This is a genomic window from Thalassotalea euphylliae, from assembly GCF_042682785.1.
In the GTDB taxonomy this organism is placed as follows: Bacteria; Pseudomonadota; Gammaproteobacteria; order Enterobacterales; family Alteromonadaceae; genus Thalassotalea_F; species Thalassotalea_F euphylliae.
The window spans coordinates 173,015-230,685 of the sequence record NZ_JBHUIB010000002.1 but is presented as its reverse complement, the minus strand read 5'-3'; the positions used below and the strand labels follow the sequence as shown (position 1 = coordinate 230,685).

Here is a 57,671-nt window from a genome sequence, read left to right as displayed (position 1 = left end):
AAGATGTAACTTATCCCTTACACTCAATGTATTCTGCAGCAAAACGACCAAACTTTACCTTAACGTAAACTTACCCTATAGTAACTGCCACATTATAAGTTTTAGATATAGTCATTATGTCCAGCGCCCAAAAGACGTACTCCATTGGCGAATTAGCAAAAGAATTTGATATCACAACGCGCAGTATTCGATTTTACGAAGACCAAGGCTTGTTGGCTCCAACGAGACGCGGTCAAACGAGAATATACAACCAACGTGACCGAGTTCGACTAAAGTTAATTTTGCGAGGTAAACGCTTGGGGTTCTCACTTGCTGAGACTGGCCGTCTATTTGAACTTTATGACATGGACAAAACCAGTGCGAAGCAACTGGAAACGATTTTAGATTTAATCGCCGAGAAGAAATCGGACTTAAATCAGCAGTTAGAAGACATCAATATTGTCTTAATGGAATTATCGAATCTAGAACAAAGCTGTCTAGATACGTTAAACAAAATTTAATAGCCGCAAAAACACAACGGCAAGATTACACAAGATACTCGTTAAGGAACTCTTATGATTTCTACATTCCCGTCGCTAAACTTTAACTTGGGCGAAACTGTTGACATGATTCGCGATCAAGTCAACGCCTTTGCTCGTGACGAAATTGCACCACGCGCAGCACAAATCGACATCGATAACGAATTCCCAATGGACTTATGGCGCAAGTTTGGTGACCTAGGTTTACTGGGTATGACCGTTGACGAAGAGTACGGCGGAACAGGTCTTGGCTATTTAGAACATACCATTGCTATGCAGGAAATCAGCCGTGCATCTGCGTCTGTAGGGTTAAGCTATGGTGCAATGTCTAACCTTTGTTTAAACCAATTAAACAAAAATGGTTCGCATGAACAAAAAATGAAATACCTACCAAAGCTTTGTACGGGTGAACACATTGGTGCTTTAGCAATGTCAGAGCCAAACGCGGGTTCAGATGTTGTTAGCATGAAGCTTAGCGCAGAAAAGAAAGGCGATAAGTACATCCTTAATGGCAACAAAATGTGGATCACAAATGGTCCAGACGCACACGTTTACGTAATTTATGCAAAAACTGACGTTCATGCCGGTTCAAAAGGTATTACTGCGTTTATCGTTGAGCGTGACTTCCCAGGTTTTAGCCGCCACCAAAAACTAGACAAGCTTGGTATGCGCGGCTCTAACACCTGTGAATTAGTGTTTGAAAATTGTGAAGTGCCAGCTGAAAACGTACTAGGCGAAGAAGGCAAAGGCGTTAAAGTGTTAATGTCTGGTCTTGATTACGAGCGTCTTGTTCTTTCAGGTGGCCCGCTAGGTATTATGGATGCATGTATGGACCTAGTTGTTCCTTACATTCACGACCGTAAGCAGTTTGGCCAATCAATTGGCGAGTTCCAATTGGTTCAGGGTAAAGTCGCTGACATGTACACACAAATGAATGCAGCAAAATCATACGTTTACATGGTTGCTCAAGCCTGTGACCGTGGTGAGACAACTCGTAAAGATGCTGCTGCAGTTATCCTTTACTCTGCAGAACTTGCAACCAAGATGGCACTAGATGCAATTCAGCTACTTGGCGGTAACGGTTACATCAACGAGTTCCCAGCAGGTCGCTTACTGCGTGATGCGAAGTTATATGAAATTGGCGCGGGTACTTCTGAGATTCGCCGTATGCTTATCGGTCGTGAACTTTTCAACGATTCTAAGTAATTGTTAGTGATTTAGGCTTCACCAATCGCATGAACTTTTCGTCAGCGATACTCACATACACTTGTATGCTGCGTGTCGCTTTCTCAATTTCAAACGATTGTTATTGCCAAATCAAACAATTGGACACTAACAATATTTTAAAAGGAAAATATCGTGCCTAAGATTACTTCCAAAATAAACACTCGCAGCCCAGAGTTTCTTGAAAATGCTGCGCACATGCAGCTTCAAGTAGATGACCTAAAAGCTAAGTTAGATGAAATAAAGTTAGGTGGTGGCGAAAAATCTCGCGACCGTCACTTATCACGAGGAAAGTTACTGCCGCGTGACCGTGTTTACCAACTACTTGATGAAGGCTCACCGTTTTTAGAGCTATCGCAATTAGCTGCATATGAGGTGTACGACGATAATGTACCTGCAGCAGGTATCATCACAGGTATCGGTCGTGTTGGCGGGCAAGAATGTATCATTGTTGCCAACGATGCAACGGTGAAAGGTGGCACATATTACCCACTAACGGTGAAGAAACATTTGCGCGCACAAACCATTGCACAAGAAAACAACTTACCGTGTATTTATTTAGTCGATTCAGGTGGCGCGAACTTACCAAATCAAGACGATGTTTTCCCTGACAGAGAACACTTCGGCCGCATTTTCTTTAATCAAGCCAATATGTCGGCGCAAAATATCCCGCAGATTGCTGTCGTTATGGGCTCATGTACCGCTGGTGGTGCGTATGTACCAGCAATGGCTGATGAATCTATTATTGTTAAAGAACAAGGCACTATTTTCTTAGCGGGTCCACCGCTTGTGAAAGCAGCTACAGGTGAAGTGGTAAGCGCTGAAGACTTAGGTGGTGCCGATGTCCACTGTCGTACTTCAGGTGTATCTGACCACTACGCACAAAACGATCATCATGCGCTAGAAATTGCGCGCAATGCCGTGAAGAACTTAAACCGCATTAAGCCAATGCAGGTGAACATTGAGGAAGTCGCTGAGCCAGCATATGACGTAAACGAAATTTACGGTGTGATTCCAAAAGATTCTCGTCAACCGTTTGATGTTAGAGAAGTCATCGCACGTATTGTTGATGGCAGTGAATTTGACGAATTTAAAGCGCTATACGGTACAACACTGGTGTGTGGCTTTGCGCGTATCTTCGGCTACCCCGTTGGTATTGTGGCGAACAACGGTATTTTATTTGGTGAGTCAGCACAGAAAGGTGCTCACTTTATTGAACTGTGTTCACAACGCAAGATTCCATTAATCTTCTTACAAAACATCACTGGTTTTATGGTAGGTCAACAATATGAAGCCGGCGGTATAGCAAAACACGGTGCCAAAATGGTAACCGCGGTTGCTTGTGCTCAAGTACCAAAATTCACAGTACTGATTGGCGGTAGCTTCGGTGCAGGTAACTACGGTATGTGTGGCCGAGCTTATGATCCTCGCTTCTTATTCATGTGGCCTAATGCGCGTATCTCGGTAATGGGTGGCGAGCAGGCAGCAGGTGTACTTGCACAAGTTAAAACCGATCAGATGGCTAAGCGCGGCGAAACATGGTCTGAAAAAGAGCAAGCTACGTTTAAACAGCCGATTATCGACACCTATGAGCAACAGGGTCACCCTTACTATGCTTCTGCCCGACTTTGGGATGATGGTGTTATTGACCCAGCTGACACTCGTCAAGTGCTAGGTCTTGCTATCTCTGCATCATTAAACAAGCCAATTGCAGATACGCAATTTGGCGTCTTCAGAATGTAGTGGTGTTGTGATGACAGAAAATATGAAAACGGAAAGCACAGCGTTAGTTACATTGGTTATTGAGTCAGGTGTTGCCACTGTGACTCTTAATAACCCAGACAAACACAACGCCTTTGATGACAGCATCATCGCGCAATTAACTGATGCATTTGATGAAATCGCCAACAACAACGACGTTCGCGTTATGGTGCTTGCGTCGAATGGCAAAAGCTTTTCTGCTGGCGCGGATCTAGGCTGGATGAAACGCATGGCGAGTTATAGCTATGAAGAAAACTTAACAGATGCCAATGCCCTCGCAACCATGCTAAATAAATTAAACTTTATGCCACAGCCAACCATCGCAAAAGTCCAAGGTGCTGCGTTTGGTGGAGCAGTTGGTTTAGCCAGCTGTTGTGACATTGTCATCGCGAGTGAGAAAGCAAGCTTTTGTTTGAGCGAAGTAAAACTCGGCCTTATTCCAGCCACCATTAGCCCTTATGTAGTTAACGCTATCGGCTTAAAAGCATCGCGTCGTTACTTCCAAACAGCAGAACGTTTTTTTGCAGACAAAGCACAGCAAATAGGTCTTGTCGACGAAGTAGTCTCGCCAGAAGCGCTGGACGAAGCGACAGACAAGATGATCGCACAGCTACTTTCAAATGGACCAGAGGCGACTCGCCAGGCGAAACAACTGGCATTTGATGTTGCTTATCAGGCTATTGATGAAAAGCTGATGCAGGAAACCAGTCAACGTATTGCAGCGATTCGCGTGTCTGAAGAAGGCCAAGAAGGTCTGACCGCATTTTTCGAAAAACGCCCTGCAAGTTGGCTGGTTCAAAACACTGCTAAGAACGATAAGCGATAGGAGTAAACAACGAATGACTACATCAAAAATGTTCACCAAAATCCTCATCGCTAACCGTGGTGAGATTGCGTGTCGAGTAATTAAAACCGCGCGCCGCATGGGTATTCATACTGTGGCTGTTTATTCAGACGCAGACAAAGACGCACTGCACGTTACCATGGCAGATGAAGCGGTATACATTGGCGCTTCACCTTCACGCGACAGCTACTTAGTGTCAGAAAAAGTGATTGAGGCGGCTAAAGCCACTGGCGCACAAGCGATTCACCCTGGTTATGGTTTTCTATCAGAAAACGCTGAGTTCTGCCGTCTATGTGCTGAAAAAGATATTACCTTTATTGGCCCTCCAGTGGGTGCTATTGAAGCGATGGGATCGAAGTCTGCCGCTAAATCAATCATGGAGAAAGCCAATGTACCATTAGTCCCTGGCTACCATGGTGATGATCAATCTGAAGCTGTATTGAAAAAAGCAGCAGACGATATGGGTTACCCTGTATTGTTGAAAGCTACCGCAGGAGGCGGTGGTAAAGGCATGCGTCAAGTTTGGTCAAGCGATGAGTTTTCAGAGGGTTTAGCGGCTGCCAAACGTGAAGCAGCGTCTAGTTTTGGCGACGACACCATGCTGGTGGAGAAGTACTTAACACAGCCACGTCACGTTGAAATTCAAGTATTCTGTGACAACCATGAAAATGCTGTTTACTTGTTTGAACGTGATTGTTCTGTGCAACGCCGCCACCAAAAAGTGATTGAAGAAGCCCCTGCCCCAGGTATGACAGAAGCGCTACGAGATCAAATGGGTCAAGCAGCCATTCAGTCTGCGAAAGCTATCGGCTATCGTGGTGCGGGTACCGTAGAATTTCTATTGGATGTAGACGGTTCATTTTACTTCATGGAAATGAACACTCGGCTTCAAGTTGAACACCCTGTCACAGAATTAATTACTGGCCAAGATTTAGTGGAATGGCAATTACGCGTCGCTGCGGGTGAAAACTTACCTAAAACGCAATCAGAATTGGAAATTAAAGGCCATGCATTTGAAGCGCGCATTTATGCTGAAGATCCGGACAACGATTTCTTGCCTGCGACAGGTAAATTATCGTTCTTAGTGCCACCTCTAGAGAGTGAGCATGTACGTGTTGATACCGGTGTTCGCCAAGGTGATGAAGTAAGCGTTTATTACGACCCGATGATTGCTAAATTAATAGTGTGGGACGAGTCTCGTGAAAAAGCATTACAGCGCATGGCAAAAGCGCTTGCAGAATATCGGGTCAATGGCGTGACGACGAATATCGACTTTTTGTATAACTTGGCGACATGTGCCCCATTCGTCAATGCTGATTTAGACACTGGTTTTATTGAAAAGCACAACGATATTATCTTCCACAAGGATCAGCAAGCACTGGCAAACGAACTGCCAATGGCTGCACTTTATTTGGTGTTAAGCAGAGCAGAGCAAGCCAAACAAGCGGCGTCAAAAACAAATGATCCGTTTTCCCCGTGGAATGCAACCAATGCATGGCGTATGAATGAAGCCAATGCACAAACGTTAACATTGAACCACAGTGATACTGACTACGACGTAACGGTTGAGCAAAAAAGACAAGGCAGTGACTCATACTACCTTGTACAAATTGGCGATCATAGCTATGACTGCCAGGGTGATATTGATGGCAACACGCTTTACTTCACTATTAACGGCTATCGCAGTTGTGCGCAAATTGCGCACAATGAACAGCACATCAGCTTGTACCGACCTAATGGCGTATTTAACTTTACACAAGTATTGCCAGACTTAGGCGAGTCTGGTGAAGACGCTGGTCAAGGCGGCTTAGCTGCGCCGATGAACGGTACCATGGTTGACGTACTTGTTCGCGCTGGCGACAAAGTAGAAAAAGACCAACCACTTGTCATTATGGAAGCAATGAAAATGGAACACACTATCAAGGCGCCAAGTGCAGGTGTGGTTACTGCTCTATTCTTCCAAGCTGGTGATATGGTGGATGGCGGAGCAGAGTTGCTATCGTTCGAACCGGAGGAAAGCTAATGACAATGCCAAGTCAGGTGAAAATTGTAGAAGTTGGTCCACGAGACGGTCTACAGAATGAAAAGCAGTTCATTGAAGCAAGTGACAAGATTGCACTTATCGATATGCTTGCCGACGCAGGTCTTGATTATGTAGAAAGCGGCAGTTTTGTATCACCCAAATGGGTGCCTCAAATGGCGACCTCATCTGACGTATTCAAAGGTATTTCTCGTAAAAATGGCGTTACCTATGCTGCACTAACGCCAAACATGAAAGGCTTTGAAGCAGCTATTGAGAGTGGCGCTGATGAGGTTGCAATATTTGGCGCAGCAAGTGAAGCCTTTAGTCAGAAAAACATTAACTGCTCGATTGCCGAGAGTCTAGAGCGCTTTGCGCCAGTTATGACTGCCGCAAAAGAACATGGTTTAAAAGTCCGCGGTTATGTCTCTTGCGTTGTTGGCTGCCCTTACGATGGATTTATTGAACCTGAAAAGGTAGCGGAAGTAGCAGAGCAACTATACAACATGGGTTGCTACGAAATATCGCTTGGCGACACTATTGGTGTGGGTACAGCGGCAACTGTACAAAATATGCTACAAGCAGTATCTAAGCGTGTACCAATGGACAAGCTAGCAGTTCACTTCCACGATACCTATGGTCAGGCGTTAACCAATATTTACACGGCACTTCAAATGGGCATCAGCACGGTAGACGCTGCTGTTGCTGGTTTAGGTGGTTGTCCTTATGCTAAGGGCGCTTCAGGCAATGTTGCCAGTGAAGATGTTGTCTACCTACTTAATGGTTTAGGTATAGAAACTGGCATCGATTTTGACAAATTACTGGCTGCTGGTTGGTTTATTAGTGACAAATTAGGTCGCGAACCTGTATCGAAAGTATCAACAGCATTTAGAGCTCAGCAGTAATACCAATTGGTATAGAGAATAATAAAAATTGCCTCGGCAATTATTGAGGAGATTACAATGGCAGGATTCGACAAAGTCGTTTCAAGTTATGAAGAAGCAATGGCGGGTATTGAAGACAATATGACCGTCATCGCTGGTGGTTTTGGTTTATGTGGTATTCCTGAAAACCTGATCGCTGAAATTAAACGCAAAGGCACAAAAGGCCTTACGGTTGTATCAAACAACTGTGGTGTTGATGACTTTGGTTTAGGTGTTTTGCTTCCAGATCGTCAAATTAAGAAGATTGTTGCTTCTTATGTTGGTGAAAATGCAGAGTTCGAACGTCAAATGATGTCTGGCGAGTTAGAAGTAGAACTTACCCCGCAAGGTACGCTAGCCGAAAAAATGCGTGCAGGCGGTGCTGGCATTCCAGCATTCTTCACAGCAACGGGTTACGGTACACCAGTAGCAGAAGGCAAAGAAGAGCGCGAGTTTGATGGCCGCATGTATATTATGGAAGAAGCAATCAAAGGTGATTTCGCGATTGTTAAAGCATGGAAAGCCGACCGTTACGGTAACCTCGTGTTCCGAAAAACAGCGCGTAACTTTAACCCAATGGCAGCTACTGCGGGTAAAATTACCGTTGTTGAAGTGGAAGAAATTGTTGAACCAGGTGAATTAGATCCAGATCAAATTCATACGCCAGGTATATACGTCGATCGCCTAATCCAAGGCACATTTGAAAAACGTATTGAGCAACGTACAGTTCGCTCAAGTGACACTTAATTAACGCGCAAAGGAGCATAATCATGGCTTTATCTCGTGAACAAATTGCAATGCGCGTTGCGCAAGAATTACAAGACGGCTATTACGTAAACTTAGGTATTGGTATCCCTACATTGGTAGCGAACTATGTACCTGACGGTATGGAAGTAATGCTACAGTCTGAAAATGGCTTGTTGGGTATGGGTCAATTCCCAACTGAAGAAGAGCTCGACGCTGATATGATTAACGCGGGTAAGCAAACCGTTACCACAACCACAGGCGCCTCAATTTTCGATTCAGCGGAATCATTCGCAATGATCCGTGGCGGTCACGTTGACTTAACGGTACTTGGCGCTTTTGAAGTTGATGTAAACGGCAACATCGCCTCTTACATGATCCCAGGTAAGCTTATCAAAGGCATGGGCGGCGCTATGGATTTAGTTGCTGGTGCTGACAATATTATTGTGACCATGACACATGCGTCTAAACACGGCGATTCAAAATTACTGCCTGAGTGTACACTGCCTCTAACGGGTAAAGGCTGTATTAAAAAGGTATTGACCGACTTAGCATTTATCGAAATTAAAGATGGCAAGTTCCACTTACTTGAACGTGCACCGGGCGTATCTGTAGAAGAAATTGTTAAATTGACAGCAGGTGAACTTGTGGTACCAGACCACGTTCCTGAAATGCAATTCTAGTTTTTCTATATAATTCATATAATTAAAAGGGGCTTAACGTCCCTTTTTTGTGCTTGACATTTAACAACATCAAGCAGAATACGGCGTTGAAGGTTACATCTAACAGTGAAATAGTTGCAATTCGTTACAAAGTTTGTTAATACTTAAGGTGACAAAGAAAAGGCAAGGTACATGAAAGTGTGCTACGCAAAGCCACCGGTCTAAGGGCAGTGACGCCTATGACAGCGGAGTTACCTCATCAAGGTACGTTCCAGTGGTTTTTTCTTTTTATATAAACTTAATTATCAAGGTTATTAAAAATGAAAAAATTATTACTAGCTTCTACCATCACAGCTTTAACATTAACGTCTGTAGTCACAGCACCTCAGGCACAAGCTAACAACATTGCACAAAGTGTTTGTGAGTATGTAGCCGCTGATGACAAAAAACGCATGCGTTCGTTTTTGAAGTCGAACAAATTAAAAATACGCAGTATTTTTGATGGTATTCAATGTAATGGTCAGAACTTGTTGGAGTTTGCCGTAGCGAAGAATTCAGTAAAAACGGGCGAATTGATGATTAAAAAATTATCGAAGAAAGTCGTTTCTGCTAACTTAGCTTCACTACAGGCAGGATCGCAACCTTTTGCTGATGCCGCGAATTCGCGCGTTAGCAGCTAAATTATTTTCTGGTAGACGTTAGTAATAATTTTTACTAGTTGATAATTCTTTAGTCAGTAATCAAAAGGCCAGCATTGCTGGCTTTTTTATTGGCTGTTATTTTGTTTTCAACACTAGAGCATCGCTCACTTGTCGATTACACTGAGCAGCAAAGGTACATTTTGTGAATTCATAAGCGGTAAACATGCCTCACAAAAAAGCATACATTGGAAGTAATAACGCCCTACTGCTTACAGGCGGTGGAGCAAGAGCGGCTTATCAAGTAGGTGTATTACAAGCGATAGCCTCATTTATTCCCAGAAATCATGGTACGCCATTCCCTATCCTTTGCGGCACGTCGGCTGGCGCTATTAACTCAACAGCACTCGCTTGTTACGCCTCTTGCTTTCACTTAGGTGTCAAAAAGCTTGAATACATATGGAAGAATTTGTCGGTAGAGCGTATTTATCACACACGAGCAGATCGCGTAGCCGGAAATATTTTTACAGGCTTCCTTGCTAGTTTTCAAGCTGACTACGCCAATAAATTCCCACGCAGTTTACTCGACAACCTGCCACTAAAAGATTTACTGGGAAATGTACTCGATTTCAATCGCTTAGATAAGAATGTTTTGAACGGCTATTTGCGGGCTTTATCCATTACCGCGTCCAATTACACGACCGGTGATTCAATTACATTCTATCAATCAGCAGAGCAAATCCAGCCATGGTTCCGTGCCAAACGTCGAGGCGAACCTTGCCAACTGAGCATTGACCATTTAATGGCGTCTGCTGCAATACCTATCGTTTTTCCGTCGGTGAAAATTAGAAATCAACATTATGGTGATGGCTCTATTCATCAGCTTTCGCCAATGAGCCCGCCTATTCATCTTGGCGCAGAACGCATATTTATTATTGGTGTAGAGCAACCTAAAGAACCGCTTCACCCGCTAGAGAACAACCCGCATCCACCAACGGTCGGTACTATTGCCGGTCATATGTTGGACTCTATATTTACAGACACCCTACAAAGTGACTTGGAGCGCTTGCATCGTATCAATGACACACTAGCCCTCATTGATGAAGAAAAGCGGAAACAACAAGAAAACTTAAAGCATATTGATACATTCGTGCTTAACCCAAGCCACGATTTCAACGCTATCGCCACAGATTATTATTACGATTTACCGATGACAATTCGGTTGTTGATGCGATCTGCTGGCGTTAAGAATACACCAGAATCAAGCTTGCTAAGCTATATATTGTTTGACAAGCACTTCTGCCGTCATTTAATAAAAATAGGCTTTGAGGATGCGTTAGAGAAAGAGACAGAAATTAGAAGTTTCCTGTCTATCTAGCTACTAAAGAACAAAAAAGGAGCATAATGCTCCTTTTTTTAATTAAGCGCCTTCTTGAATGTAGCGCTCTGTTCTCTCTACTCTTCGCGGTTTACCGCGCAGAATTAACGTGTCTTGCGCTGCTAAAATCGTGTTTTCATCTGGCTCTTCAATTTCTTCATCACCGCGTTTTAGCGCAATAATACTCACTCGGCGACTTTCCAGTTCCAAAGAGCGTATCGAATGACCAACAGCATATGCGTCATTGGTCAGTAAAATCGCGTGTGCAAATTCAATACGGTCTATAGCTTCAGGGCTCATGTCCGTATGCTCACCTTGGAAGAAACCATGTAAATGGTTGTAATGATTCTTGCGCTCTTTTTGTACACGACGAATAATGCGAGAAAAAGGCACACCAGAGAGCGAAAGCACTTGGGAAACGAGCATTAATGCCCCCTCCAAACTTTCGGGCACTACCTCATTTGCACCTGCGGCTTGAAGCATGTCAAGCTGGTCATCATTTCGGGTCCGTACGAGAATAGGCACATCTGGCGACATCGAGCGGACCTTTTGAATAACCTCGGCAGATTGCTTATCTTCACCAAATGCAATAACCACAAGCTTAGCATGCTCAAGACACGCCGCATGCATTAACTCAGCTTGTCGTGACGAACCAAACAGTACATTTTCTCCTGCTTCTCTCGCTTTACGGGTTCTCAATGGGTCGATATCGATTGCTACGAATTCAATATGTTCTTGTTTTAAGAAACGGCTAACGGTCTGACCGATCCGCCCAAAACCACAAATAATAACGTGATCTTTCAGCTGCTGATTTCCCTCAGGCAAAGTGCCAAGTTCACTATTATCTATTGGCTTCTCGCGGGCCAAAACACGTCCCCATTTGCGCGCATTATTTACGATGTATGGCGTAATAGCCATACTGATAACCCCACTTCCTAACAATACCGATGTTACTTCGTTTGATAGCAGTTCCGCTTGTGTCGCTAGTGCTACCAATACAAAACCAAATTCCCCCATCTGAGCAAGCATAAAGCCAGTCGCCCAACCATCTTTACTCGACTCTCCTGCTCGCACTGCTAACTGTTTTACAATCAGCACCTTAATCATCATAAAGGCAAACATCGTTGCCAACAGTGTTAACGGTGAGGAAAGCAGCAAGCCAATATCTAACTTCATACCAATAATGACGAAAAAGAGGCCTAACAATATATCGCGGAATGGGCGGATATCGGCTTCTAGTTGATGCTTATATTCGCTTTCACCCAGCATCATCCCTGCTAAAAAGGCACCTAACGCCATTGATAAACCGAACCACTGGGTAAGAGAGGCAGCAAGCAAGGTAACCAGTAAGGTAGTCAACACAAAGAGTTCATCAGTACGAACACGTGCGACTAGATCAAATAGTCTAGGTAACACCCATTTACCTACAAACAATAAGATACCGACAACAACGACACCTTTGACTAAAGCCCATGATAGCGACAAGACCAATGAGCCCTCTGTATTAGGGGCGAGCATCGGAATAATAATAAGGAGCGGTACGACTGCCACATCTTGAAACAGTAATACGGCAACAGAAATTTGACCTGATTTGCGCTTCATCGCGCCAGTTTCACTGAGTTGTCTAATCACAATAGCAGTTGATGAGAGCGCCAAGATACCGCCAATGACAAATGCGCTGGCAAAGCTTTGACCAAATACCATCGCAAGCGCCATGAATATTGCCATTGAGATACCAACCTGTAGGCTACCTACAGCAAGTACCAAATGTCGCATCGCCATTAATTTGGGCAATGAAAACTCAAGCCCTAAGGTGAACAATAAAAAAACGATACCTAGCTCTGCGAAGTGCTCCAAGTCTACATCTTCACTTGCTAGCGCTAGTCCGTGCTCGCCGACAAGAATACCTGCGACCAAGTATGCCAAAATCGCTGGCAAGTTCAGCTTTCGAAATATAAACACAATTAGTACAGCACTAGCTAACATCGCCAGTATTTCGATATGTCCGGTCACGCCGTCCTCACAACTGTAGAATTAGGGAAAGAAAATGGTCAATTGCCATGCCTATCAATCTAAGCATAGCCTATTCAAACTTATACCTTAGTTTTCAATCAATTAAAAGATAGGAAGTTGACTAGTCTTATCAGGCACAGTCTTTGCATTAATATTCGCGAAGCTTTTTTAGCATCAGAGTTTTGACGCTTATTCATTAGCAATGAAAACGGGTAGTAGTATGCAGACGCTTAATTTACTTGAACAACAGTTCTCTAGTTTCAATGCCTTTCGATTATTTGAATCTGAGCACATTGAGAACAACAAACGCGGGATCGCCTTGTTAGAACAATTGCAAACCACGCTAGAGCTGGATGCCCTGCTTAATAAATTTGCCATGGAAGCAAGCAAATACGTAAACTTTTGCGGCCTCACCTTTAAAAATGAGGAAGCAACAGTTGTCATGCGCGGCCATCGGGAAGGCAACTTCTCTCGCCATTTCAAATTGGCTGTTGAAGGCGCCGCCCTCGGCACTTTAACCTATAACATCAATGCAAAATTCGCTGGTAGCCATTCTAAAATTTTAGAAGAACTACATACTTATTTGCTGTATCCATTGAAAAATGCGTTGCAGTTTAAAAGAGCACTCGCCATGGCAATGCAAGATAGTCTTACAGGATTAGGCAACCGCCGTTACTATGACGAGCAAGTTAAACGTGCCATGCATCAGGCGAAACGTCAGAAAAGCCAAGTAGGCCTAATCGTCGCCGACTTAAATAAGTTCAAAGCCATCAACGACACATATGGGCATGCAGTTGGCGACAAAGTGTTGGTTAACTTTGCCAATGCACTTCGAGATAGTGTCCGCGATTCTGACAGCCTTTTCCGTTTTGGCGGTGATGAATTTGTTGTACTGATTGAAGCAGCAGGCAAAGAAGCATTGGAAGTTTTATACCATCGCATTCATAAAGCCGTCGCGAGCAACGACTACTTGAACAAATATCAAGTGACATGTAGCTTGGGCGCAACATTTATGAATAACGCTGACAGTGAGCACAGCTTCTTTGAGCGTGCTGACCAAGCACTTTACCGTCGTAAAATGAATATGCCGTGTAACTTGGCAATTGTTTAATCACTATTGTGGTTATATGTGACGAAGTGCCGCTCGAATTTCTTGCGGCGTCGCACCTATATGAATACGGCAAAACATTACCGCTTCGGCAAAGTTTTCTATTCCCACCTTTGCCAGTGTTTGCCTAAAAACTTCCTTCCTTATACCAAATATCTGTACATAGTGGCTTACTGCTTCATCTACTGAAGGATATACCACACCGTCAAACGTAAATTCTGCTCTGTATTCCGAGTGTTCGACCTCAACACCTGCGTGAACAACTGTCCAACCCGGAAAATTAACTCGTTCTCGGGCTATCTCGTACATCATCCAGGCACATTTTTGGAAGCTCTCAAACGTGCCACCTTCAAGTCCTGCATTTGCTAGCTCTTCCTTGGTCCAATTAATACCAATAGCCAGATCTTTGCGATAAGCCCTCATAAGGCAAGTTTTAACGTGCTCTCGCACTTGCCAAATGCTGTTGCATTTAGCTTTTAAGGCAAACCCTCTGCATTCCTTGCAACAGGGAACTGTTAACGTGGGATGAGAACAGCCCAATACGATATGGCCTTGATGTGGAAAGGTAAATACATCGTCATGGGGCTCACCACAAAACCAACACTGATGACGATGTTTAAATGGAATGTCTATCGTTTCAAAAAGCAAAGGTTATCGACGCTTACCCGCGCGCCCTTTTTTAGTTTTTACAGATGCTTTGCCAGACTTAACTTGAGTTTTTTTCTTGGCAATGGATCTATTTTTTTCTTGCGTTGCTTGATAGCGATTTTTCTTCTCTGTATTCGAAATGGTTTTCTTACTGGCTGAATATTCAGCGTCTGTCATTTCATAACCGGGCAATACAATTTTATCGAATCTACGGCCAATCAATTCCTCAATATTACCCAAGAACTTTTCGTCTTTTGGACTTACAAGAGAAATAGCGGTACCACTTTTACCTGCGCGACCTGTTCTGCCGACACGGTGCACATAGTCTTCCGCCAAAAACGGCAAGTGGAAATTGACAACATACGGCAAACTCGGAATATCTAGACCTCGAGCAGCAACATCGGTTGCCACTAAAACACGTACGTCACCACTAATAAATTGCTCTAACGCTTTATTTCTCGCACCTTGTGATTTTTCACCATGACAAAGCGCAGCCTTAATTCCGTCTAACTTAAGTTCTTTTGCAAGCTGATTTGCACTATCTCGTGTACCTGCAAACACCATCACTTGGTGCCAGTTATTTACGCCAATTAGCTCAGACAATAGCTCACGTTTACGCGCCTCTGACACCCAGTAAACTGCTTGTTTTACTTTGCCAGATGTTGTGTTTTGTTTGGCTACACTGATTGTTTTTGGCGTATGCAGCAATTGATTAGCAAGTGTTTTCACCTTATTGGAAAAAGTTGCGCTAAACATCAGTGTTTGGTGCTTATGTTTGAATGAAGACGCAATACGTTCAATATCGGTCAAAAAACCCATATCTAACATGCGATCCGCTTCATCTAACACTAAACACTTCACTTGCGACAGCGAAACATTACGTAGTTGCATGTGTTCAAGTAATCGACCAGGTGTTGCCACTAAAATATCAACGCCTTCCTTTAAAGTCTTTTCCTGTTTAGCCATGCCAGCGCCACCATAAATGGCTGTTGATTTAAGCGGCATGAATTGAGCGTATGCTTGGATGTTTTCATTTACTTGAATAGCAAGCTCACGTGTAGGTGTGAGGATTAGCGCTTTTAGTATATGCACGCCCTCTTCAGCACTGTGTGACAGCTTATCTAATATAGGTAGCGTAAACGCGGCCGTTTTACCTGTGCCGGTTTGTGCGCTGGCAAGAATGTCCACACCCGTACGAATGACAGGTATTGCTTGCTGCTGAATAGGCGTCAGTTGTTTATAACCACACGCTTTAACACCTTTTAGTAAAGACTCAGACAAGCCAATTGCATCAACACTCATAAAACACTACCACCTATAAATTTCGCGCGATTATAGCAAGTATTTTGGCTTAATCCTCTAAAATCCAATATTTACTGTCTTCTAACGCATTTGAAGGGAAAAGTTTTATTGTTGGCTGAAGCAACATTCCTAGCAAAGAGCCCACTAATTCGACACTCGTATCATCGGAAATAAGTGCTACTTTATTGATGTATTGTTGATGCGAAAAAATAAATTGAAGGTGACTAGTGAATGCAGAGTAAGACTGCCACTGTGGCCAGTGTTCAGAGCAAACAATCAGGCCCTTAAGTCCTCCGGCTAGCGTTAAATAACCATCTATTTTTGATGACGCGTGGCTAAAATCATGCGCGGTAATATCGCCATCAAATTCAAAGATGGCGATACCATAGTTTGGCTGTAAAGTGACATTTAGCATAGAGCAAAGAAAACGATTTCTTTGCTCTAATTATAGTGCTACTTGCGCCAGATTTGAGGAGTTAAACCAAGAGATTTTTCTGTGTCTTTATCCACTTGATAAGTGGGGATTTTCCCACTCTTTATTTGTTGTTGATAATCTTTCGTCACCGATACGATTGCTTTAGAAAGCAGGAAAAGCGCGATTACATTGAATACCGTCATCATACCGGTAGATAGATCTGCCAACGCAATCACTTCAGGAAGAGAAGCTGTAGAGCCAAACACCAACATGGCTAAAAATCCGATGCGCAAAAACCACCTACCCAGCAAATTGTCCATATTCAGGTATTTAAGGTTGTTATCTGCATATGCATAGTTAGCTACAATAGACGTAAAGCCAAAGAATAAGATAGCCAGTGTAATAAATTCTACACCCCAATCCCCCACTTGATATGCTAGCGCCTGCTGGGTCATCTGTATGCCCATGGATGTATCACCGTTGCCGTCAGCCAACAGAATGATGAACGCGGTACAAGAACATACGAGCATGGTATCGAAGAATACCGCTAGTGATTGAATAAATCCCTGAGACGCAGGGTGCGGTGGGTTTGGTTCAGCGGCAGCAGCAGCGTTTGGTGAGCTACCCATTCCTGCCTCGTTTGAATATAAACCACGCTGGACACCATGCACAATGGCTGCACCAACTACGCCACCACCGGCTTCTTGAAGGCCAAATGCGGAACTAATAATGTTAGCAACGATACCAGGAATATGTTCGATGTTCATACCAATGACAAAGAGCGCCACAGCAAGGTAAGCGACGCCCATAAAAGGCACAGCAAGCTCTGCAAATCGAGCGATATTCTTTAAGCCGCCCAAAATAATGTAACCAGCTAACACCGTTATAACGATGCCCGTTATTAACGGGTCAATGCCAAAAGATCCGGCAAAGGCATCAGTAATAGAGTTGGCTTGTACAGAGCTAAAAACAAAACCATATCCAAAGAAAAGACACAGCGAAAACGTTATAGCTAAGCCTTTGCTCTTGAGGCCTTTGCTCATGTAGTAAGCAGGTCCTCCACGGTAGTTATTGTTTTCATCTTTTTCTTTATATAGTTGGCCTAGCGTACTTTCTGCATAAGCAGTAGCCATGCCGAAAAATGCTATTAGCCACATCCAAAAAATAGCGCCGGGGCCACCAAGTGTAATAGCAACAGCAACCCCCATGAGATTACCTGTTCCCACCCTTGCCGCTAGCGATGTAGACAATGCTTGAAAAGACGAAATACCATGTGGTGATTGGTTACGGCTAGATTTAAGAAGGCTAAACATATGCTTGAAATAGCGCAGCTGAATTAACCGTAGTTTAAAGCTAAACCAGATTCCGCATCCCGTAAGCAAGTAGATAAGAACACTGCCCCACAAATAACCATTAATGAAGCCAACCCATTGTTCAATCATATGTTAAACCATTGATAATCAGAATATTGTCCTAGCTTAGCAGATTTTTATTTGTAAAATACCGCTACTGATATACCAAAAACAACTTTACGTGACGTGATCGAGCTAAGGCCCATATAGAAGGAAGCATAAAGTAAAAACCTCAGCGATTGCTGAGGCTTTTTGGCTAGCATAAAAATACGTGTAGTTGTTTACAATGCTTTCGAAATATTTTCGACTGACGCCTTAGCGTCACCAAACAACATGCCGGTATTTTCTTTAAAGAACAATGGGTTTTGCACTCCTGCATACCCTGTGTTCATCGAACGTTTAAACACTACAACTTGCTTGGCATTCCAAACTTCAAGTACCGGCATACCCGCTATTGGACTACCGGGGTCTTCGCTAGCAGCAGGGTTAACCGTATCGTTCGCGCCTATTACCAGAACAACGTCTGTTTCAGGGAAGTCGTCATTAATTTCTTCCATACCTAAAACAATGTCATAAGGCACTTTAGCTTCAGCCAGTAATACGTTCATATGCCCTGGTAGGCGGCCTGCAACAGGATGAATACCAAAACGCACTTCTACGCCTTTTTCCTTGAGCTTTTGTGTCATTTCATACACGGGGTATTGGGCTTGCGCAACCGCCATTCCGTAGCCTGGTGTGATAATGACAGACTTAGCATTACTCAGCATTTCAGCCACTTGCTCCGCTTGTACCTCTACGTGTTCGCCATAGTCTTTATCAGTATCTACTGATACTTTTGTACCAAAGCCACCTGCAATTACACTGATGAACGAACGGTTCATCGCCTTACACATAATGTAAGAAAGAATCGCACCTGATGAGCCTACTAGCGCGCCAGTGACAATCAACAAATCATTGCTTAACATAAAGCCAGCTGCTGCAGCTGCCCAGCCGGAATAACTGTTCAACATAGAAACAACCACTGGCATGTCTGCTCCACCAATTGATGCTACTAAGTGCCAGCCAAAGACTAATGCTATCAGTGTCATGACCAGTAATGCTGAGTCGCTACCACCTTGGTTAACAAAAGAAATCATTAAAGCGAAGCTAACAACGCCTGCACCCAAATTCATTTTGTGACGGTGGGGCAGCATCAGTGCTGCAGAATTGATAATACCGCGCAACTTGCCAAAAGCGACAACTGACCCAGTGAAGGTTACCGCGCCGATGAACACGCCAAGGAACACTTCTACTAAATGAATGTTCATTTCAATTTGTTGCATGTCAGTTAAAGGCAGCAAGCTAGCGCTATCATGGGCTTCATAGTAGCTATTGTAACCAACAAACACGGCAGCCAAACCAACAAAGCTATGGAGAATTGCCACCAATTCTGGCATTTCTGTCATTTCTACTTTTTTAGCGAGCCTAAAACCAATCGTGGCACCAACCGCCATCGTGACGACAATAACCCAAACATTATCAACGCGCGGATCTAGAATGGTCGCCAATAACGCTATTGCCATACCGGCAATACCGAAGTTGTTGCCTTCTTGAGCCGTTTCTTGCTTGCTTAAGCCAGCTAAACTGAATATGAAAAGTAATGCAGCAACAATGTATGCCGCGGTGATTACACCGTTAGATAATTCCATGTGATTGCCCCCTACTTCCTAAACATCTTCAGCATACGTTTAGTGACAAAAAAGCCACCCACTATGTTTATTGTTGCAATCAATATCGCAATACCTGCCAGCACTTGTACCAACGTATTGTCACTGCCCACTTGCAGTAGTGCCCCGACAATAATAATGCCTGAAATTGCATTGGTAACACTCATCAGTGGCGTATGCAGTGCATGCGTTACATTCCATACCACGTGATAGCCAACAACACAGGCTAAAACAAAAACGGTAAAGTGCTGCAGAAAATCTGGTGGCGCTACGCTAGCAACCCAGCCAAACACAAGGCCAGCACCCGCCATCCATAAGTACTTATTGCTGCTTTTCTCTTCTGCTACTGGAGCTTCATCCTTCGCTTCAATTTTACTCGACAGTGAAGGCGCTTTTGCCCCCGGTGCAGCACTCACTTGTATAGGCGGTGGTGGGAAGGTGATTTCTCCTTGATGCACGACGGTCATATTGCGAATGACTTGATCTTCAAAGTCGATCTCAATATTGCCATCTTTCGCAGGACAAATAAGCTTTGAGAGGTTAACTAAGTTGTTAGCATAAAGCGCAGAAGATTGGTTCGGCAAACGAGATACTAAATCGGTATAGCCAATAATTTTTACGCCTTTCACCGTGCTCAGTTTACCCGGTTTGGTCAACTCACAGTTACCACCACCTGCAGCAGCTAAGTCGACAATAATGCTACCTGGCTTCATCGACTCAACCATGTCTGTTGTGATTAATTTAGGCGCTGGCTTGCCAGGTATCATCGCTGTTGTGATGATGATATCAACGTCTTGCGCTTGCTCTCTAAACAATGCCATTTCAGCATCAATAAAGGCTTGGCTCATTTCTTTTGCATAGCCGTCGCCGCTTCCTGTATCTTCAGGCTCCTCGTAGTCAAGCTCAAGAAACTCAGCGCCCATGCTTTCAATCTGTTCTTTCACTTCAGGACGCGTATCAAAAGCACGAACAATTGCGCCTAAGCTACCTGCGGTGCCGATAGCGGCTAGGCCAGCAACACCTGCACCAATAACCATGACTTTTGCTGGCGGTAAGTTACCCGCAGCGGTAATTTGCCCTGTTAAAAATCGGCCAAAATGGTGAGTCGCTTCTATCACGGCACGATAACCGGCGATGTTAGCCATTGAACTCAGTGCGTCGAGTGACTGCGAGCGTGTCATACGTGGCACCATGTCCATGGCTAGCGTGGTAATGTCTTTCTTTTGAAGTGCTTCTACAAGTTCAGCATTTTGCGCAGGTTGGATAAAGCTGACGAGCGTTGCTTTATCTTTCATTGATTCGACTTCTTCTAAGGTCGGTGGATTGACCTTGAAGATAACGTCTGATTGCCAAACGTCGTCCGCTTGCGCCATTACAGCTCCAGCATCAGCATAGTCACTGTCATTAAAACTGGCTTTTTTACCCGCCGTTTTTTCGACATGTAAATCAAAGCCTCTTTCGATAAGTGCCTTTACGGATGCGGGCGTAGCAGCAACACGGTTCTCGCCTTTCAGCGATTCTTTAGGGATCCCTATTTGCATAACTCACCTTATTGTTTTTATTAATTATTTACTACGCGTTGACCTTATTGTTTTTATTTTATTCAACACTTGTACAGTTGTAACACCTTTTGCACAGAATTTGTACACACTTTAGAGTAGTTATTCCATTCGCTTTTTTCTAACAAATACGTAAACTGACTCAAAACCTTAATAAAACTGGTATCTTTTATGCTTTATAAGTTGGGTGAATTAGCACCATTAGTCGATAAAAGTTGCTTTATAGCGCCTAGCGCATCGGTGATTGGAAACGTAACCATCGCTGCTAATGCAAGTGTTTGGTTTAACTGTGTTTTACGCGGTGACATGGACAATATTGCCATCGGAGAAAACAGCAATATTCAAGACGGTTCGGTGCTACACGTTGATCAAGGTCAACCTATCTCTATCGGTAAAAACGTGACTGTCGGTCACAAAGTGATGCTGCATGGTTGTAGCATTGACGATGAGACACTAATTGGTATGAACGCCGTAGTGCTTAACGGCGCTAAAGTTGGTAAACACTGTGTGATAGGCGCCAATGCGCTAGTTACAGAGCATATGGAAATACCAGATGGTCAACTAGTGCTAGGCTCGCCGGCTAAAATAGTAAAGCCTATTGATGAAAAAACGAAAAAGCTACTTGTCATGTCTGCACAGCACTATGTTGACAATGGTAAGCGCTACACGCATGAACTTAAGGCGCTAGATGAATAAATTGTTGCTGGCGATGCACTTCCAACTGATGCAGTGCGGCTTTCACATCGCCATGATCAATAAAGTCGATAAAAACCTGCTGGGCACTTTGCGCAAACCCTTTCGGCGCCTCGCGGTCAAAAAACTGTGTTGTTGAAGACGCATTGTTAAGTTGCTCTGCGCCTTTAATGACAAGTGCAGGGTCTTTCTGCATAGCTTTAATATTTGGTGAACATGACGCCATTGAATTTGCTAATAGTTTTTGATGTTCTGGTTTTGTCATATAACGCAGAAACAGCTCAGCGGCTTCATTATCACCAGCAGATGTCGTCAAGCTCATTACAGTGGTTGGCGCAATTTCAACCGTTGGTACATCCTCAATAATTTGAGGAAAAGGGAAATAACCAAGTTTACCTTGTACTTTTTCGGGGATATGGCTCAAGGAGAAACTGCCAATGAGTGTCATTGCAGCATGCTCGCGCGCGACCAAATGCAAACTTCTGCTACTGCTTATTTCCTCATGTGTTGGTAGAAAAAACTTTGACTCTACTAGCGCTTGCCACAAAGTGAATACCTGCTGTATTTCTGTGGAGGATTCGAAATTAACCTCGCCATTAACTACTTGCTTATAAAAATCCTCACCAAACAGCCTTAACGTTAAATAGTCAAACCAAGCCGCCGCAGGCCAAGATTCTTTTCCGCCAAAAGCAATAGGGTAAACGCCATCAGCTTGAATGATTTTTAATACGTCAATGAAACTTGTCCAATCAACAGGCGCCGATAAGCCCAATCGTGCGAACGTAGCCTTGTTGTAATAAAAACCCAAAGGGTAGTATAGGTAAGGAACACCGAATACTTTGCCGTCAACCGTAACACTGCGCCTTATCGAACTTGGATAACTTTGGTTAAAACCAAGATCATGCCATAGTCCATCTATCGGCTTAATAAAGCCGGACTTGGCCAGCACCGATAGGCGATCACCTGCGTGCCAAGAAATGACATCCAATTCAGCGCCATAATTGTCTAGTTTACTGCTAAGTTCGTCGAAACTGCTGCCGCTCAAGCGACGCATTTGAACTTGATAGTTAGGGTGTTCTTTTTCGAACGATTGAATTAACTGTTGGAAAGCTTGCTCATGGCGTTCATGAATGATCAAACTTCCAAATCGAATCACTTCTTTTGCCATCAATGGCGTAGTGACAATAAAAAATACAATACCTAAAAGTAACCGCATCAATATACCGTAACAACATGCCATTAATCCTCGGCACGTTAATCTAGGTCATCTAACGGCCAGGTGACAATATAGTCCTCAAAGTCTTCAACAAAAACATCATCGTCTTTGACGATTTTGCCGCGAACCGACATACCCGCTTTATGCATTGCTGACTTCTTACCCTTATGCAGTAACGGATGCCAACTAGGGATACCCCGCCCTTCTTGGATACGGCGATAGGTGCAACTAGGTGGCATAAAAAATACATCGTCTAAATTATCTTGGGTAAGTTGAACACAATCAGGTACTAGCTTGGTACGTTGTGCATACTTAGTACATTGACAGGTTTTATCATTGAGTAAATGGCAGGCAATATTGGAGTAAACCATTTGCTCACCTTCTTCCATATGGTCTGTCGGCGTAAACTCATCTTCATCACTGGCCGACTCATCGTGGATGAACTTATGCAAACAGCATTTTGCACAACCATCACACAACGACTCCCACTCTTGGCGTGTCATTTCTGCCAGTGATTTAACTTCCCAGAATTTGTTCATTTTATCACTAACCCTTTGTGACGTTTGTTCCAAAATTGTAATTTTCTAGGCTTAATTGTAACTCATCACCAGGGTGTAGCGCAGCTACTCCCTTGGGCGTGCCTGTAAAAATTACGTCTCCTGGAAGCAACGTAAACTCATGACTAATAAGTGATAACAAGGATGGAACATTGCGAATCATCAATTCAGTATTACTTTTCTGACGCATTTCTCCATTTACTTGCAAGCTAAATGCTGCGTGATCAATGGTGTTACATATGTCAACGGGAATAAACGGTGAAAGTGGTGCTGATTTATCAAAAGACTTTGACCTTTCCCATGGTCTACCGAGCGTTTTCATCGACTTTTGAATGTCACGGAGGGTTAAGTCCAAACCCAAACCATAGCCCCAAATCGCATCCATTACGTCTTGCTGTGAAGCACAAGTCAGTGCCGATTTTATAAGCACAGTTATTTCAACTTCGTTATGGCACTCCCCTTTATCAAGCGGAATATCAATTGGCTTAAGCAGGTCACAAAAAGCCGTATTGGGTTTCATAAATAGAACAGCTTCGCCGTTAACAACGCTACCCATTTCTTCGATATGGTCGTGATAGTTTTGACCTACGCAAATAGCTTTACCCGTTGGCAGGTCAATAGCATCACCATGAATGCTTTTATGCTGATAATTAAACATAATTAATTTATCGGTGGGAATTTTATTCGATCAGACAAGTGCCCGACAGAGCTCACAAAGTAGTATGACAAGTTCCAATGCATCAAGCTTTTGTAATTGTCATATGCCAAATATGCTCGCCCATTTTCGTCATCAGGAAAGACGAGTGCCGCTTTAACATCTACATTAGGTAGTGCAGTACCGTCCATTCGACGTACACCAAGTGATTGCCACTCAATTAATGAACGTTCAGAGTCTTGCCATGCCTTTAGCCAATTTTTTCGGCTGCCTGTATTTTTTGGGATGGCATTAGCAACATCAAACCCTTCGGGTAACTTCACTTGTCTACCCCACGTAAGGTCATCGTTCCAACCTTCTTTCTTCAGATAGTTAGCCATTGACGAGAATACATCTGCGTAATTACCCCAGATATCCTTTTTACCATCACCATCACCATCCACAGCGTAACTTAAAAATGACGTCGGCATAAACTGGTTCTGTCCCATAGCGCCAGCCCAAGAGCCTTTCATGTTTTCAACGCTGATATGCCCTTCATCTAAAATGGTTAAAGCAGCCCACAATTGCTTTTTGAAGAACGCTTCACGTCGACCTTCATAGGCTAAAGTAGACAACGCAGAAACAACACTGTAGTTACCCATGATTTTGCCGAAATTTGTTTCTAAGCCCCATAGCGCCACAATAAAACGCGGCTGAACACCGTACTTGTTGCCAATGTCAGTCAACAGCTCTTTGTGTTCTTTGTAAAGTTTACGGGCTCTATCAACCTTCCATTGCGGCACCCGTTTGGGTAAATACGTATCTAAAGTTTCAACACGCTCAGGTTGGTTACGATCCGCTTTAACTGCACGCTTGTAAAATGTCATGCTAGCAAATGCGCTATCAACAAATGCTTCACTAAAACCTTTGTCTAATGCCTCGACTTTTAACTGCTCAACATATTGTTCGTAGCTTGGTTTTGTGTCATCAACCTGCTCTGTATCGCTTGCATACACACCCAATGACGCAATAGTCATTGTCACCGCAGCAACCAGTGGCTTAACGGAAAATAATTTCATCATGTTATGCGTCCTCTTCCTTGGCTTGTTTCTTTTTCTCATCCATTTGCGCTTTGTGTTCATCAAGCAGGTTTTCAGTTGGCGGAGGTAATTGTAGATAAAAGCCTTTGTCTTCGAGTTCAGCTTTTACTTTGTCGATATCCGCAATGGCGAGCTTTTGCTTATCGGCAAGGTTAACAATGGTTACTAAGTTTGGCGTACCAAAGGTTTTCATCAACGCTTCAGGTACTTGCGAGAAATCATCGCGTTTAGTGATATAAAGGTAAGTTTGATCTTTTTTAGGGCTTTTATAAACCACACATAGCATAACGGAGACCTATGTAAAACAAAGAGGTAGGCTGGCAATATAGCATGCAGATTAACGGCTTTTCATCCATTAATCGTGAAAAATATTCGCTTTAGCGAAATCCATTCTCAGCGAAAGACTGAAGCTTGTCGCCTAGAATATTAGCTCGCCAAGTTTGCAAAATATCCACTAGTTGCGGCTGTTGCTCTGCACCATTGAGTTTAAAGAAGAATTCTAAGAATTGATTAATTTGTTTTTTTGACGCTAAACTCTCGACCGTTAAGCCATTTTCTTCAGCAACGTCTGCAACAAAGTGTTTCACTTTTTTGAAGATTTGCTTGTAGCCTGGGTACTCATCTAAGCGTCTAATTTTTTCAGGGTACGTTGAAACGTCATCTTCAAGCGCTTTCTTAATCACACCAACAATAGCCTTGCCTTGATGGCGAACATCGAGCTCTACCACCCCTTCAATATGTGCTAAGCCTCCAACATTTCGAGGCATAAACTGCGCCGCCAACATTAACGTAGGGTCTTTTGCTATGAAGCTTAACGGCTGATTCTTAAACTTCGCACGTTCATAACGCCAAATAGCCAAGTGTCGTAAAACATTGAGTTGTTTGGGATTGAGCTTCCACGCCATTTTGATATTGCGATAAAGGTTTTGCTCATCAATCGCAGTAAACTTTCGCTCTATCATCATTTGCGACTCTTGCTGCGCCGCAGATAGCCAACCTTGCGCTTCAATATCAGCGATCAGTTTGGGGTAAATAGCAAACAGATGGCTTACGTCGGCTTTCGCATATTCCTTTTGCTTTTCAGATAAAGGGCGTTTCGTCCAATCAGTGCGCGACTCAGACTTATCAAGTTCAATATCTAAATAGTGCTTGACCATGGCTGCATAGCCCAATGAAAGACCATGACCCAAAAAGGTCATCACCAACTGACTATCGAGCAAGTTAACAGGCTTGCAATTACCTGCATGTAAGAATACTTCTAAGTCTTCAGAGCAAGCATGTAAAACCTTGACGATTTTTTCATTGCTGAGCAATGCCCAAAATGGAGCCAAATCATCAACCTCAATTGGGTCGACTAAAGCAATGTGTTCACCATTACAAATTTGTAAGAGACCTAACTTAGGGTATAGCGTTCGGGTACGAACAAACTCTGTATCAATGGCTAATACAGGTGATTGAGACAAACTGTCGCATAGTACAGCTAAAGCTGCGGAGTCAGTTATGTAATGATGTTGCACGCGCAATGCCCCTGAGATGTGAACGACTTTATCACTGAAAATCAGGTCAACCTCTTGTTGACCTGATGGCATGAAAACTAGCTTATTTTAACGCAGAAACCAAGTAGATTATTTACGGTTTCTTCGCACTGATTGTTTGTGACGTTGTTGATGTTTCTTAACGCTCCGACGAATACGTCTATTCTTCGCGTTGTCGATCATCTTCTCATTCACTTTTACTTTTGACTGTGTTTCTGGCGGCAGTTGTACCGCTTTACGATAGTAATTCACGTCTGGTAAATGTAGCTCAGTCCAACCACCCAATGGTAATTGGCGTTGTAATTCTAGATCACCATAACGAACTCGAATAAGACGACTCACTTGCACATCTTGGCTTTCCCAAAGTCGACGCACCTCTCTGTTACGCCCCTCGGAAAGTACTACATGAAACCAATGATTTCTGCCCTCACCACCGCGGTAGGTAATTTTTTGGAACTTGGCGGGGCCGTCTTCCAACTTAACCCCGTGACGAAGACGTTGAAGCATGGCTTCATCCACTTCTCCAAAAACGCGCACTGCGTACTCACGCTCTATTTTATGGGACGGATGCATTAAACGATTTGCTAGTTCACCGTCGGTGGTAAATAACAACATACCTTGGGTATTAATGTCCAAGCGACCAACAGCTATCCAACGACCGTTTTCTAATGGTGGTAGACGGTCAAATACCGTTGGCCTACCTTCAGGGTCTTTGCGAGTACACATTTCACCTTCAGGTTTGTTGTACATTAACACACGGCAGATCTGGTCGGTGACAGGTTTGATGGCAACTGAATGACCATCAACGCGAATTTGTTCGGTGCCGTCTACACGATCACCCAAGAATGCGGTTTTTCCGTTTACGCTCACACGCCCAGCGCTAATAACAGCTTCCATTTCACGACGTGAGCCTTTACCCGCTCGGGCAAGGACTTTTTGCAATTTTTCAGACATGGTAAATTAATCTCTTACGTCAGTAGCTAGATACCTTGCAATAGGTACCTTTATGCCTCTGTCTCACTAGCTTCGATTACGTTTTCAACGTTATCTGCCTGATTTATCGGTAAAACCTCGGGTAATTGTGATAGCGACGTTAAACCAAAGTAACTTAAAAAAGTTGTGGTAGTACTAAAGAGTGCTGGACGACCAGGCACCTCTCGATGGCCGGTTATTTTAATCCATTGACGCTCAGTTAGCGACTTTATTATATAACTACTTACCGCAACTCCGCGAATTTCTTCGATTTCTGAACGCGTAATGGGTTGTTTATAAGCAATTGTTGCTAGTGTTTCGAGCATAGCGTTGGTGACTTTTTGTGGTTTATCACGCTGCGCCATTAGCAGCTTATCTTTGACCGCTTCGTTAGTCTGAAAACGGTAACCCGCGCCAACTTCGACCAAGTTGACCCCACGCTCTTGATATTCTCGCATTAACTCTTCAAGCGCTCGCTTGATTTGTTTGGTGGTCACACCGTCGTCAGAAAACAACCGCTGTTTCATCTGTTTTGCAGACACAGACGAATCCGTTGAAAACAAATACGCCTCGATCACTTGTTTGAGCAAACCAAGTTTCATATCACTTTCACCCACAACATGTCGTTTTCAACCAAATAATCAACTTCACCATGTTTTAACAATTCAAGTATGGCAATAAATGTCACGACGACACCCGCACGCCCTTCTTCTTTAACAAGCAGTTTGGGCAAACTTAGCAATGTATCGGCCTCTTTGAGCGTCGCCAAAAGCCAGTCCATCTTATCGTGAGTCGAGAGCACTTCTCGTTGAATATGGTGATGTTCAACAAACGTCTGTTTTGCCAACACCTGCTGAAACGCTTTTACTAAGTCGCCTAGCGCAACGTTTTCATGCTGATGACTTTGCTCATCAAGCAAAACATCGACATTTGAGACAAAGAAATCACGCTCCTGCCGAGGCAATTCATCGAGCAATTCAGCGCCTTTTTTAATGCGTTGATACTCTTGGAGTTTGCGAATAAGCTCCGCACGTGGATCTTCTTCATCTTCTTCTATTTCGGTCACTGGCAGCAAAAGCTTTGATTTTATTTGCATTAACGTAGCAGCCATCACCAGATAATCAGAAGATAAATCAATATCGTATTGTTCGAAGTGTTCTAAATACTGCGAATATTGCTGGGAAATAGGCGCAATTGGCAAATCAGCGATATCAAATTTTTGCTTTTTAATCAGATAAAGTAATAAATCTAATGGCCCCTCAAATTCATCCAAACGGACTGTCAAAGCACCTTCAGGAATATAGAGGTCACCCGGTTTCTCAGTAAATGCCTCGCCTCTTACCCGTGCAAACGGTAATTCCTGCTGTTCCATGGTTCACTTACACCAACTAAGTTGAAGTCAGCTATTCAAAAGGCGTCGCATCACCTTCTCCGACACGTAAAACCTCGACTTCGCCTTCAGAGAAGTCAATTACCGTCGTTGGATGCTCGCCCAGATAACCACCATTGATAATTAAATCAACGCGGCGCTCTAAAACATCGCGAATATGCTCTGGGTCATACTCAGCCATGTCTTCGCCCGGCATGATGAGCGTTGTTGACATCATAGGCTCGCCTAGCTCCTCAAGTAAGGCTTGAGCTATGTTGTTCTTGGGAATTCGAATACCAATGGTTTTTTTCTTAGGATTCATCAAGCGGCGCGGTACTTCTTTCGTTGCCTTGAAAATAAAGGTGTACGCGCCTGGGGTATTATTCTTCATCAAACGAAAAGCCGTATTATCAACTTTGGCATATTCAGAAAGCTCAGATAAGTCACGACAAACTAAGGCAAAGTCGTGATCCATGTCTATATTGCGAATTTGGCAAATACGTTCAAGTGCCTTTTTGTCACCCAAGTGACAACCAAGCGCGTAGCCAGAGTCAGTTGGATAAACAACAACAGCACCATCTTTAATCATAGCGGCCGCTTGCTTCATTAAACGACCTTGGGGATTGTCCGGGTGGACATAGAAAAATTGACTCATGATTTGCTCTTTTTATTTACAGTCGATAACCGCACTATTGCCACAGCTGCCAAACAGGCTTCACGTCTTCAGGTAATGTCAGATTTCGGCCTAAATCGCTCCATTTACTAGGGTAATGAAAATCTGACCCTAACGAAGCATATAAATCATATTCTAGACAATAACTTACCATAAGTCGTCTTTGTTGCGGATTCATTTGCGGCAAAACAATTTCCATGGCATCACCACCGGCGTCTTTAAAGTCGATAATCAGCCTTCTCAACCATTTGGCAGTCATGTCATATCGCATAGGATGCGCAAGCACCGCCGTACCACCGGCTTTATGAATGGTAGTTACAGCTTCGGCAACGTCACACCAAAGGGGCTTAACAAAAGCGCGTTTGCCTTTGCCAATATACTTGTCAAATGCCGACTGCATTGCGCTGACATCGCCTTGCTCATAAAGCACGCGAGCAAAGTGTGCACGAGTTATGGACCCATCACCTGCAAGCGCTTGTGCTTTAGACAACATGTCAGTAAAACCACATTTAGCAAGCTTTTCACTCATTTGACTCGCGCGTGAATCTCTGGCGTCCTGTTGTTTATCAACCAATGCCTTAAGTGACTCATTTTTCGGATCAATATTGAGCCCAACCACATGAATTTCAAAATTCTGCCACAAGGTGGATATTTCAATGCCGTTAATAAGCGTAATATTTAGCTTTTGTTCTTGTATATAACGAAACGCACTATCAAGTGCTGCGGTCGTATCGTGGTCTGTTATAGCAAGTGCACCGATTTGAAAATTTACAGCTCTATCAATAAGTTCTGTCGGTTTCAGGCGACCGTCAGAACATGTAGTGTGTGAGTGAAAATCACAGCGAGCATCAAAATTAAAGTCAAAATCAATAGTTGACATACTGCAGAAATTGCGGTCTTCTATATAGGAGTATTTATTCTACTGCGTAAGCAAGTTAATTACACGCAGTTAATAACAATAGTGAAAGAATGATGACAAGCAAAAGCACTGTAGTAAAAACTACACAACTAATTTGGTGGTGGCATAACTCAACATAAGTGGGTTGTGAGCTTTTGCGTATGCAAAAAAAGATTCTGAAAACCCGCTTTACTGGCGGGTTTTCTCGTTTTTGGACCTAAAAACTTTAGGAAATTTAAAATGTTAACAACGAAAGTGAAAAGTTGGTTTATTTGGTGGCTTCAGCCAATTTACGCCGGATGACAACCCCATAAATTAACGTAGGAAAAAACTGAAATGATTATTGTACTTAAGCCGCAAGCAACAGAAGCGGATGCAAACGAAATTCTTGATAAAATAGCCTCTTTAGGCCTTAAACCTCTTTACATGCCAGGTGTTGAACGCACCGTTCTAGGCGCTTTAGGTGATGAACGCGTATTAAAGCAACTTCACTTAGATGCCTACCCTATGGTTGATCAAATCAAACCCGTATTAAGCCCATACAAATTAGTAAGCCGTGAACTACAAGCACATGACTCGGTTATTTCAATTGGTGGTATAAAGGTTGGTGGCGGAAACTTTACCATTATTGCAGGTCCTTGCTCGGTCGAATCAGAGGAGCAACTGTTTAGCGTTGCCGACATGATAAAGACTCATCAAGTGTCGCTGTTACGCGGCGGAGCATTTAAACCTCGCACCAGCCCATATAGTTTTCAAGGGTTAGGAGAAGAAGGCTTGCAGCTACTTAAAGCTGCCAAAGAAAAATTCCAACTACCTACCGTATCGGAAATCATTGACCCAAGCGATGCTGACTTAATGGCACAGTATATTGACTGCTTCCAAATAGGCGCTCGCAATATGCAAAACTTCCGATTACTTGAAGCGGTGGGTAAACAGCAAAAGCCAGTACTATTAAAGCGCGGTATGAGTGCCACAATTGAGGAACTCTTACTCGCGGCGGAATACATAATCAATGCAGGCAACCCTAACGTTATTTTGTGTGAGCGTGGTATTCGCACTTTCGAAACAGCAACCCGCAATACGCTTGATCTGAACGCTGTTGCCTATTTAAAAGAGAAAACACATTTACCTGTTCTTGTTGACCCATCTCACGGTACTGGCGTTAAATCTTTGATTAACCCATTATCTCGAGCGGCAGCTGCTGTAGGTGCAGATGGCATTATTGTCGAAGCACATATGAACCCGAAAGAGGCATTATCTGACGGACATCAAGCATTAACTGCCGAAGATTTTGCTAAGCTAATGGCCGATATCAAGCCATTTGTTCAAGCAGCTGGCAAAACACTACGTTAATACGCTGGAATAACAATAATGCAAACAACCATCAATCAAACGTTGGGTGCAGTAAATACGCTATCGGGCTCGGCTGAATATCAGCCGGATCCGTTAGCCGTTTACCAACGCCTCTGCGATGACAAGGCGCACACAGTGTTGCTAGAGTCCGCTGAAATCGATAAAAAACATGCATTAAAAAGCCTACTGGTTACTGATGCTGCAGTGAAAGTCGTTTGCCATGGCCGTCAAGTTACACTGGAAGCACTAACACTTAACGGTGAAGCGGCAATCGATTTTGTATGCCAACAACTTGCAGATGTCGCAAACATTTCAACACTGGCGTCCGACCAAGTATGTTCGTCACGCAAGACGACTCAGGTAGTGTTTCCGAGTAGTGATGACAACTTAGATGAATTATCGCGATTAAAGGCAAACAACGCCTTTGATGCTTTACGCGTGTTCAAACAAATACACAACAGTAATCATCATGAATTAGCCGTTATGTTGGCTGGCTGTTTCGCGTTTGACCTAATGGCGGTTGCAGAGCAATTACCAGAAGTATCAGACAGCCCAAATAGCTGTCCTGACTATGTGTTTTACCTGGCTGAAACCATTGTTGTAATTGACCATGAAAAACGCAGCACTGAAATTATTGGTAACGTGTTTTCTGGGCCAGAACAACAGAAGTGTTATTTTGAAATCAGTCGCCGTCTATCAGAAATAAAACAACAACTTTCACAGGTGATTGAAGCAGTACCTGAGAATGTCTCAACAGCAACCAGTGACGAGGTAGACGTTAGCGTTGATATTTCAGACCAAGAATTTTGCCATACGGTCGAATCGTTAAAAGAAAACATTCGCGCCGGGGACATTTTCCAAGTTGTGCCGTCTCGCACGTTTTCTTTGCCATGCCCGCAGCCGATTCGTGCTTATCAAAAACTGAAGCTATCAAATCCAAGCCCTTACATGTTCTTCTTACAAGATGAAGACTTTGCCATGTTTGGTGCATCACCTGAGTCTGCATTGAAATACCAAACCAGCAACAACCAAGTAGAGCTCTACCCAATTGCCGGCACTCGCTCTCGTGGTTTTGATGGTAATGGCAATTTGTCATTAGATTTAGACAGTAGAATCGAATTAGAGCTTCGACAAGATCAAAAAGAACTTGCTGAGCACATCATGCTTGTCGACCTCGCCCGCAATGATATCGCTCGCGTATCAAAACCTGGTTCTCGCCATGTTGCGGAGCTATTAAAAGTTGATCGATATTCGCATGTGATGCATTTAGTCTCTCGCGTATGCGGTGAGCTAAAACCAGAACTTGACGCTCTGCACGCTTATCAAGCTTGCATGAATATGGGCACCCTTTCAGGTGCCCCGAAAGTGCGTGCGACTGAACTTATTCGCCAATATGAAGGAAAGCGCCGTGGCAGTTATGGTGGCGCAGTAGGATATATGACAGGCAGCGGTGAAATGGATACATGTATTGTCATTCGCTCGGCGTTCGTTCAAAACGGGACCGCGCACGTTCAAGCTGGAGCAGGAGTAGTTTACGATTCAAACCCGCAAGCTGAAGCAGATGAGACACGCCAAAAAGCGCAAGCTGTTATCAACGCCGTCAAGGCGTCCCTAGCCTCATCGGCAGTGGAGGTTTAGCATGGAAAGTTTAACGCAAAGTAATACACCCGAAACTAACGTGCCAAGACGACATATTGTCATGCTCGATAACTTAGATTCGTTTACTTACAACCTGGTGGATGAATTTTACCTTTTAGGTTTTGAACCCAAAGTCTATCGCAACACCTTGTCAGCAAGCTTTGTCATGTCAGAACTTGAAAAGCTTGCCGCACAGAAAAATTCGGAAGTACTGCTGGTACTTTCACCTGGTCCTGGTGCACCGCATCAAGCTGGCTGCCTAATGGAGCTTATTCGTTTGGCCGCAGGAAAATTCCCCATTCTGGGTATCTGTTTAGGGCACCAAGCACTCATCGAACATTATGGTGGAACTGTTGGACGCGCGCCAAACATTGTTCACGGTAAATCGTCGCCTGTGCTTCATAATGGAAAAGGCCCTTTTGACGGTATCAGTAATCCGTTACCTGTTGCACGATATCACTCGCTCGTCGCAACGGCTATGCCGGATAGCTTAACGGTGACAGCCAAAACTGACGATTTAGTCATGGCTATTGAGCACACGGAAGCGGCTGTTGTTGGCTTCCAGTTCCACCCTGAATCTGTATTGACAACCTACGGTAGTAACTTGCTCGCACAAGCTATCGAACACTTATTGCACTTAAGCCAGCAGGCAAAGTTTGCAAACACTCAACAAGTAGAAGCAAAAGGATAAGCACAATGTCAACCAATATACTTGCCGCCTTAATTGAGAGTGAATCGCTCACGCAACAGGCATCTCATGACTTCTTCGAACAAATGATCCACGGTAATGTAGCACCTGAACTATTAGCATCAGTGCTAACCGCGCTGAAATTAAAAGGTGAGACGCCACAAGAAATTGCTGGTGCAGCGTTAGCTGTGCGTGAAAACGCAACAACGTTTCCTCCGCTATCCTTTGACGTTGCCGACTGTGTAGGCACTGGCGGCGATGGCGCGAATACTATTAACATTTCAACCACAGCAGCTATTTTAGCAGCGGCGTGTGGTATAAAAATGGCAAAACACGGAAACCGCAGTGTGTCATCGATGTCAGGCTCAGCCGATTTGCTAGAAGCACTTGGCGTCAACTTGATGATGTCACCAGAAACCGCTGCGAACTGCCTCGACAAAGCCAATATTTGCTTCTTGTTCGCTCCCGCGTATCACCCTGGCTTTAAACATGCTGCGCCTGTCCGCAAAGCCATGGGCGTTCGTACCCTGTTTAATATTCTTGGGCCGCTCGTTAACCCTTCCGCCCCAAAAGCAATGCTGCTTGGTGTGTATACCCCAGAACTACTTTCTGTCATGGCTGACGCATTGATGCTAACGGGTGTAGAACGCGGCTGGGTTGTGCACGGCAGTGGCCTTGATGAAATCGCACTTCACGGTTCAACAGAAGTCATTGAGATTAACGGTAATGAACAAGTAAAGAAAACAATAACGCCGGCCGATTTTGGACTTGCAGAGTACTCTCTTGAAGATATCAAAGGCGGAACACCACAAGAAAATGCCGATGCTATTCAAACAATACTATCTGGCAATGGTAAGCCTGCTCACAATGCAGCTGTCATCATAAACGCTGCAGCCGTGCTGTATTTACATGACAAGGCTGACAGCTTAGCTGTTGCTGCAAAGATCGCGGAAGACGTATTGATGTCAGGCCGCGCCGCACAAACATTAGCGGAGCTTGTGGAATTGTCCAACGACGAAAGTCCAGCTCAAGGAGGCGCGTAACATGGCGAATGTTCTTGCTCAGATCGTTGAAGATAAAAAAGCGGTTGTAGAAGCACTCAAACAGTCGCTTCCGCTATCTAGTTTTATCGATACGCTTGAACCCACTGAAAAAAGCCTTTACGAAACGTTAAGTCAACCTAATGCAGGTTTTATCCTTGAGTGTAAGAAGGCATCTCCATCTAAGGGGCTGATTCGTCCAGACTTTGATGTAGAAGCTATTGCATCTGTTTACGACAAATATGCTGCTGGAATCTCGGTGCTCACGGATGAAAAGTACTTCCAAGGTACCTTCGAATACCTGCAAAAAGTTACGGCATCCGTGAAAGCGCCAGTCCTAAACAAAGACTTCTTTATCGACACATACCAAGTCTATCTTGCTCGCTACTATGGCGCAGATGCTATTTTGCTGATGCTTAGTGTGCTAGATGATACCGAATACCAAGCGCTAGCTGATGTCGCAAAGCAGTATAACCTAGCGATTCTGACAGAAGTTTCAAATCAAGAAGAACTCGACAGAGCACTTGCACTGGATGCTAAGTTAATAGGTATCAACAACCGAAACTTGCGTGATCTCTCTACGGATATTACCCGTACGTTTGACTTCGCTCCTCAAATTCCCGAAGACCGTATTATTATTTCAGAATCAGGTATTTATACGAACGAAGAAGTTAGGCTACTCGCGCCAGCGGTAGACGGCTTTTTAGTCGGCAGCTCTTTGATGGCGCAAGAAGATGTTGATAAAGCCTGTCGACAATTAATTTTTGGTCACCACAAAGTGTGCGGTTTAACTGACGCTTCAATGGCAACGGCCGTGGCCAATTCGGGAGGCGTATACGGTGGGTTAATATTCGCTGAAAAATCGCCCCGCTGTATCGACTTACAACAAGCCAAAGCAATCGTAGAAACAGAAACCTCTCTTGATTACGTCGGCGTCTTTGTCAATGAATCGATCGAACGTGTCGCAGATCTTGCCAAGCAGCTTTCTCTGACGGCAGTGCAATTGCACGGTGATGAAGATTCAGACTACATAAAACAGTTAAAAGCTCTCCTCCCCGCGTCTTGCGAAACTTGGAAAGCAGAGAGCGTCATTGACCATATCCCCACATTATCATCGCTTGCTGAAGGTCATGTACTAGATGGCAAATCGCCGGGCTCGGGTGAGCCATTTCCTTGGCAAGCGTTAGCCAACACCGAACAAGACTTATCAGCTTGTTTATTGGCCGGTGGCGTCGGAGAAAACAATATCAAAGACGCACTTAACGCTATTTCTGAATACACATTAAAAGGGCTAGACATTAACTCGGGAGCCGAGGATAGCCCAGGTAAAAAATCCCCAGCAAAGCTAAACGCGCTTTTTGCTGAAATAAGGAATTACTAACATGACAGAATCAACGACAAAGTCGCCATCTGAAGCACTTTCACCTTACTTCGGTGATTTCGGTGGCATGTACGTTAGCGAATTATTGGTACCCGCATTAGAACAACTGGAACAAGCTTTTATCGACTCACAAAGTGATGAAGCTTTTTTAACAGAGTTTAATAGCCTGTTAAAAGAATACGCAGGTCGCCCAACACCGCTTACGCTAACACGTAATTTAACGAAAAACCCACTCGCAAAAATCTATCTGAAGCGTGAAGATTTACTGCATGGTGGTGCGCACAAAACCAACCAAGTATTAGGTCAAGCATTGCTGGCTAAGCGCATGGGCAAAACGGAAATAATAGCAGAAACCGGTGCTGGCCAACACGGCGTAGCGTCGGCTATCGCCTGCTCGCTACTTGGCTTAAAGTGTCGTGTATACATGGGCGCGAAAGACTGCGAACGCCAGCAGCCCAACGTGTTCCGTATGCGTTTAATGGGTGCAGAAGTTATTCCTGTAACGGCAGGAAGCGGCACCTTGAAAGATGCTGTAAACGAAGCCCTTAGAGACTGGTCAGCAAATTATGACGATGCACATTATTTGTTAGGTACTGCTGCCGGTCCTCACCCATTCCCAACCATTGTCCGTGAGTTTCAGAAAATGATTGGTGAAGAAGCCAAGGCGCAACTATTGGAGCAAGAAGGCAAGTTACCAGATTACGTCATTGCTTGTGTTGGCGGTGGCTCAAACGCCATTGGTATGTTTAACGACTTTATTAAAGAAGACGGTGTAAAACTAATTGGTGTTGAAGCAGGCGGTGACGGTGTAAATACCGAACGACACGGCGCTACATTAACAGCGGGCACAAAAGGTATGTTGCATGGCAACTACACATACATCATGCAAGATACTCACGGTCAAATTGAAGAGTCTTATTCTGTTTCAGCCGGTCTTGATTATCCAGGCGTTGGCCCTCAGCATGCTTTCTTGAAAGATACAGGCCGCGCAGAATACGTTGCGATTAATGATGACGAGGCATTGGAAGCATTCCAAGCGTTGGCAAAGAGCGAAGGTATTATCCCAGCGTTAGAATCATCACATGCACTAGCACAGGCTATCAAAATGGCTGAAAGCGTCACGGAAGAAACGGTATTTTTAGTGAACTTATCTGGTCGAGGCGATAAAGACTTAGCACACGTTCACAGCATTTTATCGCCAGAAACAGCACAAGGAGGTATGGCATCATGAGTTCAGTAGGAAACAGATACGACCAAATGTTTGCGCGTCTTAAAGACAAGCAAGAAGGTGCTTTCGTCCCTTTCGTTACTATTGGTGATCCAGGAAAAGAACAGTCGATTGCGGTCATCAAGGCATTAATTGATGCTGGTGCTGACGCATTGGAGCTTGGCATTCCATTCTCAGACCCGAGTGCCGATGGTGTCACCATTCAAATGGCGGGCATTCGCGCTTTGGCTGCGGGCATAACAACCGATATTTGTATCGACATCTTGAAAGAGATCCGTGAATACGCTCCGCAAGTGCCTATTGGTCTATTGCTATACGGTAACCTAGTATTTGCCCGTGGTATAAGTGACTTTTATCAAGACATGAGCGACGCAGGTGTCGATTCGATATTAATTGCTGACGTCCCTATTCGTGAAAGTGCACCATTTAGAAAAGCGGCTATTGATAATGGTATTGCGCCAATTTTCATTGCCCCACCAAATGCTGACCCTGAAACATTGAAAGAAGTAGCAGCATTTAGCCATGGATACACCTATGTATTGAGTCGTGCGGGGGTTACAGGTACAGAGACTAAGGCAGCAATGCCTGCAGATGATCTGATCAATACTTTATCCAAATTTAACGCTCCACCACCTGTTCTTGGTTTCGGTATTTCTGCTCCAGAACAAGTAGCGGATGCTATTAAGTCAGGTGCGAGTGGTGCAATTAGTGGTAGTGCTACCGTGAAGATCATCGAACAAAACTTGAATGATCATGACAAAATGTTAGCTGAGTTAAAACGCTTTGTTAGTGCTATGAAGGCAGCAACCAAAGCAAACTAACCCCATAAGTTCACGCATAAAAAAAGAGGGCAAGCGCCCTCTTTTTTTATGAAAATATATCTTAGCAATTACTTTGCGCAAGTAACTTGTCAGCTAAATCCAAGAAAATACGCGCTTGCCTTGCTTTTTCGGGGTTACCGGAATTTAAATCGCGAGAGCGTTGGTTCATTTCCACTCTTAAGTCTCGGCATGCCTCAGCACTATTTGGCGCTTCGCGAAAAGCCATTTCGCCTTCTTCCGCTGCAGTTAACTCAGAATCTTCTACTTGGGGTTGCACTGGCATCTCTGCCGTATCTGCTTTTGACGTAATACCCGGCTTTACCGAAAACAGCTTTGCTTCTGGGTTTTGAGGAAGATCCGAAAAATGCACATTACCGTTTTCATCAACCCAGCGATAAACCTCTGCTTGTTGGAAGGATAATGCAGTTGTTGGCAATAAACATAAGAACACTAACCACTTAGCCAAAATTCACTCCTTGTATGTTGACGATGCATTTTAGTATAACGCTGACAGAATATAATGCCAAGTAGCGAAGATCCTTACATATTTATCTATTTTAGCGACGCATTCTCTGACGTAACCGCTTTAAATAAAAGGTTAAAGGTTAAACGACAGGCTAGAGGATCGTTTTGCCAAGCAACTAATTTACTGATCACCCCCGAGTGAAAACAATTGCTGGGATACATAATTGCACGATTTTGCTGAAAAGGAACCTCTGAAGTCACTTCAAACAAGGCGTTGTCTTGATGATTATATTGCGGTGACAGGTGCAGTTTAGCTGTCATCGCTTGTTGTTTGATGACGGGTGCATAGTACGGAAGTCGCTTTGAAGTCATTGACTCGAACTCAGTACCCAAATGACGATAAAAGCGCGTACCGCCAAAGCTGTTATCAACGCAGTAGTATACAAATGCGAACGTTTTACCACCTATTGAATCAAAATGCGGTAGCATTTGAATAGGCTTAAGCTTTTCAGGCAGCGTAGTTGTCACAGCCAGCTCGGCATGTTCGGCTTTCAAATCGTCATCAAGCTCCAACTTGTGCTTTAGGATAGGGGTTAATTTGCCCAATACGTCTCCAAATATTGTCCTATCTACCGTCAGCTTGCGTCCCGGATAATAGTCCGTCGCACTTAAAAAGTGCTCTTGGTATTTTTTTGCATAACTTAATAGCGGCTGTGGTGATAAAAAAAGATCATCCATGATCAATATCGGTATCCGTTCCTTGCCTACTTTTTCAAGGGAGAATCTTGCCTGCGGATTAAGCTGCAGTTGACAGGTCACGCTTGTTCCTTAACTCAATTAGTCGGTATATTTGCCCTTGCGAGATTAATATTGCGTAAATGGCTTCTAGCAATTGCTCTTGCTGAAGCGTTTTCAATTGCGCTTCTGTAAGCGCTGATAGTGCTTGCCTATCAACCGTATAAAGACCATTCAATTGCGTACTTTTGCCAGACTCAAATTTAATATCGACGCGCATTGGCTGAATCAATTGATACTCTAACAATCGACTTATTAATTGCTGGCTATGTTGCTCACCCGCGAGTAACGCACCCAGCACTTGCTTCTTTCTTGCAAAAAATTCGGTGTCTGCTCCAGCATCGCTGAAGATTCTCTGTCCGCCACCATTTGCAGAGACTAGTTCGCTATTGCTGTCGAAGCATATCGTATACTCATCGGTACTATTTTTATCGTCCTGACCAATGAAAAAAGGCTGACGTTGCGCTTGCAATGGCACAACAATGGTTTGCCATCCTTGTTCGTTACACAACAAATTCTCGTGACTATCAAACCCAGTTAACGCAACAGGGCAAAACTGACCGGTATCACCATGTTTTGTTAACACAATGGGCATTTCAGTCGCCAATTGACTGAATTCAACTGGCACGACAGGAATTAGCTGGCTGCCAGCTAGCACAGAGTTCGCTCGTATCTCATCAACGGTAAACCCAGCGTGAGCGCTATTGGATACCGCTACTAAATTTGGCATGTTCTTCTCCTCAAGATTGGCTTGATTAGACATAATGTGAGTGTTATATCGCTGACAAACCGAATTTGTTTATCTTCTCAATAAGTTCTCGGTGACTAGGCATGGAAGCAACCGCCTTTTCAATCATTTGGCTGTTAGCTGCAATTTGCTGCTGTGCAAAAGCTTGATTAATGCCCTGTTGTTTTAAAAATGCTTGGTCTGCACTAAAACCCATGCCGTAGAGCACGTACTGATAACTCGCTGCAGGAAAAACCTCGTTATTACTGGTGAAATCAGAGTCGTTTGGCGCTCTATATTTCCATAGCGTTAGCAGCTCCTGTAGGCTTTCAGGAATCGTCGAAGGATCACAGTTATCTCGCCAGAACGCATTATCTGTGCGCTCTGATAGGCAATAGTGCAACTTTAAGAAGTCGATAATACGCTGCCAACGATAGTGGAAGGTATCGTTAAAGCGTTTTTCACAGATAGGCAACATATCCGGCGCGTGCGGAAATTGTTCCGCCAACATTTGTGCAGACAGTTCTACAAGCACTAGTGCAGAAGCTTCAAGTGGCTCTAAAAACCCAGCTGAAAGGCCTATTGCAACACAGTTTTTGTGCCAAAACTTTTCTCTGTAGCCACTTTTGATAGGGATGCTGCGAATATTTAACTCGTCCGCATTCGTCGCTCCTACATAACCCGCTAACGTTGATAACGCTTCTTCTTGCCCTTGGTGTTGGCTGCTATACACATAGCCGACTCCTCGACGATGACGCAGACCAATATCCCAAACCCAGCCAGCAGCTTGGGCGGTTGAAATCGTATGCGTAGCTATCGGCGCTTGTTCTTGCTCATACGGTAATTGCACAGCAAGCGCTTGATCGATAAAAAGTATATCGCTGCAGTCATTGAAACCGATACCGTAGTGTTCACCTAGGAGTTTTGACGCAAATCCAGTGCAATCAACAAACATATCCGCCGCTTGCCTGCCTGCTTGTTCAGTCAATACAGCAGCAATATTGCCGTTGGTGTGGTTTTCTATCTCAATGACATCGGCGTATATGTGCTCTACACCGAGTTTTTGCGTGCAGTGTTTTTGCAGCAGCTGTGCAAACTTTCCAGCATCTAAGTGATAAGCATAATTTGCCAGCCCATTGAATTCAGGCGTGCGAATAGATTTAGGTGCTAGACCCTGTTCACATAGTTGTTCCTGAAAGCATACAGCATTAGAAAACGACACATCGCCGCGCATATGAAGCTGCCAGTAGCTAGACAGATCGCCCTTAGTGAAGCCTTGAGGCAACATTAATGGGTGATAATAAAAATCGTCAGGGCTATTTTTTTGCCACTGACAAAACTTCGCGCCTTGTTTGAAGGTCGCGTCACATTCTCGAATAAATTCAGTTTCAGAGATACCCAGCGCGATAAGGGTTGAGCGCATCGTAGGCCATGTGCCCTCTCCCACACCAACGGTAGGAATAGACGGTGACTCAATCAGTGTAACTTTGATATGTTTCGGAAGCGTTGCCGCCAATCGACCTGCGGTTAACCAACCCGCGGTTCCACCACCAACGATAATTACTCTTTGCTGTGCTTGCTCTGTCATCAGATTTCTTATTTTCGCTTGTTTAGGTATATCTTCATTTTTATTTTTAGTGTTACCCAGTTGCAGCCCAATAAAAGGCTTTCATTGGGCTGCAATGGGCAAACAAAGCTGAGTCCTGCGCCACTCAGCTTTGATTTTTAGGCGCTTTGCTAGAAAGAGCCTCGTACGCCAAACGCGAATCGGCGACCACTGTCTTCCACTAACAATAAGTGGTTGTCGTAGCGACCACGCTTATGCACATACTCTTCGGTTAAGTTGATGCCTTCGAAGAATACCGTGACATTTTCCATCACATCGTAACTGGCACTAAAGTCCAGCTGCTCATACTCCTCAACAATTGTTGGGCCGTTGCCTTGAACTTGCGTTAACGACTGAACAAAGTCATCACGCCAGTTCCAAGCTAAACGTGCCTGAAGAGGACCCGATTCATAAAACGCTACAAGGTTTAACGAATCACTTAAGCCCGTTAAAGCAAACGTCTGGTTGATATCGCTTGGGTCAAGTTCAGCATCACTGTCAACAAAGGTACCGTTAGCCATAAAGCCAAAGCCGTTATCAAAGCTGTGAAGTAATGCCAATTCAAAACCATCGACGGTTGCCGACTCACCATTGCTTGGTAAGGTATTTGTAAACACAGCTACATCATCGTTCGCGTCAGGCTCACCAGAGTCATCCCCTGTCGATGGATCAGTCAGTAAACTGCCATCTTCAAGCTCAAATACCTTGTTTTCTTGACTGTTAACGATGAAGTTAGATACATGCTTACGGAAATAGCCGACTGATGCATAGCTTGCCTCGCCGTAATACCATTCAAGTGACAAGTCTAAGTTGTCTGATGTGAAGGGCTCTAAATCCGGGTTACCTGAGGTAGACGTTAAGTCGCCACCTTGACGTGTTGTCGTAATAACCGTAACTGGCGACATACTCTCTAATGTTGGACGTGTTAGGGTGCGGGATGCTGCAACACGCGCTATCAAGTCATCATTGATCTCAAGCTTCACACTCATGTTCGGCAAGATTTCATCGTAGTCTGTCTTCTCGTTAATTGACGTAGGGGCACCAAACGTTGCTAGCATTTCCGTTTCATCTAAGATGCTTAGACCAGTAACGGGTGCGTCAGTGCCGTCTACCTCGGTATCTGTTGACTCATAGCGAATACCCGTTGAGGCAGAAATCATCATGCCAGCCAACTCACCTTCAAAATCTAACTCAAGATAGAAAGAGGTCACTTCCTCTTCTACTTCAAACGACTTATTGCGTTTTACCGCATCAAAGCTAATCGGATCTCCGGTTACACTCTGATAATACTGCTCTAAAAAGGCAAAATGTGCTTCGCCATCGTGTGCGAGCCAGCTTGTTGGCATACGTCCACTGCCACTAACGTCATCTAAGAAGTCACCACCAGCATTGAATACATATTGCGAGTCACCAGGTATTACTGGTAAATCTGGGTAGCCACAGTACAAACAGTGAATGCCCTCACCTTCATTATCCCAACGATCAAGCGACTTAGTTTCGGTAGAGTACGCCATACCAAATTTAACAGCGACCAAACCTGAGTCACCATCTTCATTCCACACACCGTCAAACTTAAATTGCGACACTTCATCTTCTACCGCCCAACCGCGGCGAAGCATAACGTGTGCGCGACTATTAGCAGTATCAAGGTGATCACTGACACCGGCAGGATTAATTGTTGGATCGTACGCTGGGAAACCATCAAGCGGCGAGCTAATAATTGCACCATCAAGCTCTTGCTGACCGCTGTAAATATTCCCATTTGGCCCTGCAAACATAGTAGCTAAAGGCAAAATAGCGTCATCAACTTGGAACCTAACTCGGTTGGAATAACCAATTAACGACAACTGGTTGCCACGACCATTATTCGCTTCGCGCTCGGCTTTGGAGTGACTCAAGTCGAACTTCATATTTAGGTTGTCGTTGTAGTCGTAATCGAAGTTCAAACCAAACGCACTGGTATCAGTTAAGCGGTCGAACTTCTTCGCATGCATATCTGTCGCTAAGCCAACTTCTTGGTACAAATCTACAACAGTACCGTTAGCATCAACCACCGGACTGCGGCGAACACCATTTTCATCGAACAAGCTGCCGTCATCGTCAACACCTTGTACATTTGGCGCAGTAAACCAGTGGCCATAAGATGTCGCGTTAGATTCAACATCAAAGTCAGAATACAGCGCATCAGCAGTTATGATTAAATCGTCACGCGGCGCGTATTGCAGCACTAAGTTTGCATTGGTACGTGTACGTTCTTCAAACGTCACTTTGTGGTCATAGTTACGTGGTGAAAAAACATTACCCGTGTATGCTTGGCCAGACTCTGTAACAGGATTTGGAATACCAACATTTTCCAACCAGCCGTCCATTTGCGCTTGGTCAAGACGCGTTTCACGTTCAGAGTGGGAGACTGATAACAAGACACCAAAGGTGTCATCGTTAAAGGTGTTACTGATCAAGCCGGAAACAACAGGTGTGGTTTCTTCACTGTTTTCGTCATAAATGCCCTTAACACTACCCGCTAATTTAAAGCCGTTAATTTGAAAAGGCTTAGCGGTTTGTACGTTAATGGTTGAACCAATACCACCCGACTGCATGGTCGCGGTAGAACTTTTGTAGACATCAAGACTCGACACAAGCTCAGACGCAATCGTGTCAAAACTAAACGCTCGGCTTTGGTTTTCTGACGCAATTTGGCGCCCATTGACCAGCACCGTGTTAAATTGCGGGCCAAAACCACGCACGGTGATTAACTGCCCTTCACCACCGCTGCGGTCAATCGACACACCTGTAATGCGCTGCAGTGATTCCGCTAAGTTAGTATCAGGGAACTTACCGATCTCTTCTGCAGATATTGCATCGACAACGCCGCTGGCGTCGCGTTTAACATCCATAGATCGGACTAAACTGCCTCTGATCCCTCGTATTTCAATGATTTCTGTTTCGCTCGACGTTTGTTTGGCTTCTTCTGCGCTTGCAGGTGTTGCAAGAGCGCCCCCAAGAATTGCCATAACGGCGGTCGACACTTTATTTTTCTTATGATTCGCCATGTCGCTATTACTCTCTCCATCAGGGTCTACCGAAATAGACAGTTGGCCTTGTTCACTGACCCTGATTTGCAAGCCGGTATCGGCGAGTAATGTCGACAACCCTTTCATCAAGTCGTGCTCGCCGACTAACGCATTGGTCTGTTTGTCGGCCACTTTATCGAGTGGAAAAAGCAACGTGATGTCCGCCTGCTCTGCAAATTGAATCAGTGACAGATCGGCCCGTTGACGTGGGATGTTAAAGTTAACGCTGGATGAAAGATTAGTACTTGCGGCAATAGCATCTGTCATTAAACAGGCTGCCACGGCAAGGCTTATCAGCCGTCGTTGGAACTTTACCGTTTCCACGGGTATGGATCTGCCCCATACATTTCCTACAGACGACTGAAAAATTTTTTTCCGCCATGTTTTTTTTTCAACGGGTTGGATTTCCCGTGTGAAAAATTCCTGTTTATCCAAACGCAAACGCCTTACTTATTTATCGGTTTTATTATCAAGTAAGCAATTGTAACTTCTATGATATTTTGAACTTTCGCCCGTATGTAGAAATAAATTATCAACGATACGCCAGCTAGTTTTATCAGCATAAAATATCAATATTAGTTGCTACTGATGCTATGGTTGTAAAAAAACATTAATACAAAAATTTGGCTACTTACAAGCAAGAAAAAATATTTTAGAAATATATGGCGGATTTTTATTTGTGGTTCGTCTAGACAGGTACGAGTAGAAAAAGATTCACAAAAGTGAGCGATTAAATGGCAGAAAAAAGCCTGATCAACAAAGTGTTTATAGCATCGAGGAATAGCATTAGTCGGCTTGTATCGCGCATTGTGCCGCCTGATGAAATTGAAGATATTGTGCAAGAAACCTATGTACGTATTTGCCAAGTCGAACATGGTGACAAAATTACTTCGCCAAAGTCGTTCATGTTAAAAACCGCGCACAACCTTGCTATTGATTACCATCGTAAAGCAAGCGTTCGTTTAGTCGATGATGTTGGTGACATGCACCAGCTAGAATACTTATTAAGCGACAAAGATGAAGATCAAGCTTACAAACAAGCGGTTACCAACAGTGAATTTGGTGAGTTTTGCGAAGCCGTTCGGCAGTTGCCTGTGCAATGCAGAAAAGTCTTCGTGTTAAAGAAAGTGTATGGCTATTCTCAAAAGGAAATAGCCAAAGAATTAGGATTAAGTGAGAGCACGGTTGAAAAACACGTTGCTTCTGGCATCAAACGTTGTATGCAAATCATGAATAAAGTTCCAGTCAAAAAAGCATCAAAAACTTCAGCAAGTACAATAGCAAGTGCGGGAGGCAAGCGATGAGCAATGTTCACGTGATGAGTCACAATCAAAAAATTGCTGACAAACGTTTAGAGCAAGCGAGCCTCTGGATTGCGAAAGTCGATAGAGAGCTATCGAACAAAGAAAAAGACGCGCTACAAGCATGGTTAGCAGAGTCAGAAGAAAACCTAGCTTGTTTTGTTGAGCTGGCAAAGCTTTGGGACAAAATGGACGATTTGAGCCGTCTAGCCGATATCTTTCCCAAGCCACAATGGCAAGCTAAGAAAAGAAAGTGGCCTGTTGCTATGGCCGCCTCTTTCGCTGCCGTATGTGCGTTGGTGATGACCTTTTTACTTTATCAACCAGCTTCAGAAGATATGGTGATTGCCTCACAAAAAAGTTATCAAACAAAAGTGGGGGAAAGCCAAACAATACAGCTCAGCGATGCAAGCACGCTGGTATTAAATACTGACAGCTTTGTGCAAGTCAGCTACACCAAAAATGCCAGAGTGTTAAACCTGGTTCGTGGTGAAATACATATTGACGTAGCGCATGATAAAGAGCGCCCATTGAGTGTCATGGCACAGGGAAAAGTTATTCAGGCGGTTGGCACCGCTTTTAATGTTGAAGTTAAAGACGAACTCGTTGAGCTTATTGTTACCGAAGGTAAAGTGCGCATTGCCGAAAATGAAACGCAAGATATTGCGGTTGCCTTGAAGCAACTTTCTGAGCGACTACCTGTTGAGAGTGTAGCGGTTAAACAAGGAGAGAAAATTGACCTTGTAACAGACACAGAGACCGCGAGCGCGGCAGAACAAGTTGAAAAGATGGATGAAGTTGCGATTGCAGCGAATCTCTCTTGGCAACGCGGTAACTTGATTTTTCGAGGTGAAGCATTGGACGACGTGTTAACAGAAATAAGCCGTTACACCGATATCGAATTTGAGCTTGCAAACGATATTGCGCTATCAGATATCAAAGTAGCCGGTATGTTTAAAACAGGTGATGTTAGCGGGCTCTTAAATGTGCTGAACACAAGCTTTGATATACAGCACGAAAAACTGGCTAACGGTAAAGTAAGGCTAACACGTATTTAACAATACACTGGCTCTTATAACCCTCGAAATAACACAATAGCGCTGGAACCTACGGTAAAGTTACCGCCATAACTTCAACCGAGCATACAGCGCTACGATCCAACAAAAACTGGTTTATTCAAAGATATTCCGTCCAATGTTTCAGAGAAAATATTTAACGAATAGTGCCTATATTGAGCAAAGTACAAACATAAGAAAAACTTTCTCGACATTACTGAGAATTCTCAGTAAATCCCCTCGGCATCAACATTTCACCCTTTAACTTGCTGAAATTATTAAGTAAAAGTCAGTTGTTATAATCGGATATTACTATGAAGTCTTAGTAATTCCCCGTTGAAGTAAATTAAACTCACAAATTATATTGATAACAAATTGAATTATTTAAGGTTTCTGATATTTTATTTGGTCAATCGTGGGCGGATATTACTGAGACGTCTACATAATATACTGTTATGTGTCTTTGGAAATGGAGTGTTCTTTTGACTAATGAATTAAAAAGTACATTTTGGAGAAACCTTAAAACCACTCTGAAGTTTATGGGTTTTGTCTTTTTAGGATTAAGCACAATGATTTTTCTAGATGCTTACCAAGAAGAAAATTACGATGATTTATACTTCCCGATTTACTTTCTAGCATTCTTACCCGTCATATTAATTGGTGTATTAGCGTACACAAACTTAAAGAATTCGAGCATTAATAAATACCTCTGTAGTATTCTTTTTGGCACAGTAATCACTGCGAGCACATTTATACTGTATATAATTGCTAGCTACCTAGATTCAACACAATTAGATTTTAGGTTTATTAAAGTTATGTCTTTGATAGCGTTTGTAACTATGTCATTAATTTATCTGCAACTACCGTGGAAAAACGACACATAACAAGCCAATTAAGTGCGGGACTGCTAAAGCTTGGCTAAGTTCCGCTTCGCTACACAGTTTAGCCAAGCATTTATCAGCCCCTTATTGGGGCGTTAGCTTTCAAGGATAGTATGCTGTCAAATTTAACTCTCGATGAAGTAAATCAAGAAATAGCAGAAGCTGACGTTGCAATCAGCGACTCAGAATTTGAGACATTAAAAAAATGGACCAAATGTAAAATTAAACCTGTTAAATGGAGACAGGAACAATACGACTTTGAACATGAGTTTTGGGTTGTAGCTGTTCTAAACGGTAGTTGCCTATACTTCAACTTCGTAGAAGAAGGCTGGGGTTGGGGTAAATTCAAAGAGAATGGTTCAATTATTAAATATCACTGGGAACAAGAAGAGTTAGGTGAAGCTTTTATTTGGCGCCATAAAGACCAAGTAATTGAAAGCTAACAAGCCAATTAAGCGCGGGACTGCTAAAGCTTGGCTCGGTTCCCCTTCGCTACACAAGTTTAGCCAAGCATTTATCAGCCCCTTATTGGGGCGTTATACACCCTGAGGCGTAATGAGTAGAGTCAAATCAAAGGTTTTATTCGATGTTGTTGTGGCAACTACTTTCATTCTCCTCACCACGATCTATTTGGTATCTCATCGAACGGATAAATATGTTGTAGATATTGACTTAACCGATAGTGAACTTTCATGCAAACTCAATTCAAGACGTGAGAACTACACAGGGTATTATCACCTCAATGGAGAAAGATATTTCTCCTCTAATAACTTCAGCTCATGTGATGAGTTCAAAGTATTGATGAGTGGTAAAAAGATAATAGGGAAGTACTTAAAATCCAACAATTTGTTAGTTGAACTTCGCGTTGGAAAGAGCTTATATTCTGAAAACTCTATAGGTATGCAAATTCTACAAGGAATATTTTTTGGTTTTGTTTTTTTTGTCATTTTACGTAAGCCAATACACTGGCTTAGGTCAAAGGTTGTATAACAAGCCAATTAAGCGCGGTACTGCGAAAGCTTGGCTCAGTTCCGCTTCGCTACACAAGTTTAGCCAAGCATTTATCAGCCCCTTATTGGGGCGTTAGGTTTTTAAATAGGTTTTCTTAGTAAAGTATATGAATGAATTATTGAATAAGAAAAAGCTGTCATGGCAAAAATTTGGTCGTCCATTGCAAGTGTTATTGCTTTTTGCTACTGGAATTTGGATTTGGTTACGTAATTTTGAACACATAGAAAATCCTGATCGTATTCCACTTGCGTGTTGGGTAATTATTAGCTCAATTATGCTTTCAATTCACTTTTACAAATTCATTAAACCATGGGAAGCATTTTTGGGCACTGGGGCGGGCTTTGTCATTGCCTTAGCTTTCAACTATGTCGACTCAATGAACATTATATTTGTTTTCTTAACTCCAATAATATTCGAGTGGGTAATTCAGCAGATTATAAATCGTCGACTAAAGGTTAGGCATGAGTAATGTCTAACCTCTGGTTGAAACCAAAACCTAACAAGTTACTCAAAAGGACGCAAAACGCTTGGCTTGTGCTCCTTCGTCGCTAATTTTAGCCAAGCATTTATGCGCCCATTAGTAAGGCGTTATATGTTTGAATGAAGTTAAGCATGGATGAATCGGCTTGGAATAACTTTGCAAAACTATGTGAGGCAAGGTTTGTCGAATGCACATTTAAAGAAGAGTTATTGCCACTGTGTAATAATGACCCAAAGTTAGCTGCGGTAGTCTACTACCAGACTCAGAAAAACGCTCTTAAATGGATGAACAAAAGAGTTCCTGTATTGGGTAATCAGACTCCACTTAAAAGTGTGTTAACTCAACCTACTAAGTTAAAGTCAGTGTTAATATCGATGCCCTAAAGGTTTATCGGTATATACAAATAACAAGCTTTGCAAGCAGGACTGCTAACGTTTGGCTAGGTTTAGCTTGCTTCCCATTTTAGCCAAATATTAATCAGCCCTTTACTGGGGCATTCCATCAAGGAAGGATGAATGTTAAAAAAGAAATGCCCTTGGTGCGGTGAGAAGGCCGCGCTCAGTCAACTCGGTCGCCGCCCAATAAAGCAGAAGCCAAACTGGTATCAATTTTCACGAAGTGTGCAAGTTTGCCCTTACTGTGCAGGCGCAGTAAAACTGAGTGGCAAAGCAATGTGGTTTCTTATCCTTTTATTACCCTCTTTTCTCTCGCTTATTGGTTTGTTGATAACCGGCTATGATTTTTTGGAAGAGAACAAGGCCGATACATTGGGGTGGGTAATGTGTGTATTTGGCTTCACTGGTGTATACATATTTGGGACATTAGAAAAAGCTGAAAATGTATAAGACTGAAATTCAGCCGCTCGTTGCCTCGATCCTTATCCGTTCATGTAGCACCACCGAACTCTGGTAGCATAAACGCTGTCGTCCATGTTATTGAGACTTATTATTCCAATGTACCCGTTCAAGTTTATGCTTACGCAATCGGGTTAATAAAATACGTGCTTTAATTAAGTGAGATTAATGAATTTTTCAAACATCTATGCCTGATACCAGAACTATCCACTTCATCCGCCATGCGAAATCGAGTTGGGACTTTCCCACATTGGCCGATATTGATCGGCCACTTAATAAACGTGGGTTGAAGACCGCACCAGCGATGGCAGAACACATCATAAACTATTGTCCTTTGACACATGTTTATTGCAGCCCCGCCGCTCGAGCGCAGGCGACTATTGAGCTGATAGCCAAGGCACTGCCACAAAAGTGTATTGAGTGGAAAACTGACGAAACGCTTTATACCTTTAGTAGCGCAACACTTATTAGCTGGTGCCAGCAAATTGATACTGCATTAAATGAAGTCATTATTGTTGGGCATAATCCCGCAATAACAGATGCAGTTAATTTGCTGTCAGGCGCTAACATCGATAATGTACCTACATGTGGTTACGTAAAAATGAGCACATCAAAAGAAATCGATTGGCATTCAATAGCCAAAGGTGATTTTGAAATTGATTGCTTCTTAACACCTAAAAAGGTTTTGCAGCGCTGAAGATTCTTTTACAAGACTCTTTCTTGAGAAAGCTTGTACGTGCTGATCTAAACCCCTACCTCTCGAATTGAAATAGCGCCAGTGGGCTTATATTGACAAGCCAATGTATACCCCGCCTCTTTATCTTCTTTGCTTAGTGCAGGGATATTGTCTTTAAGGGAATTTAAACGCCCCTCACCTCCCTTCACGATTTTGCATTTGCAGGTGCCACAATGACCATTTTCGCAGGCATAAGGGAGTTTTATCCCTTCTGATTTTGCTACTTCCAATATGGTTTGATTACCAGCAACATGAATCTGATGCTCTTCGCCATCGCTTGTTTGAATGCCCACAGGGTAGCGTTCACCAATAGGTGAACTCACTTGTGTGGTAAAGCGCTCACTAAAAATGTACTGGTCATCAATGTGGCTTTTCTTCAAGTACTCAGCAACAAATTGATTTAAAGATTCTGGTCCGCACAGGTAATAGCCTGTATGTGGGGTATTTTTTGTTATATCTATACCGTCGATTACTGCATTACTGGTTGAATGACCAAGCGTTGGTTGTTCACCACTTAGCGATTCATCTCTTGACAGTTCATCTTCCAAAAATGCACCAGTGCGCAGTTCTTCACTGTAGAGGTATGTGATAGCAAGCTGCTCTGCGTGTTTGTCTGCTAATGCGTTTAGCGTTTGCTTGAACATAACACTATCTGAACGCTTACAAACATAGATCAGTGATATTCGCTCTACCTTTCTGTGTGTTTCTAGTAAAACAGTTTTCAATATCGATAGTATGGGCGTAATACCACTGCCACCTGCGATAAGACAAAGGTTGTCGATGTCGACACCGTTTTCAGCTGGATAGGTAAAGTCACCAAATGGCCCCGATACAATAAGCTCATCCCCTACTTTAAGTTCCTCGTTAATAAATGTTGAAAACACGCCATCACCGACTTTTTTAACACCTATGGTTAACTCACTCGAATGCTCTAAAGGGCTATTGCACAAAGAATAACATCGGATTCTTTGCTCCCCTGACAACCACTTGCTCAACATAATGTATTGCCCCGCAAGAAAGTTAAGTTTCGTGCCCTCTGGCAGCTTAAAGGTAATAGCAACAGACTCTTCATTTAGACGTTCAATCTTGGTGACTGACAACAACATTTCTATTGCATTGCCGTTATCGACCAAACCGTATGCATGTGGTGAAGTCATCACCTTTGGGTTCAAGCCACTCGTTAATGCTTGAACTGTTGTGAGGTGATCAACGGGCGCGTAATGCGCATCAAGATCAGGCTTGGTATTTTCGTAAACTTCTTTGTATTTGTACCAAGGTACACGCGGATACATGTGGTGTGCTAAATGATAGTTTTGGCCAAGTAATAACACATTCAATAAACGCCCGGGGTACACGCGAGTGTTTTGGTAACGATTGACTGACTTGTGCGGATAATGTGGGATGTAATCAAAAAACATCGCCAACGCGAATACTGCAATTAAGTTGGGAATAAAAAGCAGATACAGTAACTCGTCAAAATAGCCTAGAGAGCTTAACCACACAATTGATAACAGGATTGCCGCGAAGTAAATAAAGGATGTTATGTAAGTTTCTCTGATACTCCGAATATGGCGCAGCTTAGTAAACATGAGCAGATGATATTGAATAGGAATAAATAAGCAATTAAGCGCCACCAGATACCACTTGTCGCCAAAACTGAAGTGATCTGGGTCTCTGTCAGGATCATTGGTGAACGCGTGATGTCTATCATGCAAACGTTTAAACGCTGGATACGGTACCAGTAGCAATGGAAAAGCAGCAATCCACCCCATCAAGGTTTCTAGCGGTTTAAAGCGAGAGCCAAGCTGAATAATGCTGCCATGGCCGGCATCATGAACAACAGTAAAGCCAACATAAGCAAGATACGCACAAATAGGTGTCGCTACCATGTATGACACAGCATCTGACAATGCAGCCCAGATAATAATGGCGTAACCGGCAAGGTAACCGATAAACAGTGCAATAGTTCCCCATGCCACAGGCGGCGCTGATTGTTGCCAGATAGTCTGATAATCAACTTCTTCAACAGTCAATTCAGACGATTGTACAGTTTGCGAAAATCCGTTGGATGCAGACACGGGCAAGTCCTATCAACTTAATCTATTCGTTATCACCACTATAAATAGGTTGGTTCAAAGTTAAGGTTTCATTTTTTGACATTTAAATTATCATTAAGTGACATAGCAACTAAAACACGATGGCACGTTGACTGTTCAACATATTCACAAAGCATATGTATTGATGGCGTTAAGTTTGGATTTAGCGCCAGTAGAGAAGATATTGGAAAACTCACGTTTTTCATTGTTAGATGGCTCTTGGCAGGCGGCACTGATGCAAGAAGCCATATCGGTTACCGATGCTATTGTGTTTGTCGAAAACATTGAAAAGTATGCTGAAAAGCCTGAATACGCAGCCATTTACGGGGCTCATTTAGGCGCAGCTAGTCACGGCCCAGTGGGCTACGCAACATTGAGTGCGCCAACTATCGGTGAAGCACTTAGCACGTTTTTAACATGGTTCCATATTCGATGCGATGTCTACAAAGCGCGTGTAAGCGTTATTGAAAACTACGTTGAAATTGCAATAAAAGACACCTCAAACAGTCAGATATTTAAAACATTCTTTTTTGAGGCCCTGTCCCGTGCATTGGAGGTAATTGTCACGTTTTTAACAGGTCATGTACCGGAAAACAGGTCACTGATCTATTTTGAGTCGAACGCTGTTGATAAACAGCTTTTACTAGAACAGCAATTTGACGCAAAACTGGTATTTAGTGCTAGTCAAAATAAAATACTCATTCCGCTGTCGGTGTGGCATTCTCCTTCACCACTTCATGATCCTGTGTCATACGACTTCAATATAAGCCAGTGCGAGAAGCTTCAACAAACCCAGAATGCAAGTCACGCTATAGATGTGAAGGTTAAACAGCTCATACATCAACATATCAATGATGTTATCAATCAAAGTAAAGAGCCATCACCTATTTCTCAGGTACTTGTAAGTGAGCAGCTTAACATGCACGAGCGCACACTAATCAGGCATCTCAAACGACGTAACACCTCATTCAAAGGACTATTAGAAGAAGAAAGAAAGCGAGTGGCAAGCAACCTTCTTAAGCAAGCACAATATACCGTTTATGACATTGCCAACCTGTTAGGATATAGAGAAAGCGCGAACTTTTGTCGTGCATTCAAACACTGGTATCAGTGCACGCCAACCGAATTCAGGCGCAAGCAGCAGCCATAACACTTTTACTCTTTCACCAATTGCCAGAATTACATCCTTGCTATGTTCTTTATGTTCTTTCCACCGGATGTATATCAAACTCCATTTGCCGAGCCGTTTTTATCGCGAGTTCATGGGATGCCAAGCGCTCAACTAAACGCAAACTCATATCAATGCCCGCCGAAATACCGGCCGATGTAGTGAATTTGCCACTTTCTACCCAGCGTCTATTTTCGATCACGGTAAGCGAGGGAAACTGTTGACGTAAATCAGGAATATCTTCCCAATGCGTGGTAACGCTTTCTGACGTTAACACTTTTGCCGCTGCTAGTATAAAGGCCCCGGTGCATACAGAAGCAACAACGGGCACCTTTTCATCTTGCAAAGACAACCAGTCGAGCACAGGTTGGTTATGCATTTCCTCAGTGTGAACACCACCAACAACAATCAAAACATCCAGCGCTGGATGGTTATCAATACTGTGGCTCGACATCACTTGATAGCCGGCTCGCGCATACACTAATCCACCTGCTTCGCTAATGAGAAGCGGTTCAAAATGGTATTCGTCAGTAAGCATATTGGCTTTTGCAAAAACTTCGAAAGGCCCTGAAAAATCCAAAACTTCAGCTTGTTCGTAAATATAAATCCCTATTTTCATAGATGCGCCCTAATTGCTTAATTTCCGTTGAGTGAACAGGTTGAGAATGCACTACTGCATGATACACTAGCGCACCTATTTTCTTGTATCCAGAGACTAACGGAAGTTTTAGATATTCATGAGTAACTTTGCCAATCTGCTCGCACCACCACTCGCCCAAGGAACAGCTGAACAAGTTGACAAAAAAGAATGGGTAAACTTACCTGGCTCAAGTAGCGCAGTAGCCATTTACCAAGGTGCAGTGCAAGCTGAAAAACCCTTGATGGTAATTACTCACGATACGCCAACAGCATTACGTCTAGAACAAGAAATCCTGAGCTTATCAAAGCAGCATAATATTCCGGTATACCTCTTTCCTGATTGGGAAACGTTACCTTACGATAACTTTTCTCCGCATCAAGATATCATTTCTCAACGATTGGCGACGCTTTATGCTCTGTCTCGCCTAGAGAAAGGTTTAATCATTGTACCGGTAACCACGCTAGCCCAACGACTGGCGCCGAAGAGTTACCTTGATGCCAACAGTTTATTGATAAAGAAAGGCCAACGAAAAGACTTACACGCCCTTCGACAAGAGTTAGAAGCCAGCGGTTATCGTAATGTCGACCAAGTGATGGAGCACGGTGAATTCTCTGCACGTGGCGCTATTCTCGACCTGTTTCCAATGGGCAGCAACCAGCCATTTCGCCTTGATTTCTTTGATGATGAAATTGATGAAATTCGCCTTTTTGATCCTGACACTCAGCGTTCGAGCGACAAAATTGATGAGATAAATCTTCTGCCAGCGCATGAGTTCCCTACAGACCAAGACGGTATCAACCTGTTTAGAAGCCAATATCGTGAAACCTTCCAGTCAACGATTGACAAAGAGTCGGTTTATCACCAAGTCAGTAACGGTATTATGCCCAGCGGTGTTGAATATTATCTGCCGCTATTCTTCGAGCAAACGAACACCTTATTCGACTATCTTCCGAAAAATACCTTACCAGTGGTTACTGGCGATATTGAAGACGCACTAAACCACTATTGGGTTGATATCGAGTATCGCTATGAAGACAGACGTTACGACCCAACAAGACCACTTCTCTCGCCAGATAAACTGTTTTTGTCGGTAGAGCAGTTATTTACTGCCCTAAAAGCGTTTGACCGTTTATCTATCGTGCCCACCAAAATGGGCCGCAAGAAAGCAAATCAGTTTGTCTTTGATACACAGGCAATAAGCGACATTGCTGTAGACCATCAGCAAAAACAACCATTCGCTGCATTAGAGAATTTTCTCACACAAAAACGCACTCGCTTCTTGTTTATTGCAGAATCACAAGGCCGACGTGAAAGTGTGCTGGAGCTACTAAAACAACAGGACATCAAGCCTTCTGAATTTGCCGACATAGATGCTTTTATTAGCTCAGATGACAGTATTGGTATTACTGTGAATGCGCTGACTCATGGGTTTATATTTGCAGAAAACGACAAAGAGTACATTGCCGTAATTACTGAAACTGAGCTTTTAGGTAATACGGTTAAGCAGTCTCGCCGCCGCTCCAAGCAGCAAGACGTTCAAGCAGATGCAATATTTAAGAATTTAGCAGAGCTAGCTCCTGGCCAGCCAGTTGTCCATATTGATCACGGTATTGGACGCTACTTAGGGCTGCAAACTATTGATACCGGCGGTATCAGCACTGAGTTTCTGACCCTAAGCTATGCTAACGACGCGAAATTATACGTACCTGTTGCCTCACTTCATTTGATCAGCCGTTATTCGGGTAATGCTCCAGACCAGGCACCGCTGCATAAACTCGGCAATGACACGTGGTCAAAGGCCAAGAAAAAAGCGGCGGAGAAAGTGAAAGATGTTGCCGCTGAGTTACTTGATGTCTACGCGAAGCGCGCAAGTAAACAAGGCTATCAATTCAAGCGCGATAAAGACGATTACCAAGCGTTCGCCGCGAGCTTTGGCTTCGAGGAAACCATAGATCAAGAGCAAGCGATTCATGCTGTTGTCAGTGACATGCTAGATAAACAGCCAATGGACAGATTGGTGTGTGGTGATGTGGGCTTTGGTAAAACTGAAGTTGCTATGCGCGCAGCCTTTGTTGCCGTGAACGACGGAAAACAAGTGGCTGTTCTGGTGCCAACCACGTTATTAGCACAGCAGCATTACGAAAATTTCCGCGATAGGTTTGCCAACTGGCCA

At 43.6% G+C, this 57,671-nt stretch carries 54 protein-coding genes and 1 riboswitch (1 of these 55 cut by a window edge); of the genes, 29 read left to right on the top strand and 25 right to left on the bottom strand.

The genetic code is table 11. The features are described from left to right. The first annotated feature begins 116 nt into the window (after positions 1 to 116). The 10 genes from ACFSJY_RS07110 to ACFSJY_RS07065 all read left to right on the top strand — a co-directional run bounded on the left by ACFSJY_RS07110 (position 117) and on the right by ACFSJY_RS07065 (position 10,712). Positions 117 to 500, top strand: coding sequence for a MerR family transcriptional regulator (locus tag ACFSJY_RS07110; protein WP_386032669.1), 384 nt, complete (start codon positions 117 to 119; stop codon positions 498 to 500). Positions 501 to 554: 54 nt separating this feature from the next. After that, positions 555 to 1,724, top strand: coding sequence for an isovaleryl-CoA dehydrogenase (locus ACFSJY_RS07105; protein ID WP_386032666.1), 1,170 nt, complete (start codon positions 555 to 557; stop codon positions 1,722 to 1,724). A gap of 153 nt (positions 1,725 to 1,877) precedes the next feature. Continuing rightward, positions 1,878 to 3,485: a carboxyl transferase domain-containing protein gene (locus ACFSJY_RS07100; RefSeq protein ID WP_386032663.1), complete on the top strand. Its 1,608-nt coding sequence runs from the start codon at positions 1,878 to 1,880 to the stop codon at positions 3,483 to 3,485. Between the two features lie 10 nt (positions 3,486 to 3,495). Further along, positions 3,496 to 4,329: an enoyl-CoA hydratase/isomerase family protein gene (locus ACFSJY_RS07095; protein WP_386032661.1), complete on the top strand. Its 834-nt coding sequence runs from the start codon at positions 3,496 to 3,498 to the stop codon at positions 4,327 to 4,329. Between the two features lie 28 nt (positions 4,330 to 4,357). Further along, positions 4,358 to 6,370 (top strand): acetyl/propionyl/methylcrotonyl-CoA carboxylase subunit alpha, encoded by a 2,013-nt coding sequence (locus ACFSJY_RS07090; RefSeq protein WP_386032724.1) that lies wholly within the window; start codon positions 4,358 to 4,360, stop codon positions 6,368 to 6,370. Then, on the top strand, positions 6,370 to 7,272 hold the full coding sequence (locus ACFSJY_RS07085; protein ID WP_386032658.1) for a hydroxymethylglutaryl-CoA lyase: 903 nt from the start codon (positions 6,370 to 6,372) through the stop codon (positions 7,270 to 7,272). The genes ACFSJY_RS07090 and ACFSJY_RS07085 overlap by 1 nt, the downstream gene beginning before the upstream one ends. 57 nt (positions 7,273 to 7,329) lie before the next feature. Further along, positions 7,330 to 8,037, top strand: coding sequence for a CoA transferase subunit A (locus tag ACFSJY_RS07080; RefSeq protein ID WP_386032655.1), 708 nt, complete (start codon positions 7,330 to 7,332; stop codon positions 8,035 to 8,037). Between the two features lie 23 nt (positions 8,038 to 8,060). Continuing rightward, a complete protein-coding gene (locus ACFSJY_RS07075; protein WP_386032652.1) occupies positions 8,061 to 8,717 on the top strand; it encodes a 3-oxoacid CoA-transferase subunit B in 657 nt (218 codons plus the stop codon). Positions 8,718 to 8,868: 151 nt separating this feature from the next. After that, a riboswitch (cyclic di-GMP riboswitch) is annotated at positions 8,869 to 8,955 on the top strand. Between the two features lie 61 nt (positions 8,956 to 9,016). Continuing rightward, positions 9,017 to 9,376: a DUF3718 domain-containing protein gene (locus ACFSJY_RS07070; RefSeq protein ID WP_386032649.1), complete on the top strand. Its 360-nt coding sequence runs from the start codon at positions 9,017 to 9,019 to the stop codon at positions 9,374 to 9,376. A 184-nt stretch (positions 9,377 to 9,560) separates the two neighbouring features. Then, the gene (locus tag ACFSJY_RS07065; protein WP_386032647.1) at positions 9,561 to 10,712 is read left to right on the top strand and encodes a patatin-like phospholipase family protein; all 1,152 of its coding nucleotides are present in this window, start codon (positions 9,561 to 9,563) and stop codon (positions 10,710 to 10,712) included. 42 nt (positions 10,713 to 10,754) lie between these two features. On the opposite strand, the gene ACFSJY_RS07060 is transcribed toward ACFSJY_RS07065, so the two are convergent. Beyond that, positions 10,755 to 12,698 carry a monovalent cation:proton antiporter family protein gene (locus ACFSJY_RS07060; RefSeq protein WP_386032722.1) on the bottom strand — a complete coding sequence of 648 codons (1,944 nt, stop codon included), beginning with the start codon at positions 12,696 to 12,698 and terminating at the stop codon, positions 10,755 to 10,757. Between the two features lie 247 nt (positions 12,699 to 12,945). Between ACFSJY_RS07060 and ACFSJY_RS07055 the strand changes: the two genes are divergently transcribed. Further along, positions 12,946 to 13,836 carry a GGDEF domain-containing protein gene (locus ACFSJY_RS07055; RefSeq protein WP_386032644.1) on the top strand — a complete coding sequence of 297 codons (891 nt, stop codon included), beginning with the start codon at positions 12,946 to 12,948 and terminating at the stop codon, positions 13,834 to 13,836. A 12-nt stretch (positions 13,837 to 13,848) separates the two neighbouring features. On the opposite strand, the gene ACFSJY_RS07050 is transcribed toward ACFSJY_RS07055, so the two are convergent. The 6 genes from ACFSJY_RS07050 to ACFSJY_RS07025 form a co-directional block, all read right to left on the bottom strand. Continuing rightward, the gene (locus ACFSJY_RS07050; protein ID WP_386032641.1) at positions 13,849 to 14,256 is read right to left on the bottom strand and encodes a hypothetical protein; all 408 of its coding nucleotides are present in this window, start codon (positions 14,254 to 14,256) and stop codon (positions 13,849 to 13,851) included. 228 nt (positions 14,257 to 14,484) lie between these two features. Continuing rightward, the gene (locus ACFSJY_RS07045; RefSeq protein ID WP_386032638.1) at positions 14,485 to 15,783 is read right to left on the bottom strand and encodes a DEAD/DEAH box helicase; all 1,299 of its coding nucleotides are present in this window, start codon (positions 15,781 to 15,783) and stop codon (positions 14,485 to 14,487) included. 49 nt (positions 15,784 to 15,832) lie between these two features. Then, positions 15,833 to 16,198, bottom strand: coding sequence for a SpoIIAA family protein (locus ACFSJY_RS07040; RefSeq protein WP_386032636.1), 366 nt, complete (start codon positions 16,196 to 16,198; stop codon positions 15,833 to 15,835). Between the two features lie 38 nt (positions 16,199 to 16,236). Then, positions 16,237 to 17,640: an alanine/glycine:cation symporter family protein gene (locus ACFSJY_RS07035; protein ID WP_386032633.1), complete on the bottom strand. Its 1,404-nt coding sequence runs from the start codon at positions 17,638 to 17,640 to the stop codon at positions 16,237 to 16,239. 191 nt (positions 17,641 to 17,831) lie between these two features. Further along, the gene (gene pntB, locus ACFSJY_RS07030) at positions 17,832 to 19,238 is read right to left on the bottom strand and encodes a Re/Si-specific NAD(P)(+) transhydrogenase subunit beta (RefSeq protein WP_386032630.1); all 1,407 of its coding nucleotides are present in this window, start codon (positions 19,236 to 19,238) and stop codon (positions 17,832 to 17,834) included. Positions 19,239 to 19,249: 11 nt separating this feature from the next. Then, on the bottom strand, positions 19,250 to 20,797 hold the full coding sequence (locus ACFSJY_RS07025; RefSeq protein WP_386032626.1) for a Re/Si-specific NAD(P)(+) transhydrogenase subunit alpha: 1,548 nt from the start codon (positions 20,795 to 20,797) through the stop codon (positions 19,250 to 19,252). Between the two features lie 189 nt (positions 20,798 to 20,986). Between ACFSJY_RS07025 and ACFSJY_RS07020 the strand changes: the two genes are divergently transcribed. Further along, the gene (locus ACFSJY_RS07020; RefSeq protein WP_386032623.1) at positions 20,987 to 21,511 is read left to right on the top strand and encodes a gamma carbonic anhydrase family protein; all 525 of its coding nucleotides are present in this window, start codon (positions 20,987 to 20,989) and stop codon (positions 21,509 to 21,511) included. Here ACFSJY_RS07020 and ACFSJY_RS07015 read toward each other — a convergent pair. From ACFSJY_RS07015 to rnm, 11 genes are all read right to left on the bottom strand, one after another. Then, positions 21,492 to 22,724, bottom strand: coding sequence for an ABC transporter substrate-binding protein (locus tag ACFSJY_RS07015; RefSeq protein WP_386032620.1), 1,233 nt, complete (start codon positions 22,722 to 22,724; stop codon positions 21,492 to 21,494). The genes ACFSJY_RS07020 and ACFSJY_RS07015 overlap by 20 nt on opposite strands. Positions 22,725 to 22,762: 38 nt before the next feature. Then, positions 22,763 to 23,263, bottom strand: coding sequence for a YcgN family cysteine cluster protein (locus ACFSJY_RS07010; RefSeq protein WP_386032618.1), 501 nt, complete (start codon positions 23,261 to 23,263; stop codon positions 22,763 to 22,765). A gap of 7 nt (positions 23,264 to 23,270) precedes the next feature. Further along, the gene (locus tag ACFSJY_RS07005; RefSeq protein ID WP_386032616.1) at positions 23,271 to 23,939 is read right to left on the bottom strand and encodes a fumarylacetoacetate hydrolase family protein; all 669 of its coding nucleotides are present in this window, start codon (positions 23,937 to 23,939) and stop codon (positions 23,271 to 23,273) included. A 2-nt stretch (positions 23,940 to 23,941) separates the two neighbouring features. Next, positions 23,942 to 24,952 (bottom strand): lytic murein transglycosylase, encoded by a 1,011-nt coding sequence (locus ACFSJY_RS07000; RefSeq protein WP_386032720.1) that lies wholly within the window; start codon positions 24,950 to 24,952, stop codon positions 23,942 to 23,944. A gap of 46 nt (positions 24,953 to 24,998) precedes the next feature. Then, positions 24,999 to 25,301 (bottom strand): YcgL domain-containing protein, encoded by a 303-nt coding sequence (locus ACFSJY_RS06995; protein ID WP_386032613.1) that lies wholly within the window; start codon positions 25,299 to 25,301, stop codon positions 24,999 to 25,001. Positions 25,302 to 25,392: 91 nt separating this feature from the next. Further along, a complete protein-coding gene (gene rnd / locus ACFSJY_RS06990) occupies positions 25,393 to 26,604 on the bottom strand; it encodes a ribonuclease D (RefSeq protein ID WP_386032610.1) in 1,212 nt (403 codons plus the stop codon). A 36-nt stretch (positions 26,605 to 26,640) separates the two neighbouring features. Continuing rightward, positions 26,641 to 27,504, bottom strand: a complete 864-nt coding sequence (rluB, locus tag ACFSJY_RS06985; protein ID WP_386032608.1) for a 23S rRNA pseudouridine(2605) synthase RluB — start codon at positions 27,502 to 27,504, stop codon at positions 26,641 to 26,643. 50 nt (positions 27,505 to 27,554) lie between these two features. Then, the gene (gene scpB, locus ACFSJY_RS06980) at positions 27,555 to 28,124 is read right to left on the bottom strand and encodes an SMC-Scp complex subunit ScpB (protein ID WP_386032606.1); all 570 of its coding nucleotides are present in this window, start codon (positions 28,122 to 28,124) and stop codon (positions 27,555 to 27,557) included. After that, complete coding sequence (locus ACFSJY_RS06975) at positions 28,121 to 28,894, bottom strand: segregation and condensation protein A (protein WP_386032603.1); 774 nt, start codon at positions 28,892 to 28,894, stop codon at positions 28,121 to 28,123. Before ACFSJY_RS06975 ends, scpB begins: the two co-directional genes overlap by 4 nt. Positions 28,895 to 28,925: 31 nt before the next feature. Continuing rightward, positions 28,926 to 29,546 carry an L-threonylcarbamoyladenylate synthase gene (locus ACFSJY_RS06970; RefSeq protein WP_386032600.1) on the bottom strand — a complete coding sequence of 207 codons (621 nt, stop codon included), beginning with the start codon at positions 29,544 to 29,546 and terminating at the stop codon, positions 28,926 to 28,928. Positions 29,547 to 29,580: 34 nt separating this feature from the next. Beyond that, positions 29,581 to 30,444: an RNase RNM gene (gene rnm, locus ACFSJY_RS06965; protein WP_386032597.1), complete on the bottom strand. Its 864-nt coding sequence runs from the start codon at positions 30,442 to 30,444 to the stop codon at positions 29,581 to 29,583. A gap of 354 nt (positions 30,445 to 30,798) precedes the next feature. Between rnm and aroF the strand changes: the two genes are divergently transcribed. Genes aroF through trpA form a run of 7 tightly spaced genes read left to right on the top strand, consistent with a single transcriptional unit; the run spans position 30,799 to position 38,611 of the window. Then, entirely contained in the window at positions 30,799 to 31,815 is a 1,017-nt protein-coding gene (gene aroF, locus ACFSJY_RS06960) for a 3-deoxy-7-phosphoheptulonate synthase (RefSeq protein ID WP_386032594.1), read from the top strand. Between the two features lie 18 nt (positions 31,816 to 31,833). Next, positions 31,834 to 33,453: an anthranilate synthase component 1 gene (locus ACFSJY_RS06955; protein ID WP_386032592.1), complete on the top strand. Its 1,620-nt coding sequence runs from the start codon at positions 31,834 to 31,836 to the stop codon at positions 33,451 to 33,453. A 1-nt stretch (position 33,454) separates the two neighbouring features. Next, entirely contained in the window at positions 33,455 to 34,144 is a 690-nt protein-coding gene (locus ACFSJY_RS06950; RefSeq protein ID WP_386032590.1) for an aminodeoxychorismate/anthranilate synthase component II, read from the top strand. A 5-nt stretch (positions 34,145 to 34,149) separates the two neighbouring features. Further along, positions 34,150 to 35,184, top strand: coding sequence for an anthranilate phosphoribosyltransferase (trpD, locus tag ACFSJY_RS06945; RefSeq protein WP_386032588.1), 1,035 nt, complete (start codon positions 34,150 to 34,152; stop codon positions 35,182 to 35,184). Between the two features lies 1 nt (position 35,185). Continuing rightward, positions 35,186 to 36,562 carry a bifunctional indole-3-glycerol-phosphate synthase TrpC/phosphoribosylanthranilate isomerase TrpF gene (gene trpCF, locus ACFSJY_RS06940; protein WP_386032586.1) on the top strand — a complete coding sequence of 459 codons (1,377 nt, stop codon included), beginning with the start codon at positions 35,186 to 35,188 and terminating at the stop codon, positions 36,560 to 36,562. A gap of 1 nt (position 36,563) precedes the next feature. Beyond that, a complete protein-coding gene (gene trpB, locus ACFSJY_RS06935; protein WP_386032584.1) occupies positions 36,564 to 37,793 on the top strand; it encodes a tryptophan synthase subunit beta in 1,230 nt (409 codons plus the stop codon). Next, positions 37,790 to 38,611 (top strand): tryptophan synthase subunit alpha, encoded by an 822-nt coding sequence (gene trpA / locus ACFSJY_RS06930; RefSeq protein ID WP_386032582.1) that lies wholly within the window; start codon positions 37,790 to 37,792, stop codon positions 38,609 to 38,611. The genes trpB and trpA overlap by 4 nt, the downstream gene beginning before the upstream one ends. 61 nt (positions 38,612 to 38,672) lie before the next feature. On the opposite strand, the gene ACFSJY_RS06925 is transcribed toward trpA, so the two are convergent. The 5 genes from ACFSJY_RS06925 to ACFSJY_RS06905 form a co-directional block, all read right to left on the bottom strand. Then, positions 38,673 to 39,077 (bottom strand): DUF4124 domain-containing protein, encoded by a 405-nt coding sequence (locus ACFSJY_RS06925; protein ID WP_386032580.1) that lies wholly within the window; start codon positions 39,075 to 39,077, stop codon positions 38,673 to 38,675. Between the two features lie 86 nt (positions 39,078 to 39,163). After that, on the bottom strand, positions 39,164 to 39,895 hold the full coding sequence (locus tag ACFSJY_RS06920; RefSeq protein WP_386032577.1) for a DUF6445 family protein: 732 nt from the start codon (positions 39,893 to 39,895) through the stop codon (positions 39,164 to 39,166). Continuing rightward, positions 39,873 to 40,601, bottom strand: a complete 729-nt coding sequence (locus tag ACFSJY_RS06915; protein WP_386032575.1) for a SapC family protein — start codon at positions 40,599 to 40,601, stop codon at positions 39,873 to 39,875. The genes ACFSJY_RS06920 and ACFSJY_RS06915 overlap by 23 nt, the downstream gene beginning before the upstream one ends. A gap of 43 nt (positions 40,602 to 40,644) precedes the next feature. Beyond that, on the bottom strand, positions 40,645 to 42,186 hold the full coding sequence (locus tag ACFSJY_RS06910; protein WP_386032573.1) for a tryptophan halogenase family protein: 1,542 nt from the start codon (positions 42,184 to 42,186) through the stop codon (positions 40,645 to 40,647). 149 nt (positions 42,187 to 42,335) lie between these two features. Next, complete coding sequence (locus tag ACFSJY_RS06905; protein ID WP_386032718.1) at positions 42,336 to 45,542, bottom strand: TonB-dependent receptor; 3,207 nt, start codon at positions 45,540 to 45,542, stop codon at positions 42,336 to 42,338. Between the two features lie 467 nt (positions 45,543 to 46,009). Between ACFSJY_RS06905 and ACFSJY_RS06900 the strand changes: the two genes are divergently transcribed. The 8 genes from ACFSJY_RS06900 to ACFSJY_RS06865 all read left to right on the top strand — a co-directional run bounded on the left by ACFSJY_RS06900 (position 46,010) and on the right by ACFSJY_RS06865 (position 51,555). Beyond that, positions 46,010 to 46,579: an RNA polymerase sigma factor gene (locus ACFSJY_RS06900; RefSeq protein ID WP_386032571.1), complete on the top strand. Its 570-nt coding sequence runs from the start codon at positions 46,010 to 46,012 to the stop codon at positions 46,577 to 46,579. Beyond that, positions 46,576 to 47,634 carry a FecR family protein gene (locus ACFSJY_RS06895; RefSeq protein WP_386032568.1) on the top strand — a complete coding sequence of 353 codons (1,059 nt, stop codon included), beginning with the start codon at positions 46,576 to 46,578 and terminating at the stop codon, positions 47,632 to 47,634. The genes ACFSJY_RS06900 and ACFSJY_RS06895 overlap by 4 nt, the downstream gene beginning before the upstream one ends. Before the next feature lie 991 nt (positions 47,635 to 48,625). After that, complete coding sequence (locus tag ACFSJY_RS06890) at positions 48,626 to 48,955, top strand: hypothetical protein (protein WP_386032566.1); 330 nt, start codon at positions 48,626 to 48,628, stop codon at positions 48,953 to 48,955. Positions 48,956 to 49,067: 112 nt separating this feature from the next. Beyond that, positions 49,068 to 49,502 carry a hypothetical protein gene (locus ACFSJY_RS06885; protein WP_386032564.1) on the top strand — a complete coding sequence of 145 codons (435 nt, stop codon included), beginning with the start codon at positions 49,068 to 49,070 and terminating at the stop codon, positions 49,500 to 49,502. Positions 49,503 to 49,629: 127 nt separating this feature from the next. Next, positions 49,630 to 49,992, top strand: coding sequence for a hypothetical protein (locus tag ACFSJY_RS06880; RefSeq protein WP_386032562.1), 363 nt, complete (start codon positions 49,630 to 49,632; stop codon positions 49,990 to 49,992). A gap of 131 nt (positions 49,993 to 50,123) precedes the next feature. Then, entirely contained in the window at positions 50,124 to 50,387 is a 264-nt protein-coding gene (locus ACFSJY_RS06875) for a hypothetical protein (RefSeq protein WP_386032560.1), read from the top strand. 132 nt (positions 50,388 to 50,519) lie between these two features. Beyond that, entirely contained in the window at positions 50,520 to 50,849 is a 330-nt protein-coding gene (locus ACFSJY_RS06870; RefSeq protein WP_386032558.1) for a hypothetical protein, read from the top strand. 196 nt (positions 50,850 to 51,045) lie between these two features. Next, the gene (locus ACFSJY_RS06865; protein WP_386032556.1) at positions 51,046 to 51,555 is read left to right on the top strand and encodes a SixA phosphatase family protein; all 510 of its coding nucleotides are present in this window, start codon (positions 51,046 to 51,048) and stop codon (positions 51,553 to 51,555) included. A gap of 47 nt (positions 51,556 to 51,602) precedes the next feature. On the opposite strand, the gene ACFSJY_RS06860 is transcribed toward ACFSJY_RS06865, so the two are convergent. After that, positions 51,603 to 53,672, bottom strand: coding sequence for a fatty acid desaturase (locus tag ACFSJY_RS06860; protein WP_386032554.1), 2,070 nt, complete (start codon positions 53,670 to 53,672; stop codon positions 51,603 to 51,605). A 127-nt stretch (positions 53,673 to 53,799) separates the two neighbouring features. On the opposite strand from ACFSJY_RS06860, the gene ACFSJY_RS06855 reads away from it, so the two are divergent. Beyond that, positions 53,800 to 54,840 (top strand): AraC family transcriptional regulator, encoded by a 1,041-nt coding sequence (locus ACFSJY_RS06855; protein WP_386032552.1) that lies wholly within the window; start codon positions 53,800 to 53,802, stop codon positions 54,838 to 54,840. Between the two features lie 49 nt (positions 54,841 to 54,889). Here the strand turns inward: ACFSJY_RS06855 and ACFSJY_RS06850 are convergent, their stop codons facing one another. Further along, positions 54,890 to 55,477, bottom strand: a complete 588-nt coding sequence (locus ACFSJY_RS06850; protein ID WP_386032550.1) for a DJ-1/PfpI family protein — start codon at positions 55,475 to 55,477, stop codon at positions 54,890 to 54,892. Positions 55,478 to 55,595: 118 nt separating this feature from the next. Here ACFSJY_RS06850 and mfd point away from each other — a divergent pair, with 118 nt between their 5' ends. Then, positions 55,596 to 57,671, top strand: the 5' portion of a protein-coding gene (gene mfd / locus ACFSJY_RS06845; RefSeq protein ID WP_386032547.1) for a transcription-repair coupling factor. Its footprint extends 1,401 nt past the window's final position; 2,076 of the gene's 3,477 nt are visible here — the first part of the coding sequence; it begins with the start codon at positions 55,596 to 55,598; its stop codon lies beyond the right edge, outside the window.

Bases quoted from the DNA above. Each gene is read 5' to 3' on its own strand.
- ACFSJY_RS07110 (WP_386032669.1), top strand. From the start codon at position 117: ATGTCCAGCGCCCAAAAGACGTACTCCATTGGCGAATTAGCAAAAGAA.
- ACFSJY_RS07105 (WP_386032666.1), top strand. From the start codon at position 555: ATGATTTCTACATTCCCGTCGCTAAACTTTAACTTGGGCGAAACTGTT.
- ACFSJY_RS07095 (WP_386032661.1), top strand. From the start codon at position 3,496: ATGACAGAAAATATGAAAACGGAAAGCACAGCGTTAGTTACATTGGTT.
- ACFSJY_RS07090 (WP_386032724.1), top strand. From the start codon at position 4,358: ATGTTCACCAAAATCCTCATCGCTAACCGTGGTGAGATTGCGTGTCGA.
- ACFSJY_RS07085 (WP_386032658.1), top strand. From the start codon at position 6,370: ATGACAATGCCAAGTCAGGTGAAAATTGTAGAAGTTGGTCCACGAGAC.
- ACFSJY_RS07080 (WP_386032655.1), top strand. From the start codon at position 7,330: ATGGCAGGATTCGACAAAGTCGTTTCAAGTTATGAAGAAGCAATGGCG.
- ACFSJY_RS07075 (WP_386032652.1), top strand. From the start codon at position 8,061: ATGGCTTTATCTCGTGAACAAATTGCAATGCGCGTTGCGCAAGAATTA.
- ACFSJY_RS07070 (WP_386032649.1), top strand. From the start codon at position 9,017: ATGAAAAAATTATTACTAGCTTCTACCATCACAGCTTTAACATTAACG.
- ACFSJY_RS07065 (WP_386032647.1), top strand. From the start codon at position 9,561: ATGCCTCACAAAAAAGCATACATTGGAAGTAATAACGCCCTACTGCTT.
- ACFSJY_RS07060 (WP_386032722.1), bottom strand. From the start codon at position 12,698: ATGTTAGCTAGTGCTGTACTAATTGTGTTTATATTTCGAAAGCTGAAC.
- ACFSJY_RS07055 (WP_386032644.1), top strand. From the start codon at position 12,946: ATGCAGACGCTTAATTTACTTGAACAACAGTTCTCTAGTTTCAATGCC.
- ACFSJY_RS07050 (WP_386032641.1), bottom strand. From the start codon at position 14,256: ATGAGGGCTTATCGCAAAGATCTGGCTATTGGTATTAATTGGACCAAG.
- ACFSJY_RS07045 (WP_386032638.1), bottom strand. From the start codon at position 15,783: ATGAGTGTTGATGCAATTGGCTTGTCTGAGTCTTTACTAAAAGGTGTT.
- ACFSJY_RS07040 (WP_386032636.1), bottom strand. From the start codon at position 16,198: ATGCTAAATGTCACTTTACAGCCAAACTATGGTATCGCCATCTTTGAA.
- ACFSJY_RS07035 (WP_386032633.1), bottom strand. From the start codon at position 17,640: ATGATTGAACAATGGGTTGGCTTCATTAATGGTTATTTGTGGGGCAGT.
- pntB (WP_386032630.1), bottom strand. From the start codon at position 19,238: ATGGAATTATCTAACGGTGTAATCACCGCGGCATACATTGTTGCTGCA.
- ACFSJY_RS07025 (WP_386032626.1), bottom strand. From the start codon at position 20,797: ATGCAAATAGGGATCCCTAAAGAATCGCTGAAAGGCGAGAACCGTGTT.
- ACFSJY_RS07020 (WP_386032623.1), top strand. From the start codon at position 20,987: ATGCTTTATAAGTTGGGTGAATTAGCACCATTAGTCGATAAAAGTTGC.
- ACFSJY_RS07015 (WP_386032620.1), bottom strand. From the start codon at position 22,724: ATGCGGTTACTTTTAGGTATTGTATTTTTTATTGTCACTACGCCATTG.
- ACFSJY_RS07010 (WP_386032618.1), bottom strand. From the start codon at position 23,263: ATGAACAAATTCTGGGAAGTTAAATCACTGGCAGAAATGACACGCCAA.
- ACFSJY_RS07005 (WP_386032616.1), bottom strand. From the start codon at position 23,939: ATGTTTAATTATCAGCATAAAAGCATTCATGGTGATGCTATTGACCTG.
- ACFSJY_RS07000 (WP_386032720.1), bottom strand. From the start codon at position 24,952: ATGACTATTGCGTCATTGGGTGTGTATGCAAGCGATACAGAGCAGGTT.
- ACFSJY_RS06995 (WP_386032613.1), bottom strand. From the start codon at position 25,301: ATGCTATGTGTGGTTTATAAAAGCCCTAAAAAAGATCAAACTTACCTT.
- rnd (WP_386032610.1), bottom strand. From the start codon at position 26,604: ATGCCATCAGGTCAACAAGAGGTTGACCTGATTTTCAGTGATAAAGTC.
- rluB (WP_386032608.1), bottom strand. From the start codon at position 27,504: ATGTCTGAAAAATTGCAAAAAGTCCTTGCCCGAGCGGGTAAAGGCTCA.
- scpB (WP_386032606.1), bottom strand. From the start codon at position 28,124: ATGAAACTTGGTTTGCTCAAACAAGTGATCGAGGCGTATTTGTTTTCA.
- ACFSJY_RS06975 (WP_386032603.1), bottom strand. From the start codon at position 28,894: ATGGAACAGCAGGAATTACCGTTTGCACGGGTAAGAGGCGAGGCATTT.
- ACFSJY_RS06970 (WP_386032600.1), bottom strand. From the start codon at position 29,546: ATGAGTCAATTTTTCTATGTCCACCCGGACAATCCCCAAGGTCGTTTA.
- rnm (WP_386032597.1), bottom strand. From the start codon at position 30,444: ATGTCAACTATTGATTTTGACTTTAATTTTGATGCTCGCTGTGATTTT.
- aroF (WP_386032594.1), top strand. From the start codon at position 30,799: ATGATTATTGTACTTAAGCCGCAAGCAACAGAAGCGGATGCAAACGAA.
- ACFSJY_RS06955 (WP_386032592.1), top strand. From the start codon at position 31,834: ATGCAAACAACCATCAATCAAACGTTGGGTGCAGTAAATACGCTATCG.
- ACFSJY_RS06950 (WP_386032590.1), top strand. From the start codon at position 33,455: ATGGAAAGTTTAACGCAAAGTAATACACCCGAAACTAACGTGCCAAGA.
- trpD (WP_386032588.1), top strand. From the start codon at position 34,150: ATGTCAACCAATATACTTGCCGCCTTAATTGAGAGTGAATCGCTCACG.
- trpCF (WP_386032586.1), top strand. From the start codon at position 35,186: ATGGCGAATGTTCTTGCTCAGATCGTTGAAGATAAAAAAGCGGTTGTA.
- trpB (WP_386032584.1), top strand. From the start codon at position 36,564: ATGACAGAATCAACGACAAAGTCGCCATCTGAAGCACTTTCACCTTAC.
- trpA (WP_386032582.1), top strand. From the start codon at position 37,790: ATGAGTTCAGTAGGAAACAGATACGACCAAATGTTTGCGCGTCTTAAA.
- ACFSJY_RS06915 (WP_386032575.1), bottom strand. From the start codon at position 40,601: ATGCCAAATTTAGTAGCGGTATCCAATAGCGCTCACGCTGGGTTTACC.
- ACFSJY_RS06910 (WP_386032573.1), bottom strand. From the start codon at position 42,186: ATGACAGAGCAAGCACAGCAAAGAGTAATTATCGTTGGTGGTGGAACC.
- ACFSJY_RS06905 (WP_386032718.1), bottom strand. From the start codon at position 45,542: ATGACAGATGCTATTGCCGCAAGTACTAATCTTTCATCCAGCGTTAAC.
- ACFSJY_RS06900 (WP_386032571.1), top strand. From the start codon at position 46,010: ATGGCAGAAAAAAGCCTGATCAACAAAGTGTTTATAGCATCGAGGAAT.
- ACFSJY_RS06895 (WP_386032568.1), top strand. From the start codon at position 46,576: ATGAGCAATGTTCACGTGATGAGTCACAATCAAAAAATTGCTGACAAA.
- ACFSJY_RS06890 (WP_386032566.1), top strand. From the start codon at position 48,626: ATGCTGTCAAATTTAACTCTCGATGAAGTAAATCAAGAAATAGCAGAA.
- ACFSJY_RS06885 (WP_386032564.1), top strand. From the start codon at position 49,068: ATGAGTAGAGTCAAATCAAAGGTTTTATTCGATGTTGTTGTGGCAACT.
- ACFSJY_RS06880 (WP_386032562.1), top strand. From the start codon at position 49,630: ATGAATGAATTATTGAATAAGAAAAAGCTGTCATGGCAAAAATTTGGT.
- ACFSJY_RS06875 (WP_386032560.1), top strand. From the start codon at position 50,124: ATGAAGTTAAGCATGGATGAATCGGCTTGGAATAACTTTGCAAAACTA.
- ACFSJY_RS06870 (WP_386032558.1), top strand. From the start codon at position 50,520: ATGTTAAAAAAGAAATGCCCTTGGTGCGGTGAGAAGGCCGCGCTCAGT.
- ACFSJY_RS06865 (WP_386032556.1), top strand. From the start codon at position 51,046: ATGCCTGATACCAGAACTATCCACTTCATCCGCCATGCGAAATCGAGT.
- ACFSJY_RS06850 (WP_386032550.1), bottom strand. From the start codon at position 55,477: ATGAAAATAGGGATTTATATTTACGAACAAGCTGAAGTTTTGGATTTT.